Origin of the sequence: Paenibacillus sp. J31TS4 (genome assembly GCF_018403265.1) — a bacterium.
Classification (GTDB): Bacteria; Bacillota; Bacilli; order Paenibacillales; family NBRC-103111; genus J31TS4.
Genome location: NZ_BOSI01000002.1, coordinates 863906 through 921096, shown reverse-complemented (window position 1 = coordinate 921096; position 57191 = coordinate 863906). Strand labels below are relative to the sequence as shown.

Here is a 57191-nt window from a genome sequence, read left to right as displayed (position 1 = left end):
AGCCGCTTTTAAGTATAAAACATAAAAGCTCCGTTTGAAGCGGACGCCCTCGATCCGCTTGGCTGCGAGCACACCAAGCGCCAGCTCGTGCTTGACTGAGCTCTCGGAGAGCACAGTGACGCCAAGCCCCGCCTCCACCGCGGATTTGATGGCACCTGTGCTGCCGAGCTCCATATCGATCCGCAGGTCGGACGGATCCAGCCCCTGGGCGCGCAGCTGCTCCTCCATCACCTGCCGAGTGCCGGATCCCTGCTCCCTCAGTACGAAGGGGCAGCCTCTCAAATCGCTTAGCGTCACCTTCTCCTGACGGCCCAACGGGTGTCCCGCCGGGACAATGAGAAGCAGCTCGTCATCAAGCACCGGCTCGGTATGGATGTCCGGATGCTGGACCGGCGCTTCGATCAGCGCGAACGTCAGCTCCTGACGGAGGACGTGCTCCAAGAGGCGGGTCGTGTTCGTCACCTTCATGTTGACGGTCAGCTCGGGAAATTCCTTGGCGAACGGTCCCAACAGGCGGGGAAGAATATACTCCCCGATCGTCAAGCTGGCGCCCAGCTGGAGGTGACCCTGCTGCTTCTTGGCGAAACGGGACATCTCGCGGTCGGCCTCCTGCATGAGTCCTATGAACCGCGTGGCGTATGGCAGCAGTGCCTGACCCGCCTCCGTAAGCTCGATCTTCTTGGTCGTGCGGCGAAACAGCTTGGCTCCGTAGTAATCCTCCAGCCCTTGTATCTGCATCGTCACCGCTGGCTGCGTCATGTGCAGCGCCTGGGCGGCGCGGGAGAAGCTGCTCTTCTCGGCCACGGTATAAAACAGATGAAGCTGATGGAACGTCGGCGCCATGGAAGTCGCCTCCTTTTCCCCCTCATTATACCATCATTCCCTTGTTGCTAAGCAAACGAACGAATCCCGGGGAGAAAAGAAAAATAAGCAAACGGATCCGCTCCGTCTGCTTATGGAACCAATAGCGCAAGGCGCTATCTTCGCTTGCGGCTGTTCTTGATCAGCGTCATGCGGCGGGAATGCCGCAGCCAGGAGTAATAAGACTTCAAATCGCGCAGCTCGATCGTCTCCGACATGCGGCCGAGAAAGGTGACGACGATCATCTTGTGGAGGGGATTGCCGGCAATATCGGTTTCCTGCTCGATTCGGGTAAACTCGGCCACCATCACGAGATCGTCGTCAATGAGGTAGACGTCCTGCTCGTTTCGGTAGTAGGGCTTAATGTAGCCCTCCTTCAGTTTCATCCACAAGAAGTCGCTGATCTGCTCGAGCGTGGGATCCCCGCTCTCCACCCGACTGATCCATCTGGTTCTTGCATGGTGTGTAATGACGATGTCGGCAATTTTCTTGTCGGCCAGCGGGACGTAAAACGGCTCGTACGTGCTCCACCGGTCCATAACCTTATCCCTCATAAGGTGACTCCCTTCCTGAAAAAACAGGACGACCAGACTATAGCGAAACCGATTACATTCATTTTACTTCATTTTATTTCGGATTCCAATGAGGGATTCAGAAAATAATTACAAAGAATAAAAACGTGTTTTGTCCGGCGTGTTGCTGGTATACTCAGTAGGGATCTCGCTGCGAAGCGATTTTTCCACCTTGTTCACATACGGCAGCCGCTGGATCGCCCGCATCGTCTCCTCGAGACGCTCGGTATGCACATACATGGCGACGTACAGCAGCTTCTTGGACATGTAATGGACCGTGCCGTACCGCTCCAGATTGCGGGCGGGTTTCAGATCGGTAACCCATACGATCAAACCGGTTCGTTCCGTAAACATCTCTCGTTCCTCTTTTCTATCATCAAGATTAGGATGCAGGTGACAAGCTATGAAAGACTCTACAGTTCTGGTTCATCTAATCCGCGGCCCGCTTCTCGAAAGCCTGCACCGCGGTCATGCCGCCGTCGTGGATAACGAGGGACGCCTCCTCTATTCGGCCGGCAATCCCGATACGGTCACCTTCGCCCGGTCGAGCGCCAAGCCGCTCCAGGCTCTCCCCGTTCTGGAATCGGGAGCCGCCAGACGATTCGGAATCACCCCGAAGGAAATCGCCCTGCTGTGCGCTTCCCATAACGGAGAAGAAGAGCACATCGACACGGCCGCGGGACTGCTGGCCAAGCTCGGACTCGGGGAAGAGGCACTGCAGTGCGGTCCGCATGACCCGTTCCGTCCGGCGGCAGCCCGCAAGCTGGCCGAGCAAGGACGGAAGCCGAGCCGGCTGCACAACAACTGCTCAGGCAAGCACTCCGGCATGCTGGCGCTCTCGCTCCAGCTCGGTGCTCCGGTCGATACCTACATGGAGACCGATCACCCGGTTCAGCGGCTCATGCTGGAGACGGTGGCTTCCATGAGCGGCACGGCAACGGACCGGATCCCGCTCGGTACCGACGGCTGCGGTGTCCCGGTCTTCGGGCTGGCCCTAACCAGCTTGGCTCGCGCATTCGCCAGACTGGGCAAGCCCGACGGTCTTGCCGATGCCCGCCGAGACGCTTGCCTGCAGGTACTTGATGCCCTGCGGAGCCACCCGTTCCAGCTGGCGGGAACCGACCGTTACGATACCCGACTCATTGAGGTAACCGGGGGCCGCATCATCGGCAAGATGGGTGCCGAAGGCGTCTTCGCGCTCACTGTACCCGAGCATGGCATCGGGCTGGCCCTCAAAGTCGAGGACGGAGCCGCCCGCGCGCTCTACCCAGCGGTGACGGAGGCGCTCAAGCAGGCGGACCTGCTGCGGCCGGCAGAGCTCGAAGCGCTTGCTTCGTTCCACAAGCCGGACGTCACGAACTGGGCAGGCCGCGTCGTCGGCCGGATCGAGCCTGTCTTGCAGCTGCAGAAGGCGTAGGCGCTAACGGTGCAGCGGTGTAAAAAAAGCGGGCAGCCGGACGGCTACCCGCAACCTCCGCTGCAGCTTCCTCCGGAAGAGCAGCCGCCGGAGCAGCCTCCATCCGTCAGCGCTTCATCGGCACCAGGAGTCTTGATCGTCTCCGAAATGGAACGAGCGATCATCTTCGTAACACTGTGGAGCAGATCGTCCAGCCGGGATTCGGCTTCCTTGAACCGGCGGATCGTCTCGTGCGCGTCCATCTTGGCCTGAAAGTCGCGGACCGCATCCATCGCGGCGTGATAGTCGGGATGAAAATGGCCGAAGCGCTCGCACTCCTCAAACTTGTCCTTATAGCGCTGGAACTCTCTCACCAGCCGGTGGACCTCCGCATCCTCCTTCATCCGTCGCTTCCAATATAAGTAATCCACCACTTCGGCGGAACCATTGATACGGTCGCCCAGATCATAGGCTTCTAGAAGAAGGGTGGACATGTCCAGGGCATAAGCTTCCATCGTGCTCATGGGGCATTGTCACTCCATTCTTGTCTTTGCTTCACCCCTCCATCATACCATGAAACACGTGGAAATGGAGTATTTTTTGCTTCAATGCAGGAGAGCAGCTCGCCATTGGAGATACAGCCGGCTCCCTGTTACTGGCGCGGCGGAAGCAGCAGCTGGATGCTGGACCAGGCGGAGAGCGGCTCCCGTACGGACGATTCGTCCGCCGAATACCCGATTGCGATCCACTCTCCCTCCTGCTGGACGACCCCGAGCGGGTGTAGCGTCCGCTCACGCGAGCCGTCTGCCGAGCGAAGGAGGAGAGATGCCCGCCAGCTGACCGCCTGCCGAGCGATCTCCACGCGTGTCGACAAATGACAGGGGCGGCATTCTCTGAGCCACGCGGCGGGCACTTCCCGCCAGCCGGGGAACAGCTCTTCGTACACAGGGATGGATACGGCAAGCTCTTCCTGCCCCCGGTTCGGCTGGATCAGGAGCCGGAAGGTGCCCGGGCAAGCTTCCTCTCCACTTCGCCCGGTAACCGAACTCCGAGCTTCGCCCCCCGTTCCGTCTGGAAATAGCAGGCTGTCCTCCTCCAGCCCCTTCTCTCCCACTTGCTCGCCGCCGGTCCAATGGGCGAGCATCCGCTCCACCGACTCGGGGAGGCCAGAATAGGCATGCTCCCTAAGAAAAGCAAGCAGGTCCCCGCCTTTCCATCCTGCTCTCAACGCCGACGTGCAGCTGTCACGCGAGAGGCTGTAGATGCTGACGACATCCGCCACCTTTCGCTCCGCCAGCGTCTCGAGCCTCCATCGGGTCTCAAGCGGCAGACCTGGCGGGACGATGATCTCGAAATCCGGCTGCACGTAAAAATGGGCTCTTCCACTTGCGGCGGATGGTTCACTCTCCTCCTGCGGTCCCCACATCGACAGCGGCCACCGGACAGCCGGCTCCCCGTCCCTCGTCCTCCCCGTCTCCAGCCAGCCGAGTGACGCTAAGGGACGCAGCCATCTGCGGGCCAGCTCCTCGCCCGGCAGCTCCGCGTCATTCTCCCCTTCCGCCCTCGAAGCGCAGCAGGAAATAGCCCCCGCCCGCTTAAGCACAGCCGTCAAATCGAAGACACGGACCCATTCGCCCGCCTGCTGCCGTTCCAGCAGCAGGACGGCGAGCTGCAGCCAAGCAGGGAACAGCGGGAGGCAGAGCGAACGCCAATCCTCGTACAGCCTAGCCGCGCGGAATCGTTCCGATTCGCCCAGCCAGCGGGCGACGCGCTCCTTGACCGGGCTGAGCCGGCCCGCCTCCTGCCGGACAAGCCCTTCCCGCAGCAAAATGTCCAGCACAAGCGCCACCGATTCGCTGTAGACGTCGCAGTGGACGTACGCGAACCCGACCGCCCGCAGTGCAAGCGGGTCGACGCGCAGCCGTTTCTCGAGCTTGGCCAGCGTCCGCTTGGCCAGTGTTCCTCTGGCTGTTACCGCGGCCGGCTCCTTGCTCAGGGCAAGCAGCGCGGCGAACAGGTCGGCCTGCAGCCCTCTCGCTTCCGAGGCGGGCTCCTGCAAGTCCGCTTCGGCGATCTCAGCCGTCATGCCGCCGAATCCGCTGAAGCCTTCCGCCAGCCCTTCTTCCGCGCACCCCAGCGGAATCCGGATGAGGTGCTCGCCGAAGCCTTTGCGCACCGCCTGCACCCAGCCCTTTCTCCGGAGGCCGGCTAGAGCCAGCGCTACCTCAGCCCCCGGGCGTCGTATGGCCTCAGCCAGCCGCTCGATCGTCTTGTCGTCTGCGGTACCAAGGCCATGCCGGATGAGCAGCCCGCGCCAAACCGCCGCTTCGGAGGCCGACAGCGAGGAGAAGCTCCTGCTTCCCTGACCTGCCCCTGCCCCTTCGCCTTCGCCCGATAGTGCCCGTGACGAAGCGCCGGTCGTCCCGCCAGACTTCCGGCTGCCGGCTGCCCGGTTCTCCTGCTGCTGCCAAGCCTTCAGCACATCAACGACCGTCAACGCTTTTCCTCCTCTCTAACCGGCATGCTCGGCGCCGAAGCGAACCTGCCGCCGTTCTTGTCCGGCTGCCCTGCTGCGCCCGTCATGTCCCGGGCGTCAAGCTCCTCCACTTGGTATTCATAGCCCTGCTCAACGAGGAACAGCTGCCGGTGAAAAGAGAAATCCTGTTCCCGGGTCCCCTCGCTGACGAGTGAATAGAAGTAGGCCTCTCCGCCTGCCCGTTTGGGGCGCAGGATTCGTCCCAGCCGCTGCGCCTCCTCTTGGCGCGATCCGAAGCTGCCCGACACTTGAATCGCCACGGCCGCATCGGGCAGATCGATGGCGAAGTTGGCGACCTTGGAGACGACAAGGAGCGTAATCGTTCCCTCTCGAAACTTCTGGTACCATTCCTCCCGCTGTTCATGAGGCGTTGCGCCGGTAATGAGAGGTGCCCCTGTCCGCCGGGCCAGCTCCTCGAGCTGCTTCAGATACTGCCCAATAATCAGCGTGGGCTGTCCGGCATGCCGCTCGAGCAGTAGGAGCACCGCATCCGCCTTCCCCGGATTCTCGGCCGCGATCCTCAGCTGCTGCCGCGCGGCGGCCTCCCGGTACTGCCTTCCGTCCTTGTCGTTCAGGCGTACGAGCAGCTCGCGGCACCGGACGGTGGCGATCCATCCCTGCCTCTCCAGCTGCTTCCAGGGCACCTCGTAGCGTTTGGGGCCAATGAGCGAAAAGACTTCCTTCTCGCAGCCGTCCTCCCGGATAAGAGTAGCCGTCAGCCCGAGCCGCCGGGTCGCTTGAATATCGGCTGTTACGCGAAAGATCGGAGCGGGGAGCAGATGAACCTCATCGTAGACAATCAATCCCCAATCTCGTTCGTTGAACAGCTGCATATGGCCGAAGGGGTCGTCCTTGCTCTTGCGGTGGGTCAGAATCTGGTATGTCGCGATCGTGACCGGTCGAACCTCCTTCGTCGCCCCGTCGTATTCCCCGACCTGATCCTCCCCCAGATCCGTCTTGTCCAGAATTTCCCGCTTCCACTGACGGACGGACGCCACGTTCGATGTTAGGATGAGCGTAGCGCACTGCAAACGGCTCATCGCGGCGATGCCGACGACCGTCTTGCCGGCTCCGCATGGAAGGAGCAGCACGCCGCTTCCCCCCTGCCCGTCCTCAGAACGATAAAAGGCGTCTACCGCTTCGCGTTGATAGTCCCGAAGCTCGAATCTCGCCCTTCCTTCCCGATCGGGCTGCAGCCGGATCGGAAGCGATTCGCCGACATGAAAGCCGGCCTGGTCCTCCACCGGGTACCCAAGCTTGAGCAATTCTTGCTTAAGCAGTCCCCGGGCATGAGAAGGAACAAGGGCCGTTCGGGGGTCCAGACGCTCGCCGAGCCAAGCGGTAAGCGAGGAATATCCCCGCAGCTCATTCAGAAGCGCGGGGCTTTTGGACACGAGGAGCAGTCTCCCGCCCTCCTCCTCCAGGTGCAGCAGCCCGTAGCGGTCGGTCAGCTGGAGAAGCTCGGCCCGTACGGACGCCGGGACCCCGAATTTTCCATACTCGGTCAAAAAATCGATCATCTCGCCAGGCTTCATTCCACAGGACATTGCATTCCAGAGCGACAACGGCGTCATCCGATACGTATGCAGCTGCACCGGACTTTTTACCAAGTCCGCGAATCGGCTGAGCGTCAGCCGGACCGTCTCGAATTCCGGATGCTGCGTTTCCAGAAGAATCGTAAAGTCGTTAAGTACAAACAAAGGCGGCTCCTGCCTTACCGACATGCTCATCCCTCCGTTCTCTCTTCCTGCGTCTTTCTCAGTATGAAAGAAACGAGAGCAAATTAAACGTCTGCTGCGGGAGCACCCAGCCCGAACCGCCCTCCGCCTCCTTACCGGCCATGCGCAAAAAAGCCTTCCCCCGATCGGGAGGAAGGCAGGAAAACCGCGGCATTCAATACGTGATCCGAACGGTCCGGGTCGGGTCGTCGTAGTCAACCGTGCCGCCCAGCAGGTTGGCGAGCAGACGGACCGGAACGACCGTACGCGGATTGTCCGTCTCACGGAACGCGAGCTGGGCAGGCGTGTCCGTGTAGTACGCTTGGCCGTTAACCTCGTAATAAGGCCGGTCTACATAGAATAGGATCTTCTGGCCGTCCTTGAGATAAACGGCCGCCCGTTTGGCATTGTCCCAGTCGATCGACGCGCCCAGCGCTTGTCCGATGTCGCGGACGGCCAGGTACGAAATGCCGTCCCGGATGAACGGCTTCACGAGCAGAGGAGCGCGCACGCCGTCCAGCGTATAGCTGGAGGCATCCAGGCCGAAGGTGAACACATGTCTCGGCTGGGCTATCGGAGCTGCTGGTACGGAGGCTCCTCCATGCAGAGCGAGACGCCCCGCGCCAGGCTTCGCTTCCGTAGCAAACGTCCATGCCTGTTCCTTCCATTCGCTTCTTCCGTCTTCATACTGCACCTGAAAGCGTACATTTGCTTTGTAGCGTTGCCCCGCCTCAAGCGGGTGCTGGGGAATAAGCAGCATCTGGGTCGTAAGCCTGTCGTCGTTAGACGCGCTGCTTCTGAGGAGCGGAACCCGGGTGCCGTCCGGGCCGGTCAGCTCCGCATCCTGCAGCACGGCCTTGTCCACTCCGCTGCCGTATACACCCAACAGGATCGGGTACCCTACCGGATACCGGGTGCCGGGATGCACCCGCAGCGGGTCCGGCAGCTCGTTGCCGTTCCAGCTGACCGGCACTCCCCGATCCCCTTCCCCGGGCGTTATGACGACCGTACTCTGGCTCCGCTCCTCGGCGAAGCCGAACAGCAGGACGTGATACGGCCCTGCCTGGGCGTAACCAATCTCGGTTAAGGCCGGATCGAGGAACGGCATCCGGTGATAGGGAGCATCGTAGAGGTCATCTACCGCCTTGGTCGGAGTTGCATTCTCCTGCTGGCTGATGTCCTCAGCCGCCGATTCGTTCGCATAGCCGGCATACTGGAGCCTTTCTCCCAAGGAGGCTCCGGTAAACCCCGGCTTGCCCGGCGTTTCCGTATGGGTGATCTGTCCGTTCAGCCGCTGATAGTCCGCATGGTATTGGGCGGCGAGGTTCAGCTGTCCGTTCAGCTCGACCTGAGGCAGGCCCAGCTGCCGGCGGATGTCGTTGACCGCCTTAAGCGCTTCCGAATGCGCCGCTGTCACGGCAGGCAGCGTCTCTACGGCTCCGTTCTTGACCGAGAAGGCCCAAGTATAGGTTTGGGGTTCGTAACCTTTCCATTCCAGGCTCAGCTTGACATTGTAGCCGCCGGGGGCGAGAGGCGCGGTCGGCTGATAAACGAACACGCTGCGATCGGCATCGTATTTCACCGGAACGGACGCTCCGTTCAGCGTCATGAGGGCTCGCTGCAGCGGCATCCCGTCGAATTTTACCTTCATTTGAATGGACGGATAGGCATAGCCTACCGTGCCGCTCGGGGACGGCGGCCAAGTATAGTAGATCGAAGATTCGGCGGACGCTTTGCCGGGCAGCCCCAGCGCTGCGCCGGAACCGAGCAGCAGAGCGAAGACCAGGAACGTTCGGGCCAGAAAACGCTGGAGACTGTTGCACGGGGCAAGCGATCGGAAAACGGACATGTCCATCTCCTCCTCTAGGTTGTCTTGGTATAGATTAACTATAGAGGGGCGGAGTTGAATCTGTCCAGGCAAGAACATGGGAAAAAAGCCCCCGTTTCGGGGGCTTGGTCCGGGAAAAGAAGGGTCAGTGAACGGAAGTCCGGTCGTCAGCTTCGGAAATTTCGCTTAGGGCCTCACCAGCCTCGCTCTCGAACAAGTGACGGACCGCCATGTCGCCGATAGCGACTACGCCAACCAGCTCGCCGTTCTCGACGACCGGCAGCCGGCGGATTTTGTGCTTCGCCATCAAGCGGGCGGCATCGTCAACCGTGGTGTCCGGATCCACGGTTTCGGTGTCCCGGCTGATGACCTTTTCAACAGCCGTCGAACCGGAATGCTTCTCAGCATAGCCGCGGATGACGAGGTCTCGGTCGGTCACCACGCCGATCAGCTTGCGTCCTTCCACAACCGGGATGAACCCGATGTCGTGCTGCTTCATCTTCACCGCGATTTCGTACACATTGTCTTGAGGCGAAACGGTAACGATATCCGTAGACATGATATCTCTGACTTTTCTCACACGATTCCCTCCCGGGTGATAAAGATGGGGGTCAAGTCCCGTCTATAGAATCCCCCTGGGCCGGGTTTCGATGCTTGGTAAAAACATGCCCGGTGCCCACCGGACCGACGTCAACCCCGCCGATGCTGGTACTCCAGGCACAGCTCGGCGAGCAGCCGGGCCGCCGTCAGCATCGCCTCCTCGTCGATATCGAACCGGGGATGATGATGCGGCGCCGTGATGCTGCGCTCCTGATTGCCGGCACCGACAAGCAGGAAGCATCCTGGCACCTTGTTCAAGTAGTAGGCAAAATCCTCTGCCGCCATAATGAGAGGGGTGCGGTCCGCTCGTTCCTCTCCGAAAAGGCGGCCGGCCAGCCGAAGAGCGCGCTCCGTTTCGCGCTCGTCATTCACGAGGGGCGGATAGCCCTGCTTGTAATCGAGCCGGAACGACGCCCCGTGCATGGCGCATGTCTGGCTGACGATGGCCTGCAGCCGTCCTTTGATCAGCTCCCTGACTTCTTCCCGGAAGGTGCGGACCGTCCCCGTCATCACGCAGCGGTCGGCTATCACATTGAAGCTCGATCCGGCGTGAAAGGAGCCGACGGACACGACTGCCGCCTGGGTCGGGTCCACGTTCCGGCTCACGATCGTCTGCAGCGCCACCACGAGCTGCGAGCCGATCGCTATGGCGTCGACCGTCTCGTGAGGGAGCCCGCCATGCCCGCCTTTGCCAACGATCTCGATCGTGAATTCGTCCGCCGCCGCCATCATCGGTCCCGGCAGACTCCGGACCTCTCCCGTAGGAAGAGGCGACCACAAATGGACGCCGTAGATGACGTGGACACCCTCCAACGCCCCGTCCCGGATCATGGGCATCGCCCCGCCCGGCGTCGTCTCCTCCGCCGGCTGGAACAGAAAGACGACGTCCCCGATCAGCTCCTCCTTGGAGGCCGCCAGCAGCTTGGCTACGGCGAGCAGAACCGCCGTGTGCGCATCGTGCCCGCAGGCGTGCATGACGCCGGGGACGGCGGAGGCGTATTCGCATTCCTTCTCGTCCTGGATCGGAAGCGCGTCCATATCGGCCCGCAGCGCGACGACCGGTCCCGGGCGTCCGCTGCGCAGTCTCGCCACAATGCCATGGCCTCCGACGTTTCTTCTGACCTCAAGGCCGAACGCTTCCAGCCGGTCGGCCGCGAATTGCGATGTTGCCCTCTCCTGATAGGACAGCTCCGGATGCTTATGCAGATGCCTGCGCCAGGCGACCATGTCCGGGTATAATTCCATAAGACGTGCCCCGAACTCCATGCCACCATTCCTTTCTAGACCGCCGTTTTTCTTCATTGTACCAGACGCATTTCGGCTTTCCCACTCGGGACCGCTTTCGGTTCGCATTTTTCCCCTCCGATAGCTGTCTCAAGCCCCAAAAGCTTGCACAAGTTTGGGAAACATACTATCATGGAACTGATATACGCGCCTATGGCGCGTATGCTGGATTACCAACGGATACGCCAATAGAGAACGGAGGCTTTTTCAAACATGTTGATCACAAACTCTGGCCTTACCGGCATGCAGGCCGACCTGGCCACTCTCGACGAAGTTGCCGAAAAAACCGGATTCGTCCGCTGGCAGTGGGAATATTACCGCGCCACCTACGACTATAAGATTGAGGATGCCGGAAATGAGTACTACCTGCGTATCAATGCCCGCGCGGAAGTGGGCAAGCTGGAGAGTCCGCATGCGATTCTGAAGCTCGAAGATACATACATGGGGAAAGCTACGTTCCCGCATGGGCTGGACTACGAGAGCCCAATCCCTCAAAAGATTCAGCAGCAAGCTTCCCAGAAACTCCAAGAGTTCAAGAACCTGCTGAGCCAACAATAATAGGCGGATTCCATGAATCCCCCAAAACGCGGAACACCGGATTTCCTGCTGCTGATTCTGACTTTTGTCCTGGCCCTCTTCGGTTTGCTGATGGTTTACAGCGCAAGTTCCATGACATCGTCGTATTATAACGAGGGAAATTCCTTTGTTTACTTCAAGCGGCATGCCATTGCAATGGCGCTCGGGTTTTTCGCAATGTTAATCGGAATGAATCTCCGCTATCAGGCGCTGCGCAAGTGGGTGGCGCCCTTCTTCTTGGTCGTGCTCGTCCTGCTCGTGCTCGTCCCCTTCTTCGGGAACGGCAAGGTAACGACAGGGGCCAATAGCTGGTTCTCGATCGGCCCGTTCAACCTGCAGCCGACTGAGTTCGCGAAGCTTGCGATTATCCTGTATCTCGCCAACCTGATCAGCAAAAAAGGAGAGAAGTTCCGGGATTTCAAAAAGGGGCTTCTTCCCGCCCTGATTATCATCGGCACGATCGCCGGTCTGATTATGCTGCAGCCCGACTTCGGGTCTTGCGCCGTCCTGGTCGGAGGCTGCCTCTTCGTGCTCGTGGTCGGAGGAGCGAATCTGAAGCACCTCGCCATGCTGGGCGGAGCCGGCCTCGTGCTTGGAGGCCTCGTGGTCGGATTGGCGATTATGCTGAGCGGCGGGCTGGATGGATACCGGGTAGACCGGTTTCGGGTGTTTCTCGATCCATGGGTCGATCCCTTGGGCATTGGGTTTCAGATCATCCAGTCGCTGTTTGCCTTCGGGCATGGCGGATTAACCGGAGCCGGGTTCGGGCAAAGCATCCAGAAGCTGCATTACCTGCCCGAAGCGCACAACGACTTTATCTTCGCTATCGTCGGAGAAGAGCTGGGCTTCATCGGCACTTCCATCTTCTTGCTCGTCTACTTGCTGTTTCTATGGAGAGGGATCATCGTCTCGCTCCGCAGCACCGATGCCTTTGGCATGATTACCGGCATCGGCATCGTGAGCATGATCGGCATCCAGGCGTTGATCAACATCGGCGGGGTCACGAACAGCATTCCGATGACCGGCGTCACTCTCCCGTTCATCAGCTACGGCGGCTCTTCCATTCTGGCGACGCTGGCCGGCATGGGGATCCTCCTCGGCATCTCGCGCGAGCAGAACCGCCCGGTGCCGCCTCCCAAGGCGAATACCCGGTCCACTGGACGTTAGCCGGCTGCTGGACAAGCACAAGAAAGAACCAGAACTCTCCGAGTTCTGGTTCTTTTTGTATGGACTAATTATGGGAGGCAGGCTTACTTCACCCGGGCCGGGTCTTCCGTTTCATCCTCGCGCTCCCGGAAGGCCACGCCTTCGACCTTCACGTTCACTTCTACGACGCGCAGTCCCGTCATGTTCTCGACGGCTTCCCGAACGTTCAGCTGCATCTGGCGGCAGACGTCCTGAATATGGGTTCCGTATTGAACGATAACCCGCAGGTCGATAGCGGCTTCCAGCGCGCCGACCTCTACGGTTACGCCCTTTTGCGCGTTTTTGCCGCTGAGCCGCTTGGCCCAGCCTTCCGAAATGCCGCCGGACATCCCGGCGATCCCTTCGGTCTCCAGCGCAGCTAGTCCCGCGATGGTGGAGACGACATCATCGGAGATACGAATGAACCCATCCTTCTCTTCCGTCATTTCCAATCCCTCCTTTTGGCTCCATTATAATGATTTGACCATTCCCCCGTCAACGAAGTAGGTCGAGCCTGTCAAATAGGTGTTCCGGGGCGACAGCAAAAACGCTGCGAGGTCCGCCAGCTCCTCCGGACGTCCATAACGCCCGAGCGGGATCTGAGCTTCCATCGCCTTCCGAATCTCCTCCTCGCTGCGGCCCTCCCGCTCTGCACGGGCGCGGTCGAGCTCCTGAATCCGATCGGTCTCTATTCGGCCGGGGCATACCGTGTTGACAAGAATGCCGTCAGGCCCGAGCTCGACGGACAGCGTCTTCATAAGCCCGGTCACGCCTGTACGCATCGTATTGGATAGCACTAGACCCGGGATCGGTTCTTTGACGGACGTGGAGGCAATGGTGACAATTCGGCCGCCTTGCTGCTTGAGAAGCGGATAAAAGCCGCGAACCAGCCGGACGACGCTCATCACATTGGTGGCAAATGCCTTCTCCCAGGCCTCGTCGTCGAACGACAGGAACCCGCCCCCCGGAGGGCCGCCGGCGTTGCACACCAGCGCATCGATCGATTCCCGCTCGGCGGCAACCTCCTTCACGAACGCTTGAAGAGAGCCGGCGTCGGATACGTCTACTGCTCTGGCGATCACTTCGGTTCCATGCTTCTTCAAAGAGGCAGCCGCCTCGTCAATGCTCTCTCGGTGACGGCTGCACACGATGAGATTGGCACCTTCCTCCGCCAGCTTGTCCGCAATGGCGAAGCCAATCCCTCTGCTGGCCGCCGTAACGACGGCCCACTTTCCTTTCCACTGCAATTCCATAGACTAAATCTCCTTTCGTTCATGAAAATGATTCCCCCTCCCCAACCGGCGCTCTGGGGTGTAGACTAGGAAAGCGGCCCAAAATTTGATAGGTTGTCGGCGAAAACGGGTATTCTACATAAAGATGGATCAAGCCGTGCGAGTTAGACATTTCGAGTCTGAGGTGATACGAATTGAGAAAGCATCTTTTTAACATCGGCTTGATCGGCACCTTCGTGCTGAGCGGCGTCGCTCATTATGCCGGGTTCCCCAATACCCTCCAGTTCATAGTGGCCTGTCTGGCCATCGTGTTCGTAGCGGGCTTCCTCGGAAAAGCGACGGAAAGCGTCGCCCATTATGCCGGCGACCGGATGGGCGGATTCCTGAACGCCACGTTCGGCAACGCCGCGGAACTCATCATTGCCATTATTTTAATCAAAGATGCGGTAAACGGCAATGTTGCCCTGTTCGACATGGTCAAAGCCAGCATTACAGGCTCCATTATCGGCAACCTGCTGCTCGTCTTGGGACTCAGCGTGCTGGTGGGCGGCATCAAGTTCAAAACCCAGCGCTATAATATCGAGCTGGCGAATCACAATGCGTCTCTGATGATTCTCGCCGTCATCGCTCTGTTCGTGCCGGCGATGTTCGCCCATACGCTGGACGGCAGCAAGCTGAACACTCTCAGCCTGACGGTGGCCGTTATCTTGATTATCGCGTACTTCCTCTGGCTGCTGTTCTCGATGGTCACCCATAAGGACGCTATGCAGGATGAGATCGTGGAGCACGGCGACGCGGCTTGGTCCAAACCGCTGTCCATCGTCTTCCTCGTCGTTGCAACCGTCATGGTGGCGCTCGTCAGCGAATGGCTGGTCGGCACGCTGGAGGAGATTTCCCACAGCTTCGGCCTGTCGGAGGTCTTCATCGGCGCCTTCGTCATCGCCATTATCGGCAATGCCGCCGAGCACTCGGCCGCCGTCATGATGGCGCTCAAAAACAAGATTGGCACTTCCGTCGAGATCGCCGTCGGCAGCAGCCTGCAAATCGCGCTGTTCGTCGCTCCGGTGCTCGTGCTGGTCAGCGCTCTGATGGGCCAGACGATGAACATCGTCTTCACCACCTATGAGCTGGTGGCGATCGGCGTCGGCGTACTCATCACCAAATCGATTACCCGGGACGGGACGACGAATTGGTATGAGGGCGTCCTGCTGCTCCTCGTCTATCTTATTCTCGGCTTTGCCTTCTTCCTCGTGTAAGCTGGACGGCCGGCTCCACTCCGATAGGGAATAAAAAAAGAGTAACCTGATCGCTCGGGTTACTCTTTGTTCATTGCTTCATAAAGTTTGGCGAGGTTGCGTTCCAACTCGCTAAGCACTTGTTTGCCGACCATTTCATTGATTAGGCCCGCCCTCACCGCAAAATCGATTTCGCGGGACAAGCCGTACATTTGCGTATCCAATACTTCTTCGTATAAGGGACACTTGCGAGTCGTCAGATTCTCCATCTGAACCTCAATGAGGGTCTGTATTTTAGCGGCATCTTCTAGAAGAAGATTGTACGCCTTTTGATTTAGATTGAGCAGCAGCTCGGATGAAGACATCAAACTTCCCCCCCTGTATAGTCAAAACCGGTCCTATTCAATATATTAGTCTAAAACAACCTAATACACAAGATATTCCGAACAGGCTTCCCGAAGAACCTGGCCGTCCCCTTTGGGAAGACTACCCCTCGGCAAATAAAAAAAGATTCCCTGTTGCGGGAATCTTCGGGTAAAGCTGCTGCTCGCTATTCGGTCACGATGTCAATCGCCATGTTGTGCTTTGCGAACACATCCGCCATCGCCTGTTCGGCTTCCTTGGCGTCCGGTCCGTGCACATGAAGCGTATACTTGCCGGAGGCGGTCAGGGTCGTGAAGAGGCCCAGAATGCTCTTCACATCGATATACTTGTTATCATACTGGAGTACAATGGACGATTGAAATTGGTTCGCCGTTTGCGAAATGTCAACCACCGCTTGATTGCTGGAATTAGGCATAATGATCCCTCCGATAACTGTAATGGGCTTACGGTACCGCTGGTAATATGATACCGTGCCCTTACCCCCGACGCAAGAGATTTTGTGGCAAACCTGCCAGTATCCGCTAGTCCTTCAAATGCTCGGGGTTGAGCGGCTCGAGCTCCGGAATGACGAAGCGGCCGTCCTTGCGGATCAGCACATCGTCAAAGTAGATTTCTCCTCCGCCGTAATCCGGACGCTGGATGAGCACGATGTCCCAATGGATCGAGGACCGGTTGCCGTTGTCCGCCTCCTTGTACGCCTGTCCGGGCGTAAAGTGCAGGCTGCCGTCGATCTTCTCGTCGAACAGCGTGTCCTTCATCGGATGCTGAATATACGGGTTGAAGCCCAGGCTGAACTCCCCGATATAGCGTGCGCCTTCATCCGTGTCGAGGATCTCGTTGATGCGCTTCGAATTGCTGCTGGTCGCTTCGACGATTCTGCCGTTCTCGAATACGAATCGGATGTTCTCGAAGGTCGTTCCCTGATAGACGGACGGCGTATTGTAGCTCAGCACGCCATTCACCGAATCCCTAACCGGAGCGGAATAAACCTCGCCGTCCGGGATATTGCGCTGGCCGCAGCATTTGACGGAGCCGATGCCCTTGATCGAGAAGGTAAGATCGGTCCCCGGGGAAACGATCCGCACCCGGTCCGTCCGGTCCATCAAAGCCTTCAGCGGATCCATGGCCTGCGCCATCTTGGCATAGTCGAGGTTGCAGACATCAAAGTAAAAATCCTCGAATGCCTCGGTACTCTTACCCGCCAACTGCGCCATCGAGGCGTTCGGATAGCGCAGCACGACCCAACGGGTGTGCTTGACGCGCTGTTCCAAATGAACCGGCTTGCGGTAGTACAGGTCGTATAGTTTCATCTGGCTTTCCGGTACGCCGGAGAGCTCGTTTACATTCTCCCCGGACCGGATGGCCACATAGCAGTCCATCTGCTGCATCCGTTTCAGGTCAAGCTCGGCCCACGCCTCGATCTGTTCCTTCGTAGCGGAGTTTAGGACCGAAGCCAGTACCGTCTTGTCGCTCAGTTCGACAAAGGGCTGGCCACCTGCCCGGTAGACCTCCTCTACCAAACAGCGGACGATCTCCCGCTCGGACCCTTGCATATCGATGAGAACCTTGTCGCCCGGCTGCACCCTCATCGAATAACCGACTAGGTTATGGGCGAGCTTCTGTAACCTTGCATCTCTCATGGAACGCTTCCTCCTGTCAGTGAACTGCTGTATTCTTCTCTGTTGTCAGCAGTTCTTCCTTGTCATCTCGAATCTTTATTTGGCCTTGGCCATTCTCTTCTTTATCCAGTTGCCGACCAAGAGAAGACCAAGGAACACGAGCAGGAGCAGAAACAGCCTGCCCTTGTTTTCCTTGAAGTGAAGCAGATCGTGGCCGATCAGGCATTCCATCAAGACAATCGGCAGCTTACCGAGAGCTGTGGCCGCCAGGAAATGCCAAAATCGAACTTTCCCCGCTCCCGCCGCTACATTGATGGCGGAAGATGGAATGATCGGGATGAGGCGGCCCACCAAGATATAGAAAAATCCATGATTCTCCAGCTTATCGTTAAAGGATGCGATGAGGGGATAATGCTGCAGCTTCCGATTCACCCAATCCCGGCCCAAAAAGTTCGCCAGGAAAAAGGCGAGGATTGCCCCTACAATCGACATCGAATAATTGATTAGAAAGCCCCAATACAACCCGAACACCAAGACATTGGCTCCGGCAATGACGACGAATGGCAAAAACGGGACAATGGTCTGGATTACGACGGCGGCCATGCCGAGCAGCCAAGCGAACGGACCGAACGACAGAAAATAATCGGAAATGCGTTCGACGTTCACTTCACTGATCTTTCGAAAGAGACCGCCCTTGATCATCCATCCGACGAGAAGCAGCACGGCGATCACCGCCAACAATCCTTTTACGCCATCCATGACCTTCATGGATTTTTTCAAAATGTCTGGTGCCCCTCTCCCTAAGGTAATCTTGTCCATTGTACCATGTTCCGGTTCATTGGAAAACGTATCAAGAGGGAGTTTTTCCGCGAATGCCGGCGGTTTCTGGCGATAAAAGTCGACCAAACAAAAACCCCGCCCTCAAGACGGAGGGAGGGGCTTTGGTGTTCCGCCTGGCTCCAGATTGTAGGTGGCCAGCCATTTTTCTTCCGTAGGCTGGCCGTTCTTCTGGTAGCGCAGTGTGGTTTCGATCGTCAGTTGCTGAGGAAGTCCGCTTGAACGGTCCAGTTGGATCCGGTAACGGCCGTCGGCCGTTACCTGAGTTTTGAGCGCCTCTAGACGAGCTCCTGCCTCCGCCAGCTTGGCGTCCACTTCCGCCTTCAGCCGGTCGGCATCAGCGGGCCTGAGCTCGCTGCGCGCCTTCGTCAGCTTGGCCGATTGGTCATCGGCTATGCTCCGAAGCTCCTGGTTCCACTGCTCGACCACAAGCTTCGTCCACTGCTCCCGGTCGACGGAGACGGCGAGGGCTCGGCCCTGCCCGGTCGGGTCTCCCTTCTCCCATTCCGCCTTGCGGCCGATCGTCTCGAGCTGCAGCAGCTTGTCCACCGGATTCCAGTCGGGCGCGAGCGTTCCGCCTCCCGGCCCGGCAGCGGCTTCCTTGCTGCTTCCTCTGCCTTTGATAACGGAGCGTTGAGAGAACGATAAGCCAGCGGCCTGAATCTCAGAATGCCCTTCGAACACCAGATCGTTCCTCGCCTTGACCTTGGCGAGCATGGACTGTAGTGCTTCCTCCGGGTCCCCGCCTCCCGCCAGGCTGCAGGCTCCCGTCAGCGAGAGAGCTGCCAGCGGGAGAAGCAGCTTCTTCAAATGGCGCACGCGATCCCTCCGTTTTCGCAAGATGTCCTCCTTAGGATGGACCGCGGAACGGACGGTTATCCAGCAACAATCTGATTCTTGCCGCTGCGCTTCGCTTCGTACAACGCCATATCGCATTTATAGAATAGCGATTCCACGCTGATCTTGCTATCTTCCCAATGCCATTCGGCAATGCCGCACGATACGGTTACCTGGGGGTCGGTCTCGGCCACCACCCTCTGCAGGATGCGCTCGGCTATTTTGTGCATCTGGTCCTTGCCGATATGAGGAAAATAAACGGCAAGCTCCTCCCCTCCCCAGCGGGCTGCAATATCGCACAGCCGGATAGAGGAGCGGACGATATCGCTGACCTGAATAAGCACCCGGTCTCCGATCTGATGGCCGAACGTATCGTTGATGGCTTTGAAATTATCGATATCGAGAACCATGAGCGAGCCGCACAAATCCATCTTTTGCCGCAGGGTGATCTGCTCGTCGAGGTAGTGGCGAACCGATAGTCCGGTCAGGTTGTCCGTAATGACCATTCTCCGCACCTCGGCGTGGAGCAGCGCATTCGACAGCGCCAAGGAGATATGGCCGGCAAGCGCGTTCAGCAAGCGCACGTTCTCGAAGGAAAAATAGCTCGGCTGGCTGTGCGCAAGCAGAATGATTCCCTTGGTCTCGCCCTGGATTACGATGGGTGTGCCGAGCAGTGCGGCGGAGCCCGTCATGTCCATGAATTCAGAGGCAATCCGATCCTCGCCCTGTTCCCGATAATTCTCGAGAAGGATCGGCTCGCCGGAAGCCAGAATGACACCAGCAAATCCCTGTCCGCTGGTGAACCGGGCAAACCGCAGACGAGGCTCGGTGCACGCCTGCACCGTCAGCGTCTCCCCCTGCTTCTCGAGGATGCAGCAGCCTTCCGCCGCGAACAGGGCAGAGAGCTCCGTGCAGGCCAGCTTGTAAATGTCCTCGGCCTTCAGGCTTTTGTTCAACCGCGCGGTTACTTCATTAATAATGCGAAGCTCATCGATCAGCCGGTTCGACTGCTCGAACAGCTGCGCATTCTCGTACGCCGTCCCTGCCAGAGCGGCGAGCATCGAGAGAAACGACAAGTCGATGGCTTGGTCGAACGGTTCCTTCTTATTTATATGAAGAACACCGAACTTGGCCTGCTTGCCGCTGATCGGCAGAGCAATCTCCGTTGCCCCGTTCCCTCTGATGCCTTCTTCCCGAAGGATCGGCCTCTCCTCCCGGTATGCCCGCATCCCGATGTCTCCGGCGTCCATCAGCGCCAGCCTGCCCACATCCAGAACCCCGTCCAGTGGAGGCTGGCGCAGGGAGAGACGGACGTCCGTGTCTGGGTAAAGCTGCTTAATGGTGCCTACCATCTCGGTCAGCACCATTCTGGCCTCTCTCGATTCGTGCAGCCGTTGGGCAGCCGAGAACAGCCTGTCCTTCGTCTTCATCTCCTGCAGCAGTCTCTCCTGATCCTTCAACGTCAAACAGCTATCCGCCCCCCCTGCTGTTGGCGGAACAGCCACTAGCGAATAAAGCGCCCCCATCCAGAAGGCGAACAGGTCTTCCCGATCGGCGGGTAAGCCTAGCGAGACCGTCCCCACCCATTCTCCGGCGTCTGTATGCACCGGGTAATAGCGAAACGCTAGAGTTACGCCATCCCAAACAAGAGGCTTCGCGTCCCTGTTGTCTAGCGTCCCGCTCATTCGGGCGGCCAGCATGGCGTCTTCCGCAACGTGGCGTACTGGAACAAGTACCCCCTTCTCTCGTTCATGCTTATAGCAAGCTAGCAGGCTTCCCTGTGTGCTCGTTAGCCCAAGCCAGACATCCGGCTGGGTCTCCGGAACGCGAAACCGCCCCGCCCATTCGGCCACCAGGCGGGTGAGCTCCCGAAGCGTCGCATCGGGAGCGGCTGCTGCCGCCGTCTCTTGCAGCGCGCTCCGCATGCGAAGCGCGTACTCGGTCCATCCTGTTTTCTTATCCATATGTAAGCCCCTCTCCAGGGATCTTTTCTAGTTCCTATTTCCTATATTATATAGGAAAATACTCCCTGTTCACAAATCTTTTCTAGTTTCTTCTGCTCCCAACCATGCGGCGCTTGACAGGGGGTTCCCCGATCCTTTAAAATTATATGTTGAGTGGAAGCATTCTTTGCTTCCCGGATGGTCGTTAGAGTTGTGTCCACCCTCTATGGAATTGTTCCCGTACGGCCAGCGGCTGAACTAGTCGGACGGAGCTAGGGCGATCAAGTCCCGGCATGAATGAGACCAGCGCAATTCTGCGGCATCGATGGACTTTCAATCAAGTATACACCCAATTCGATCATCAAAGGAGAAGTTAATACAATGGCACGTTACACAGGCCCTAAATTCAAACTCAGCCGCCGCCTCGGTATTTCCCTGAGCGGTACCGGCAAAGAACTCAGCAAGCGTCCGTTCCCTCCGGGTCAGCACGGCCCGAACCAACGCAGAAAGCTTAGCGGCTATGCAATTCAGCTGCAAGAGAAGCAAAAGCTCCGCCACATGTACGGTCTGGGCGAGAAGCAATTCCGCAACCTGTTCGACAGAGCGACCAAGATGAAGGGCATCGCGGGCGAGAACTTCATGATCATGCTCGAAAGCCGCCTGGACAACCTCGTCTACCGCCTGGGCCTGTCCAACTCCCGTGCAGGCGCTCGTCAGCTCGTTTCCCACGGCCACGTAACCGTAAACGGCAAGAAGGTTAACATTCCTTCTTACATGGTGAGCACTGGCGACGTAATCGGCCTTCGCGAGAGAAGCCGCAGCCTGTCCGCTATCAAGGACGCTGTTGCTAACCGCACGCACGTCCCGGCTTACCTCGAGTTCAACGAAGCTGAGCTGGAAGGCAAGTTCGTTCGTATGCCTGAGCGCGCTGAGCTGTCCCAGGACATCGACGAGAAGCAAATCGTCGAGTTCTACAGCCGTTAATCGAATCTACCGAGACTCCGGAGCTTCTCCGGGGTCTTTTTTTGTTTGTCTCCCCCTTACAAAGCGAAAGCCCGAAAAAGCCGTTCCGCCAATACCCCGACGGGATTTGGCGGAACGGCTTTGTTTCGGGATGGCGGCGAATGGTCGATGATACGAGACGGATGAGATTACGACCCGTCCCAGTTGCCCCTCCCGGGCGGCTGGGAAAGAAGCGGCTAGTCTCGCTCCGCCAACTGGGGACACGGGCCGCTCATTGGTCCATCGCACAGACGCGTTGCACCCCCTCGATCCCCCTTCTTCTTAGGACAACCGGATCTTGGCGAATTTGCGCTTGCCTACTTGGACGATATCTCCGTCCTGCACCGCCACGTCTCCATTCGGGTCCTCCAGCTTGCGCTCGTTCAGCTTGACCGCTCCCTGCTGGACACTTCTTCTGGCTTCCCCGTTGGACGCCTGAAGCCCCAGCTGAACGAGCAGCTTGATAATCCGAATCGAGCCGTTGTCCAGCTCGGACGCGGGCAGCACAACTTCCTCAATGTCCTGCGGCAGCGCACGCTGCTGGAACACGGTGACGAAGTGCTGCTCCGCCTCCTCTGCCGCCTGCTCGCCGTGGTACATGCGGACGAACGTACGGGCGAGACGCATCTTGGCGTCCCTCGGGTGTGCGGCACCGGCATCGAGACCCGCCCGCAGCGCCTCCAGCTCTGCGCCTGGCAGATCGGTCGCCAGCTCGTAGTATTTGAGCATCAGCTCGTCCGGCACGGACATCGCTTTGCCGTAGATCTCGCTGGCCGGCTCGTCGATGCCGATGTAGTTGCCCAGGCTCTTGCTCATCTTGTTCACGCCGTCGAGCCCTTCGATCAGCGGCATCGTCATGGCGATCTGAGCCGGCACTCCGTATTCCTTCTGCAGCGTCCGGCCCATCAGCAGATTGAACTTCTGGTCCGTCCCTCCGAGCTCGATGTCTGTCTTGAGTGCGACGGAATCGTATCCCTGCATGAGCGGGTAGAAGAATTCATGAATGTGAATCGGCAGCCCGCCGCTGTATCGCTTGCTGAAATCGTCCCGCTCCAGCATTCGGGCCACGGTCAGCTTAGCCGCCAGCTGCACGACGTCGACGAACGTAAGCGGCGCCAGCCACTCCGAGTTGTAGTAGACCTTGGTCTTCTCAGGATGCAGAATCTTGAAGATTTGCTGCTTGTAAGTCTCGGCGTTGCGCTGGACGTCCTCCTCGGACAGCTGCTTACGTGTTTCGGATTTGCCTGTCGGGTCCCCAATCCGGCCCGTGAAATCCCCGATAATCAACTGGACCTGGTGGCCCAGCTCCTGGAATTGGCGCAGCTTGTGCAGCACGACCGTGTGACCCACATGGATATCCGGCGCCGACGGATCCAGCCCCAGCTTGACGTTAAGAGGCCGTCCGGTAACGACCGATTCCGCTAGCTTCGCCTTGAACTCCTCCTCCGGCACGATCTCGACCGCTCCGCGCTTCAGGAGCTCCAACTGCCGTTCTACTTCCGCCGCCTGCTCGGCGGCCAATGTCCATTCCTTCACGCCTACTCATCTCCTAGAAAAAAATAAAAAAGCCTCCTCGTCCACAAAGGGACGAGAAGGCTTTGTTCTCGCGGTACCACCCTAATTAATCCCCTCAACGGTTCCATAAGACCGCTGCCGAGGATTCACTCAAGCAAGAAATAACGGGATTGCCCCGGAAGAAGCTACTGGTCCTGTCCGATCTGCTAACGGCGGATAGGCTCGGTTCCCTTCTTCGGCTCCGGACAGTACTTCGGCTGCAGGCCCGTTCCGGTTCGCACCGACCACCGGCTCTCTTGACCGGGTCCCCTGCTCCTACTGCGGCAGTCATGCTGCCAGTCCATCATCGCGATTGCTATGGGATTGCTATTCAGTATACACATGCCGCCGCGTTTGTCAAATCGACTGCTTCTGACACCATTTTTTCATTTGTGCTATAATAGCGATGAATTCCTAACAAGATCGGGGTTGTTGCACACTTTATGTTCAAACGGTTCTTATCCATGTTCCGCCATCCCGCTGTGCGAAACACCGGGAGATACATGTGGTTGACATTCAAATGGCTGCTGTTCCTCGTTCTCATCGGAGGGTTTTTGGCGGGAGGTGCCGCAATCGGGTACGTATCCGCGCTCGTCAAAGACGATCCCATCCGTTCGAAGGAGGAAATCCTTTCCAAAATTGAAGAAAATGCCGTAACCGGTTTCGCTTATTTCAACGACGACACGGAGATCGGACAGCTGCGCACCGAAGAAGACCGGCGTCTCGTGACGCTGGACGAAATTCCGCAGACGATCGTCGACGCCGTTCTCGCGACGGAGGACGAAGACTTTTACGATCATATCGGCGTCGACGTCAAGAGCGTCTTCCGCGCGGCCAAGGAGAAGATTCTGAACGAAGACGTCCAGACCGGCGCCAGCACGATTACGCAGCAGCTGGCCCGCCGCGTGTTTCTCAATCTCGACCGCGAGATGAGCCGCAAGGTGAAGGAGATGCTGCTCGCTCTCCGCATCGAACGGACACTGTCCAAGGACCAGATCTTGACCGCCTATCTGAACAAGATCCCTTACGGTTCCGGCTCGAGCGGCTACAACGTCTACGGAATCAAGGCGGCCGCCATGGGCATCTTCGGCAAGGAGGATCTGAGCCAGCTCAATCTAGCCCAGAGCGCCTATCTCGCCGGACTGCCGCAGCTGCCCTCTCTCTATTCCGCCTTCAACAGCAAGGGAGAACGGGACGAGGAAGGACTCGAGCGCGCCATCAAGCGGCAGCAGCTCGTCCTCTCCCGCATGCTGACGGTAGGCAAAATCACCGAGCAGCAGTACCAGGAAGCGCTTAGCTTCGACATCAAGGGCTCCCTCGCCGAGCCGCAGCAAAAAGCCTACAATACTTATCCTTACCTCATGATCGAGGTGGAGAAACAGGCTACCGACGTTTTGCTGTCCGTCAAGCAGCCTGACGTCTACAAAAACAAGGATACCGATCCGAAAGCCTATAAAAACGGAGTCAAGGATATGCAGAGCGAGCTGCTGCGCGGCGGCTACAAAATCTACACGACGATCGACCAGCCGCTCTATGACGCCATGCAGGAAATCGCAAAGAACGACAAAAACTTCTTCGCCTCCAAAGATCCGGAGAAGCTGGAGCAAGTCGGCGCGGTTATGATGGACAACAAAACCGGCGCCATCCTCGGCATGATCGAGGGACGCAAAACCGAATACAATCACGCCATGCAGGCAACCCGCCAGCCGGGCTCCACGATGAAGCCGATCGCCGCCTATCTGCCCGCACTGGAGAAGGGGCTGATCCAGCCGGCCGGCATCCTTGACGATTCTCCGATCATTCTGAAGGACGGCAGCAAAGGGTTCCACATTCCGGAAAACTGGAATACCCGCTTCCAAGGTCTCGTTACGGCGAGGGAGGCGCTGAACCAGTCGCTCAATATTCCAGCCATCAAGCTGTTCGTCAATTCGGTCGGTACGAAGGACGCCTGGAACTTCGCCCGCCAGCTCGGCATCTCCACCATCACCAAGGAGGACGAGGGGGCGCTGACGGGGGTTATCGGCGGAATGTCCAAGGGCGTCTCGGTCATGGAAATGACGAACGCCTACACGTCAATCCCTAGCGGCGGCGTCTTCAATAAAGGCTATATGATCCGCAAAATCGAGGATCCGCAGGGCAAGGTCATCTATGAGCATAAATTGGATCCGAAGCAGGTCTATTCCGAGCAGACCGCTTATCTGATGACCGACATGCTCCGTACCGTCATCACCTCGGGGACGGGTGCCGACATCAAGTCGTTCTTCAAAAATTACGGCAAGATTCCGGTCGTCGGCAAGACAGGTTCCACGCAGGATGATATGGACGCTTGGTTCATGGGCTACTCGCCGGATATTACGGTGGGCGTGTGGATCGGGTACGACAATCCGAAGTACCTGCTCAGCAAGGACAATGGAACGACGCGGCATGCCATGAAGATATGGTCGCTCGTCATGGACGACGCGCTCAAGCTCCGGCCGGAGCTGTTCCCGACCAAGCAGTTCACGAAGCCGAACGACATCGTCGAGATGACCGTTTCGAACGTCTCCGGAAAGCTACCGAGCGAGCTAACGACAAGCGCTGGCCGTACCGTCACGGACTTGTTCAACCGCAAATACGTCCCGACCGAGGTCGACGACGCCATGGTCCGGATGAAGTATGTCGCCTATAATGGGGTCAATTATATCGCGCAATCCGACACGCCGGGCGATATGGTTCGGGAGAAGGTTGTGATCAAGCGGCCGGAACCGATCTCGGACGTCATAGAGAAGATCAAGGAACTGATGGCAAAGCTGCCGGACAAACAGCAGAAGCCGATCAGCCGCTTCATACCGAAAGATGCGGACATGGAGGCACCGACCCAGGTGGATCCGCGCAAAGACGACGGACAGTCGCCGCAGCCGCCCGGAAACCTCGTGCTGACGCGAAGCGGCGAGACCAACGGTCTCTCCTTCTCTCCTAGTGCAAGCTCCGATGTCGTCGGGTACCGGCTCTATCGAACCGACGGATTGACTTCCTTCCAGCGCGTGAACGGCAAGGTCATCCTGGCCGGTGAGGACAACGTCTTCCCCAGCCTGCCGTATTCCTACGGTAGCGGCTACTACGTCACCGCGGTAGACGTCGCCGGACATGAATCGTCGCCGAGCCGGATCGTCTTCAACGACAGCGTCAATCCGGGGCTTATTCTCAATCCTGGCCAGACAGGAGCCGGCAACGGCCTGAACGGCTCGGGTGGAGACGGGGCCGCAGACCGGGCGCCGGCCGCGCCCAAAGGGCTGACCGGCAAGCTGAAGAACAATTCCCTTCGTCTCGACTGGTCGCCGGGGGATGACAAGGAAAAGCCGAAGCAGTACATCATTTCGTACAGCGAGAAGGAAGCCGGGCCGTTCAAAAAAATCGGCAGCACGAACGGCGATACCAACTTCACCGTCTACAGCGCTCAGCTGGAAGGCTACTATCATGTAACGGCCGTCAGCGGCGGCAAGGAGTCAGCTCCCTCTTCGGCTTACCGGGTCAGAGCCCAGTAACCCTCCCTCCCCTCCCTTCGGTTCCTCGCCGGTTCCGGCGAGGCCACAGGAGAAGGGAACAACAAGAAGCGGTAACGAGACAAAGAAGAAGCCCTTCCCCTCCATACGGAGGGGAAGGGCTTCTGTCATGGATGGCCGTCTCGGCCAGGCGGCGGTAGCTGCCCGGTCCGCAGACGGTTCGATTAATCTTCGATGGTGGACAGGTCGCCGGTCGGCAGGTTCAGCTCCCATGCCTTCAAGACACGGCGCATGATCTTGCCGGAGCGGGTCTTCGGCAATTTGTCCTTGAACTCGATCTCCCGCGGAGATGCGTGAGCCGCGAGACCTTCCTTGACGAACTTGGCGATATCGGCCTTCAGCTCCTCCGAAGGCTCATAGCCGTCGCGCAGGGAGATGAACGCCTTGATGATCTCGCCGCGCACCGGATCCGGCTTGCCGATGACGCCCGCTTCGGCGACGGCCGGGTGCTCGACGAGCTTGCTCTCGACCTCAAACGGACCGACGCGCTCGCCGGACGTGTTGATGACGTCGTCAATCCGGCCCTGGAACCAGAAGTAGCCGTCCTCGTCCATATAAGCCGAGTCGCCCGAGATGTACCAGCCCGGAATCCGGAAGTATTCTTCGTACTTGCCCGGGTTGTTCCAGATCTTGCGCATCATCGACGGCCAAGGCGTCTTGACGGCAAGGTTGCCCATCCGCAGCGGCGGCAGCTCGTTGCCGTTGTCGTCGAGGATAGCCGCCTCGAGACCCGGAATCGGCTTGCCCATGGAGCCCGGCTTGATGTCCATCGCCGGATAGTTGCAGATAATGTGGCCGCCGGTCTCGGTCATCCACCAGGTATCGTGGATGCGCTTGTTGTAAACCTTGTAGCCCCAGCGAACGACCTCGGGGTTCAGCGGCTCGCCAACGCTCAGGACGTGGCGCAGCGAGGAGAGATCGAACTGCGTGACAATCTCGTCGCCGGCTCCCATGAACATCCGGAAGACCGTCGGCGCACTGTACCAGACCGAGATTTTGTAGCGCTCAATCGTCTTGTACCAGTCCTGCGGGCTGAAGCGGCCGCCGCGGATGACGTTGGTGGCGCCGTTGAGCCACGGAGCGAAAATGCCGTAGGATGTACCTGTAACCCAGCCCGGGTCGGCCGTACACCAGTACACGTCGTCTTCCTTCAGATCGAGAACGATCTTGCCGGTGTAGTAATGCTGAATCATGGCGTTGTGAACATGGAAGACGCCCTTCGGCTTGCCAGTCGATCCGGACGTGTAGTGAATGAGCATGCCGTCCTCACGGTCGACCCACTCGATATCGAGCTGGTCCGATGCCTTCGCCATTTCCTTATGGTAATCGACCTGTCCCTCGGCCAGCTCGATGTCCTCGCCTACGAGAATAACGTGCTTGAGATCGGGCAGATCCTTCACCGGTACACGCGGAAGCTGCGAAGGCGTCGTTACGATCGCTACGGCGCCGCTGTCATCCAGACGATCCCGGACGGCGGATTCCATGAAGGCTTCGAACAGCGGGCCGACGATGGCGCCCACCTTGAGGGAGCCGAGCAGAGCAGCGTACAGCTCGGGCGTTCTCGGCATGAAGATAAAGACGCGGTCGCCCTTGCCGATCCCCAGACTGCGGAGCACGTTGCCGAACTTGTCCGACAGCGTCTTCATCTCCCCGAACGTATATTGTTCATCCCGCGTATTGTCGCTGTAATACAGGGCAACCTTGTCCTTGCGGGACGATTCGGCGTGGCGGTCGATCGCCTCGTAAGCGGCGTTCACCTTGCCTGTCGTATGCCAGGTAAATTCCTTCTCTACGTCTTTCCAGTTGAATGATTCACGTGTTTTCTCGTAGTTTTCCATGTTCGGTTGTGGATCTACAGCTGCTAAGATTTGATCTTGTTGATTTTCCATAACGTGTTCCCTTACCTCCTTCAACAGATAGAACGCTTACAAATATGAAGAATTTTGAAACAATGGCTGAAATCATTATACCATATGGTGTTAGCGTTCGACCATTGCTTTAATTGGACCCTTAAATTTGTTATAAGTAAGGTATGCAAAGCAAAGAAGGAGCTGGACTCCATGGACCATATCAAGATCTATCAATGCGTCGACTTCGAGAAAAACGGCAAACGGATCCGGATTGAAGGCCCTGTCTCTCCCTCCGATATTGAACAGCTGACGATGCACAAGGACCTCGACGCCTTCCGCAGGCCGAAGGACCAGCAGGAAGCGCTCGCCGAGATCGCCGGTCTTCCCGAGGGCCGGATCATTCTGGCCCGCGACGAAGACGTCATCGTCGGCTATGTGACATTTCATTATCCCGACGAGATGGAAAACTGGTCGCAGGCGAACATGGAAGATCTGATCGAGCTCGGCGCCATCGAGGTCGCCGACGATTATCGCCAGTACGGCATCGGCAAGCGGCTCATCAAGCTGGCGTTCGACAAAGGCCAGCTGGAGAACGTCATTGTCTTCACGACCGAATATTATTGGCATTGGGACCTGCAGGGAAGCGGGCTCAGCGTATGGGATTACCGGAAGATGATGGAAAAGTTAATGCAGTCGGTTGACATGGTATGGTATGCTACTGACGATCCCGAAATTTCGTCTCATCCGGCAAACTGCCTGATGGTACGGATCGGGAAGGACGTACCGCTGCCATCGATCGAGCAGTTCGATCGGCTCCGGTTTCGACAACGCTTTATGTATTAGTGCTGGGGGGAACCTAAGTTGAGCAGTAACGCTGTGTTTATTTTCGACCCGAGCGAGCTGGGCTACGCTTTCAACGACGAGCATCCCTTTGATCAGAAGCGCCTGGAGCTGACGGTCGATTTATTGACCAGAGCGGGAGCGTTACCCTCATCCGCCATCATCCCTCCTCGCATTGCCACGGAGGAAGAGATACAACTGGTCCATTTGGAAACATACATCGATGCGGTGAAGGGATTAAGCGACCCGGAGCCCGGCGAATTTTGGCTTGCCCAGGCGGACAAGTGGGGCCTGCAGACCGAGGACACCCCTTTCTTCGAAGGCATGCACGATGTCACCGCCAAGATCGTGGGAGGCTCCTTGGAGGCGGCCGAATTCATCATGAGCGGGAAGGCCGAACACGCTGTCCATTTGGGCGGGGGGCTGCATCATGCCATGCGGCACAAGGGAGCGGGCTTCTGCGTCTATAACGACGCTTCCGTGACGATCTCGTATCTGCGCGAGAAATTCCATGCCCGCGTTCTCTATGTCGATACGGACGTCCATCACGGGGACGGCGTCCAGTGGGCCTTTTATGACGATCCCGATGTCATGACCGTCTCTATCCACGAGACCGGCAAATACCTGTTCCCCGGAACGGGTGCTGTCGAGGAGCGGGGAGTCGGCCAAGGCTTCGGCACTAACATTAACATTCCGGTGGAACCGTTTACCGAGGACGACTCGTGGTTGGACAGCTTTCACGACGTTCTTGTAAGGGCGGTCGCCTCCTTCAAACCCGATATCATCGTCTCCCAGCATGGCTGCGACGCGCATGCATACGATCCGCAGGCGCATGTTCACTGCAGCATGCGGATTTACCGCGAAATGCCCAAACTCATCCATGAGCTTGCCCATCAGCATTGCGGAGGCAAATGGCTCGCGCTGGGGGGCGGCGGCTACGACATCTGGCGGGTCGTCCCCCGGGCTTGGAGCCTGCTGTGGATGACGATGATCGACCATCCCCTGCTTGAACGCCTCGATCAGGATCCGCTTGCTCCGCTGCCGGCCGACTGGCTCGCCGCGTGGCAGCCGATCAGTCCCGTCCTCATTCCCGGCACCTGGATGGATCCGGTCGGCGAATGGGAACCCATCCCTCGGCGGCGGGAGATTAACGAGAAGAACAAGCGGACCAAGGAAATCGCGCTCCTCTATCTCCCCGAGACCGACAGCGCTTCCTGATGGGACTAGGGTTCTCTGCTCCATGGGGGAGCCTTCGGCATCCCTAAACCATCAAACGCAAACAAGCCGTCAGGCGACCACCTGACGGCTCTTTTTGTTGTCATTGTCTCCAGCTACTGCGGTGGTTGGACTTGGCCGCGTTAGCCCAGTCGTGCCAAGAGCCCTTCCACGATCCGGTAGGAATTTTCCGAGGCCTGCTTCGTGAACTCAGGAAAGTTGACCGAAGCGGACCCGTCCGCCTTGTCCGACATGGCCCGGATAACGACGAACGGCACTTCGTTCATGTGGCACACCTGCGCCACGGCCGCGCCTTCCATCTCGGTGCAGGCGCCGCCCATAACCTTGTGCAGCTCGGCGACCTTTGCCCGGTCAGCGATAAACTGGTCGCCGGACAGAATGCGCCCCCACTTGGTCTTGCCCGGGAACAGCTCCCGGCTCGTCTCGTACGCCTGCTCGCTCAGCTCCTTGTCGGCCGTGAAGACCGACACCTCCTGATACGGGATGATCCCCCTCTCATAGCCGAGCGCCGTCACGTCAATGTCATGCTGCAGACATTCGGTCGAGACGACGATATCCCCGATCTCCAGGGCAGGGTCGACCGCCCCCGCCACTCCCGTGAACACGACCGCATCTACGCCGAAGGCGTCAATCAGCACTTGGGTACAGACCGCCGCATTGACCTTGCCTACGCCGGATTTGCAGACAACCACCGGCCGGTCCTGAAACCGTCCTTGTGTGTAGGAAATACCCGCCTTACGGACCGTCTCCGTCTGCTCCATCGCCTGATGCAGCAGCTCAACCTCCTCGGCCATCGCGCCGATAATCCCGATCGATTCTTTGCTCATGCCCTTCTCCCCTTTGTTCCAAATCGTCCCGGAGCAAAACTCCGGCCATGACGCATCCGCTGCGCGCTGCGAGGCAGGCACGCTCCCTGCTTGGCGGCGGCAAGAAAAGCCCCGCTTGCCGTTGAAGCGGGGCTTCGTTCCCTATCCTTGCATTCTCCGGCCAAGCCGGAGCTATCGACCCGCCCGCTTATTTCGCAGGCGCTACCGATTGGCGCATGATGACCTCGTGAGGGAGAATGAACTTGGACTGTTCCACGTTCTCCTTATTCATCAGTTTGGTCAGCAGGCGCATCGAGACCGCACCGATGTCGTACATCGGCTGAGCCACAGCGGTCAGCTGCGGACGGACCATCTCCGCCATACGGCTGTTGTCCACGCTGATGACCGACAGGTCGTCCGGCACCTTGAGGCCTGCGTCCTGAATCGCATGAATCGCACCCAGCGCCATCTCGTCTGTCGCGGCAAAGATTGCGGTCGGACGTTCGGACAGGCCGAGGAAGTGCTTCATTGCTTCGACGCCGGATTCGTACTTGTAGTTGCCGATCCGCACGTAATCCTCGTGGAAGCCGAGCCCCGCCTCCTCTACCGCCCGCTTGTAGCCCTGGTAGCGTGCGAAGCCGACAGCCGGATCCTGAAGCGTGCCGCTGATCATGGCGATACGGCGGTGTCCGCTCTTGATCAGTACCTGCGTCGCGTCGTAGGCTGCCCCTTCATGGTCGATGTCGACCGAAGGGATCGTCTCGCTACCGTCCGTTGTGGCACAGAGCACAATCGGGATCGAGGAAGTCCGGAAAGCCTGTACGTGCTCGTCCGTCACATGGCCACCCATGAACAACAGGCCGTCCACCTGCTTCTCCAGCAGCGTATTGATAACCCGGATCTCCTTCTCCTTCTTCTTGTCCGCGTTACTCAGGATGATATTATAGTGGTACATCGTGGCAATGTCCTCGATTCCGCGGGCCACCTCGGCAAAGTTCATGTTCGAGATGTCGGGAATGACGACGCCGACGGTCGTAGTTTTTTTGCTGGCAAGCCCGCGGGCAACGGCGTTCGGGCGATAGCCGAGACGCTCGATCGCTTCGAAAACTTTCTTCCGGGTTTGCGGCTTCACGTTAGGGTTGTTGTTGACCACACGGGAAACCGTTGCCATGGAAACGCCGGCTTCACGGGCCACATCATAAATGGTTACGGTCACTATTCTTCGCTCCATCAGATTCAATTTTATACGGGGAAAAGCCTCTATCCTTTTTATGATACGACAAAACGGAAAACTTTACAAACATCCGGCCGGATGGTCGCTTGTCACTTCACGTTTTCTTTGAGACTTTCCTTCGTAATCCGCCAATGCGACGTATGCCAGACCGCTTCGCCGTTCTTGATCAGAATCGCCTGCGGCGACTCGTGTTTCACCGAAAGCGTCTCGGCAATCGCATTGGAGACAGGACGGGACTCCACAACTAGGACGAGGCAATACTCCACACCCGCGTTCGGTTCTTTGTTCAGGTAGGACATGTATTGGTCGTATGCGTCCGCACTGACCGGGCAGCGCGTGCTGTGTTTAAAAACGAAGACAGGCTTTTGCTCGGAAAGCTTGTGCACCGCGTTCCATTCCTCGACCGTGCTCAATTGGTTAACGGCTTCCATGGAATCCTCTCCTTCTTATTAGTCTAACCGTGAATCTTCCCCTGCTTACGTACTTATTGGACTAATACTAACAAAATTTAACGAGAAAAGCCAACTTGCGTTGGCTTTTTTCCCCGCGTGGAGGCCATTATGAGACCAAAGATGACAAATTGCCGTACTGGGAAATCTGGCGGAGACGGCGCTCGAGATCCTTCCGCCACTCGGCGTCGTTAAGCGACCGGGCGAGGAGCATCATGTCGAGCAGCTCGTTGACGCGCTCCCGGACAATGTCTTGAACCGGGCGGCCCTGCTGCTGCTTGTCGCAGGCCAGAATAAGCAGATGCGCCAGCTCGCTAGTCTGGTCAAAATAGATCGTTCTTCTCTCCGGCTCACTGCCGAACGACCGGATCAGGTCGGTGACCTCCGCCTTGATCGCGGGCAGCACTTCCTGAATATCGCACGTCTCGCAGCTGCATACCGGGACATTCTCAATGACGACAACCTTCTGAAAGATTACCGTTCGCAGCGCGATGTGCATGGAAGTGCCGCACAGACACAATTTCATCAAGAGACTCAACTCCTAAACCTCACACTCAAGTTACCAAACTGACGTTGCCTCTTATCTTCGTTAAGAACGCCCCGGATTCCTTCTGGTAAAGCAAGGGCACTCTACCTTTTCTTCGCATGCGGAAGCTTGGCGTACAGCCTCGCGATTCCCGGAATCGAAACGAACAGCATGGCAAGAGCGGCCCCGATCCCGTCGTTGCGCAGATCCGCGAGATCGGACATGCGGCCCGGCACGAACAACTGGTGGTACTCGTCGGTGGCGCCGTACAGCAGCGCCGGCACGATCACGCCGAGCTTGGCTTTCCACGTGGGCTTCTCGTCGGCCAGTGCCCAGAGGAAGGCGAGGCCGAGCACGAAGTATTCGAGGAAGTGGCCCCAATCGAAGCTCTGCATGGCCGGCAGCAGCTTTTGGAAGAAGGGCAGCAGTGTATTGATCTCCGAGCCTGTCTGTGCGGAGAAGGTGAAGATGACCGCCATCCAGACGACCGCCGGCAGCCAGCGATAGACCAGCCTCACGCGCCCGTCTTCCTGTCCGCTGACTCCGCGTACTTCTCGAGGACGCGGACATATTCCTTGACGAATGCCGGCAGATCCGGTGGCCGGCGACCCGATACGAGATTGCGGTCGACTACTACTTCCTCGTCAACCCAGACGGCTCCGGCGTTCTCCAGGTCGTCTTTGATGCCAGGCGTGGATGTCATCGTATACCCGCTCACGATCTTGGCCGAGATAAGCACCCAGCCGGCATGGCAGATCTGGGCGATCGGCTTGCCCGCCTCGTGGAAGGCACGCGTCAGCTGCAAGACAGACTCATAGCGCCGCAGCTTGTCGGGAGCCCAGCCGCCGGGCACATACAAACCGATGTAATCGGCTGCCGACGCTTCGTCAAACGATATCGCTGTTGTGAGCGGAACACCGTATTTCCCCTTATACGTCTTGCCGGCCTCTGGTCCCGCCAAATCGACCTGAAGGCCCTCTTCCTGCAGGCGCAGGACTGGGTACCACATCTCCAGGTCTTCGAATTCATCCTCCACCAGCGCCAAAATGCGCCGTTCTTGCAAGTTCATCTGCTCCTCCTCCTTATCGTTCCTTATTCTTGAATCTGTCCGGTTCCTCCAAGCAGGCCACCGGCGGCCTGCTCGAGCAGTGAACGGATCTCCTGGCTGTCCGAGCAGGCTAGCAGCCGGTTCATAAGCTCTGCGCTATCCTTGCTGCTGCTCGCGAGCAGTCTCGCCTTGAGCGGAAGCAGCAATTTGACCGACATGCTTAGCTCCGTGACGCCGAGTGCCAGCCAAATCGGCAGCGCCAATGGATCGCCCGCCATCTCTCCGCAGACGCTAACAGGGATGCCCGCCCGCTGAGCAGCCTCGGCGGTATGCTTAACCATCCGCAGCACGGCCGGATGATAGGGTTCGTACAAATGTGCCACCTGCTCGTTCATCCGGTCGACGGCCAGCAGATATTGGACGAGATCGTTCGTCCCGATGCTGAAGAAGTCGGTCTCGCGCGCGAGCAGATCGGCGATTGCCGCAGCGGCCGGCACTTCCACCATAATGCCGACCGGAAGCTTCCGGTCGAACGGGTGCCCCTCCTCCTCAAGCTCTTTCTTCGCTTCCTCCAATAGAGCGTTCGCCTGGCGAAGCTCCTGAAGGGAGGAGATCATCGGATACATAAGCTTGACGTTGCCGTAATGGCTCGCTCTCAATATCGCCCGCAGCTGGGCCTTGAACAGCTCGGTGCGGTCGAGCGAGATACGGATCGCCCGGTAACCGAGGAAGGGATTGTCTTCCTCGGGAAACGGTATGTAGTCGATATTCTTGTCTCCGCCGACATCCAGCGTCCGGATGACGATCGAGCGGCCAGGCCCGAGCCGCTGCGCCGCCTCGCGGTAAACCTCCAGCTGCTCCTCCTCGGACGGGAAGGTGCTGCGGTCCATATAGAGGAACTCCGTGCGGAACAGGCCGACGCCGTCGGCGCCGCATTGAAAGGCGGGATCCAGGTCCTTGATCGCGCTGATGTTCGCCTTGAGGCGCACTTTCTTCCCATCGGTGGTTAGCGGCTCGACGTGGGCAAGCCCCTGAAGAAGCTCCAAATGCGCGAGCCATTCCTTCTTTCGGCGGCCGTATCGTTCGATCGTCTCCTCGTCCGGATTGACATAGACCGAGCCGTCCGAGCCGTCCATGATGATCGTGTCGCCGGTGGCGATCGGCTCGTCCTGCTTGCCTTCGAGGCCGATGACAAGCGGCATGCCCATAGCGCGCGCCATGATGGCCGAATGGGAGTTCGTTCCTCCCATCAGCGTGACGACGCCGAGCACCTTGGCCGGATCGATATGCGCCCACTGCGACGGAGACAATTCGCGGGCGACGAGAATGTAAGGCTCCTCCTGGACCGGGATCTCATCGTCCCAATACCCGAGCAGGTGCTTGAGCAGCCGGTTGCCCACATCCCGGATGTCGGCTGCCCTCTCCTTCATGTAATCGTCGTCGAGCAGATCGAACATGCCGACGAACTTGTCGATCGTCTCCTTGACGGCCACTTCGGCCGCCTTGAACTGCCTCTGCATGATGTCGCGCACTTCGTTGATAAAGATCGGATCTTCGAGTATGGCGAGATGCGCATTAAAAATATGGGACTCCTCTTCCCCTATGAGCTGGGAAATGTCCTGCTTGATCGTTTCGAGTTCAGACTTAGACGTTTCGACCCCTTCGTACAGCTTTTCGAATTCGTAAGCCAAATCTGATACATCTACAAATTTGTCAGGCAGGTTCCATTCCCAACTGGGCAGAACGATTGCTTTGCCGATAGCAATCCCGTTCGATGCGCCGATTCCCTTTATCATTGGTCATGACCTCCACCTGAAGCATTCTCTTCTTTAAGAACGACCGACATGACGGCGCCCTGGCCTTTCTTGACCGCCTTGAACGGGGCGAAGCTCCAGGACTTGATCCGATCGGTGTTCGTTATGAGCATAGGCGTCGCCAGCGACTTGGCATGCTGCTTGACTTTGGGCAGATTGAAGCGCACCAGAAGCTGCCCCGCCTCGACGACGTCGCCTTCCTTGACGAAGGCAGTAAACAAGCCGTCCTCCAGCTGAACGGTATCGATGCCGATATGTAGCAGCACCTCCAGACCGTCCTCCGTCCGGATGCCGAGCGCATGATGCGTCGGATAGAGATGGACGATTGTACCGGCAACCGGAGCGACCAGCTCGCCGCGATCCGGGATGAAGGCGACGCCGTCCCCTACGATCTTCCTGGCGAAAACCGCATCGGGCACGTCCTCGAGCGGGATCATCCTGCCTTGCATAGGCGAGTGGAACAGCACCTGCTTGAAGTCCTGCCGGGTGACCTTGACGATCTCCTCGCGAATCAGCTCCGAGAACGTTCCGAAGACGACCTGCACGTTGCCTCCGCCCAGCCGGATGACGCCAGCCGCCCCCAGATGCTTGAGTGCGGCGGTATCAATGAGCTTGTCGTTCTCCAGCGTGAGGCGCAGCCTCGTAATGCACGCTTCCATCGTGCGGATATTCCCTTTGCCGCCCAGCGCCTGCAGAATAAGCGGGGATCGGTAAGGGATGTCACCCGCCCATTCCTCCAGTGACGAGCCTTCCTCCCGCCCCGGTGTCGGCAGCTGAAAGCGGCGAATCGCCCACCGGAACAGAAGGAAATAGACGTAGGCATATACGATGCCGATCGGGATCAGCCAGAGTCCACGCGTAGCCAAATGCTCATTGAGAAAAAAGTCAATGGCTCCCGCGGAGAAGGAGAAGCCGTGGCGGATGCCCAGCTCATAGGCGATCCACATCGAAACGCCGGACAGCAGCGCGTGTGCGAAGAACAGCATCGGCGCCACGAACAGAAACGCGAACTCAATCGGCTCCGTTACCCCGGTGAGGAACGAAGCGAGAGCCGCCGTCAGGAACGTCCGCTTGACCTTCGGCTTGAGATCCTCCCTTGCCTCCTGGATGATCGCCAAGGCGACGGCCGGCAGCGCAAACATCATGATCGGATACAAGCCCGCCATATAGACGCCGGCCGTCGGATCGCCGGCGAAGTAACGGGGGAGATCCCCGATTACGACCGTCCCGTCAGCCCGCGTGAAGGAGCCGAGCTGAAACCAATAGACGTTGTTCAGAATATGGTGCAGCCCGGACGGCACGAGCAGCCGGTAAGCGACTCCGTACAGGAACGCGCCGAAGCCGCCGAGCCCGATCAGCGTCTCGCCGAGCAGCGTAAAGATCCTGAGGACGGTAGGTCCGACCTCGATCAGCGTGAAGGACAGCAGCAGCGTCAGCAGTCCCATCACAAGCGGCACGAAGCGGGGGCCGCCGAAGTATTGAATCGATTCCGGAAGCTGGATATTCTTAAACCGGTGGAAACACAAGGCGCTGAGGATGCCGATCAGGATACCGCCTGTGACACCCATATGAAAATGGGGCATAAATTTATCGGTCATCTGCGAAAGCAACGCGTAGCTGAGCAGCGCTGACAACCCGGCTATGCTGGCGTTTTCCGTCAGGCCGAGGGCGACCCCGACAGCGAACAGAAACGGCATATACGTGAAGATGAAATCCCCGGACTCATGAAGGAGTATACCCACATGCTCCATGCCGACGGAGCCCCACGGCATGGCACCGAGCCAGAGCAGCACGGAGGCTACCGGCAGGATGATCGTTGGCAGCATAAGCGAGCGGCCGAATTGCTGCAGGTTTCCCATCCAGTTCATCGGTGTGGTCAGGCCTCCTTTCCTAACTGAATGGTAAAGCCTCTGGCCCGTTTTGTAAAGAAAAGCGTCAAGCCGTCCCGACAGGTTGTCGGGACGGCTTGCGTGCCGGTCTTTTATAGGATCCAAGGAGAAGGAAGTTAGGCGGCTCCAGCACGTTCTCCGCTACTCCGTTCCTCCTCGATCGTAATGCCGCGGAATTTACCCGCGGAATCCGCTTTGGGACGGATTTTGCGAGTCGGAGCGCAGGTAGCTGTCATGCCCCTGCTGGTTTCCGCGGTAGTTCGCCGTGTGGAACGATTGCGAAGATTGGGCGTTGCCGAATTGGCTGCCGCTCTGCGCGCTCATGCCGAACGATTGGCTCATGCCGGACGCAGCATAGCCGCTCTGGGACGGCGACTGGGAGTCCGAGCGCAGGTAGTTGTCGTGGCCCTGCTGGTTCCCGCGATAGTTCGCCGTATGGAACGATTGCGGGGATTGGAAATTGCCGTACTGGCTGCCACTCTGCGCGCTCATCCCGAACGATTGTCCCATGCCGGACGAAGCATAGCCGCTTTGGGACGGCGATTGGGAATCCGAACGCAGGTAGTTGTCGTGGCCCTGCTGGTTCCCGCGATAGTTCGCCGTATGGAACGATTGCTGGGATTGGGACGAAGAATTCATGAACGATTGCTGATTGCTGCGGCCGTACTGCGACTGCACGAAACCGGTCGGCTCGAATTTGCGGGTTTGGCCGGCGTTCATCATGCCGTAGCCGCTTTGGGACGGGCTTTGGGAATCCGAGCGCAGGTAGCTGTCATGCCCTTGCTGGTTACCGCGGTAGCTGGCGGTGTGGAACTGGTTTTGGTTGTTCACGCGTGTTACCTCCCAGGCCTTGAGCGTGTAGTCTTCCGGTTAATCCGGAAGCCTCTCTTAGTGTCGCTCCACGGGCGGCTTTTATAGCTGTTGCTTTTTTCCTAGGCTCCGTTCCGCAGCCTATAGAACCGGCACCCGTCCGGCAAGCAAAAAAGCCGCCCCGTAAGGGAGCGGCTTCCACTGGATGTTACGAAGAACGGTTCGGCCGCAGTACGGCATCCTCAACCTTGATACAGCGATCCATAATAACCGTCAATCCGCCCTCCTGCGCAATGCGTGCCGCTTCGTCGCTTGCGATTCCGAGCTGCAGCCACAGCACCTTGGCGCCGATCTTAACCGCCTCTTCCGCCACCGGCGGGGTATGCTCGCTGCGCCGGAATACGTTGACGATATCGACGGGCTCTGGAATCGCGGACAGCGACGGATAGCAGCGTTCGCCGAGGATTTCCTCCGCATTGGGATTGACCGGGATGATGCGGTAGCCTCTGGCCTGCATCGCCTGCGCGACCATATGCGAGGTCCGCTCCGGATTGTCGGACAAGCCGACGACTGCGATGTTCCCGGCCCCCTCTAGCAGCTTCTTGATCTCTTCCCTGGTCGGATTCTCGAATGACATTGCGCTTCCTCCTCCTTGCCGTACTTCGTCCCTTCAGGACTCTGCCGGCTTATACGTAATGGCCTGCTTGCCCATCATCTCCCACGTCGTCAGGAACCGGTCTTTCTCAACCCGCACGTCCGCTTGACCCGTCAGCGGGTCGTTCACATAGACATACTGATCATCGAACCCCACCAGGAGCACGGCATGCTCCGAAAAGGTGGTGGTCACCGGTCCGGACGGCGTCTCCCACGTCATCCATTGGACCGACGTCTTGAAGTTGATCGTCGTCCAGGCGACGACCGGGATGCCCGACGCGACATGGTCCTCCAGCACCTCGAACGGCTGTCCGGTTAGGTCCAGACCGTTCGGCAGATACGTCTCCAGCATCGCCAGGAGCGGCTTGTGGTAGACGCCGAAGCCTTTGTTCCGGCCGGTGATGTCCCCGACGTAGCCTACGTTAGGATGCCCCCAATACGCAACCGTCCCGTCGGCTTTCCAGCGAATCGGCGTCGTATCCCGCGTAAGCTCCGGGACGAGCTCCATCTTGCCCTTCTGGATGCCGGCGAACTGGAGCAGCATCGTTAAGCTGGTGAGCTCGCACCCGGACCGCAGCTCGGGCATCTGACTGATGGCCGGCGCTGATAGGCGCGCCTCTGTCTTCCGGGGCTCTGGCGTTGGAGCCGGCGTCGGCGCGGGAGCGGCCGGAGCCGGAAGCACCAGCGACGAATCCAGCTGGTGGCGGCTGCCCCCGACGACGGCGAAGGCAGGCACCCAGTCCTGCCCGCTTATGCGCCCGTACAGCAGGACGCCCAGGAAACTGCTGGAGAGCACCAGCACAGCGAGGACGACCAGTCCTATTGTATATTTAAACAGATTGTAGAAGGATGCCATCGGTGTATCACATCATTTCGGTTATGCTAGTCTATCCGCTCGATTCTCGCGCCGAGCGACAGCAGATGGTCAAAATAAGTCGGGTACGACTTGGCGACATGATGGGCGTCGCGAATGACGAGGCCCTGCTCCGACCGGAGGCCGACGACCGTCAGCGCCATAATGACCCGATGGTCGAAATGGGCGTCGATCTCGACGCCGCCGCGCACTCCCTCGGGTTTGCCATGGACGATGATCTCGCTCTGGCGTTCCTCGACATGGGCGCCGGCTTTGTTTAGCTCTCGGACAAAATCGGTAATCCGGTCGCATTCCTTGTACCGCAAATTCTCCACGTTATAGAAGCGGGATGTCCCTTCGGCGAACACGGCGGCCGCCACCATCGCAAGCACCGCGTCGGTGAAGACGTCCCCGTCGAACTCTCCGGCTTTCAGCCTCCCGTTTCCCTGCACGTGAACGGTTCCGTTCTGATGAGTCAGCGGAACCTGCATGGCCCGCAGCACATCGACGACGGCGCGTTCCCCCTGCTTGCTCGTCTCCTCGAGCCGGTGAATCCGGATATCGGAATCCGTTACCGCCGCGGCCGCCAGAAGTGCGGCCGATCCCGGATAATCGCCCTGCACGACGTATTCCTTCGGCTGGTAGGCTTGTCCTCCCGGTACTCGATAGTGCATCAGATCGGAGCTCGCCTCTACCTGGATGCCCGCTTTCTCCAGCACTTCCAGCGTCTGGCGGACGATGATCTTGGACTTCAGGTCGTGCAGCACCTCGATCTCCGAATCTTCATTCAAGAGAGGCGTCATGAACAGCAGCGAGCTCAAAAACTGCGAGCTCACGCTGCCGGATACCGACAGCTTGCCTCCCCTTGGGCTGCCTCCATGGATGGTAATCGGCAGCTTCCCGTCCCGGTGCTCGACCCGGACGCCCATCTGGCCCAGCGTCTCGATCAGATCGTTGTGCGGCCGCTTGCCGAGCGATTCCGGATAAGCGTTGATGAACGTAACCTCGGGGCAGAAGGAGGCGATCGACATCAGAAACCGGAGCACCGCCCCAGCATTGCCGACGTTCAGCTCCTTCACCGGCAGCGGATGGCGGCCGAACCCCTTAATAACCATGCGGACATCGTCTTCCTGAAGCTCCGCACCCAGGTCCCGGATGCAGCGCCGCATGGCGTCGCTGTCCTCGCTGCGGGCGGGATACTGGATCGTACTCGTCCCATCCGCAAGCGCGCCGACCAGCATATAGCGGGTCGTATAATTTTTGGAGGATAATGCGTTGATCTCCCCTTCGAGACGGGAGGTGGGCTTCACAATAGCCTTCATCGGGTCGGACTCTCTCCTTCGTAACCAGCCGTTCGTCAGCAAGCGCCCCATTGGCACGGGACGAAACGGCTTCTCATTGGTATATATCGGTTTGAAGCAAGTGTACCATAAGCCCTGCGTGCTGGAAATGACCGGTAACCGCTTTGACTTGGGCTTCCCTCTTCCGATAAGATGACCTTATAGCGCCCTGCCCTCCGAAGGCGGGGCAATCCGACAGTCAGGAAGGAGAACGATCCTCATGCAAACCATTACCCCGCAAGAGGTCAAGGAGCGGCTCGCCCGCGGCGAAGCGCTTACCATCATCGACGTACGGGAGGACGAGGAAGTGGCGCAGGGTATGATCCCGGGCGCCCGCCATATCGCCCTCGGCCAGCTCCCGGACCGGCACGGCGAGATCAACGACGAGGACGAGGTCATTCTCGTCTGCCGCAGCGGCAACCGAAGCAGTAAGGCTTACGACTATCTAGCCGCCCTCGGCAAAAAGGGAATCATAAACATGACCGGCGGCATGCTCGCCTGGGACCGGCTCTAATCGGCCAACCGCCCGGCTTACGATCGTCTAACTCCGTATTTCCCTACCAACTACTCCGCTTTTCCGTACGTGTCTTTCTCCGGAAACGGAGCGGCCAGACCGGCCCCGCGGCCGAGAATGGCGGTCAGCTCGTCCACGATGTCCGGGACGGGCTTGCCGTCCGTCGCAACGGTCACGTCGGCGAACAGGTAAGCCTCTTTCCGCTCCTCCAGCAGCGCACGAACCCGTTCCTCCGCATTCCCCTGCAGCAGCGGCCGGTTCCCGTCCGCCCCCACTCGGCCTATAATCGTCTCGGGCAGCGCGGTCAGCGCCGCCACCAAGCCCTTTTCCTTCATTAGCGTACGGTTGGCCTCCGCCAGCACGGCTCCTCCCCCCGTCGCGATCACGACTCCGCTCCGCTCCAGCAGCGCGGCCAGCGTCTCATGCTCCTGCCGGCGGAAGTATGCCTCTCCGTCCTGCTCGAACATATCCCGAATCGAACGCCCCTCCCGCTTTTCCGCTTCCTCGTCGCTGTCGACGAACGTCCACCCGAGCCGCTCGGCCAAGGCGCGGCCCACGGTGCTTTTGCCGGTCCCCATGAAGCCGATCAGCACGATTTTGTCTTCTCTTATTCCCGCCATACCCGCACCCCTTCTCTATGAAATATTTCTCTTACCATAGCATGGACCGAGCCTATCCGGGAATAGACTGATAGAAACTCGGCCAAGGCCGCCAAAAAGGAGGGAGTTCCTTGCCCCAGCCCGTCAACCATCCCGACCCGGTCAGCCTGCGGCTCGACCGCATCCTCGCGCCGCTCCACCCTCTCACCCGAGAGGACGTGATTTGGGCGCTCGACCTGATCAAAAAGAAAACGGCCGAAGCCGACCCCCGCTTGCGGGATCTGCCTCAGCCGCTCTTGCTCAAGCATTTTCAATCGTTCGCCGAAACGGCCATGCAGCTCATTCACCGTCGCCCTGGCAGCGAGCACGAAGCGGAGCGCTTCAAGCGCTGGCTGCGTGAAGCGCAGAACGTGCTGCTCTAGCTCGCTAGTGGTTTAGTCGTTCAGCCACTCGAAGTGGAACGAGCCTTCCTTGTCCACCCGCTGGAACGTATGCGCGCCAAAGTAATCGCGCTGCGCCTGCAGCAGGTTGGCCGGAAGACGCTCGGTCCGGTAGCTGTCGTAGTACGACAGCGCCGAAGCGAACGAAGGTACCGGCACTCCGTACCGAACTGCTGTCGCAACGACGTTCCGCCAAGCGTCCTGGTAGCTCTCCACCACGTTCTTGAAGTAGTCGTCCAACAGCAGGTTGCGAAGCGCCGGATCGCGGTCGTACGCATCCTTGATGTTCTGCAGGAACGCCGCGCGGATGATGCAGCCGCCGCGGAAGATCATCGCGATGTTGCCGTATTTGAGATCCCAGCCGTATTCGTCCGAGGCGGCACGCATCTGGGCGAAGCCTTGGGCGTAGGAGCAAATTTTGCTTGCGTACAGCGCTTTGCGCACGTCCTCGATGAATGCGGCGCGGTCGCCCTCGAACGGCTTCGTAGACGGCCCGTTCAGCACCTTGCTCGCCGCTACCCGCTCTTCCTTCATCGCGGAGATGAACCGCGCGAAGACGGACTCGGTAATGATCGACAGCGGCACGCCGAGGTCGAGCGCGCTTTGGCTCGTCCACTTGCCGGTGCCCTTCTGGCCGGCGGAGTCGAGGATGACATCGACCATCGGCTTGCCGGTTTCGGGATCCTTCTTCGTAAAGATATCCGTCGTGATCTCGATCAGGTAGCTGTCGAGCTCGCCTTTGTTCCACTCGGCGAAGATGTCGTGCAGTTCTTCCATCCCGACGTTCAGCACGTCCTTCAGCAGCTGGTACGCTTCGCAGATCAGCTGCATGTCACCGTACTCGATGCCGTTATGGACCATCTTCACGTAGTGGCCGGCCCCGTCCGGTCCGATGTAAGTGCAGCAGGGATCTCCATTCACCTTCGCGGAGATGGCTGTCAGAATCGGCTCGACGAGCTGGTAGGCGCTCTCCTGGCCGCCAGGCATGATGGCCGGTCCTTTGAGCGCGCCTTCTTCGCCGCCCGAGACGCCGGTGCCGATGAAACGGATGCCCTTGGCCTCAAGCTCCTTGCTGCGGCGCTGCGTATCCGGGAAGAAGGCGTTGCCGCCGTCAATCAGGATATCGCCTTCATCGAGGAGCGGCACGAGCTGCTCGATGGTCGCGTCCGTCGCCTGGCCTGCTTTGACCATGATCAGGATTTTGCGCGGGACTTCAAGGGACTGGACGAATTCTTCCATGCTGTAGGTGCCGACCAGGTTTTTGCCTTCGGCTTCCGCTACCAGCTCCTTCGTTTTCTCCGGACTGCGGTTGAACACCGAGACGGAGAACCCTTTGCTTTCGATGTTGAGCGCCAGGTTTTTGCCCATGACGGCAAGTCCGACAACCCCGATTTGCTGTTTGCTCATATGTACCTCCACCCTTCCTGTTGCTTCTTTCTCTTAGATCGTAACGGAACCGAAGCCGCCGTCGACGCGGAGCAGCGCACCGGTAACGAAGCTCGACGCCTGCTCGGACGCGAGGAAGACCGCCGCTCCCTGAAGCTCCTCCGCATTCCCGAACCGGTTCATCGGAGTATGGCGCATAATCGATTCGACCCGATCTTCGGACAGAATCTTGCGGTTCTGCTCCGCCGGGAAAAAGCCCGGGATGATCGCGTTCACCCGGACCTTCGCCGGAGCAAACTCGCGGGCCAGGTACTTGGTTACGCTGTTCACACCCGCCTTGGAGGCGGAATAAGTGAAGACGCGTGACAGAGGCGGGTCCGAGGAAACCGAGGAAATGTTGATGATGCTGCCGCCTTGCCCCGCCTCGACCATATGGCGGCCGAACACCTGGCAGGCCAGCACTACGCTTTTCAGGTTAACCTCCATGATGGAATCCCATTCCTCCATTGTCAGCTCGAAGAACGGCGTCGATGCATTCTTGCCCGGACAGTTCATAAGAATATCGACCCGGCCCGTCCACGCCTTGATCTCCTCGAGCACCCGCTTCAGATCCGCTTCGCTCGTGGCATCCGCCTGGAACGCCTTCGCCCGGCCGCCCGCCTCCTTGATCCTCTCGCAGACCGCCTCCGTCTTCTCCTGGTTGCGGCCTACGACCGCCACATCCGCGCCGTGACCGCCCAGGCCGACGCACATCGCGCCCCCAAGCGTACTGTTTCCTCCAATGACAACTGCCGTTTTCCCGGTAAGATCGAATAAGTTCATGGCCGTGACGCCTCCATTCATTATATATCATTCGAACTGCCTGGCAATATCTTGGTTCTTGCGAAAGACCGGCGGCCGCGAGTCTGGGACATGCGCCCCGCCCGGTACATCCGTGCCTCCCGCGGTCTCACGCGTCTGGCCCCGGGCGAAGCCGGAAGCCTGGTGCCTCCGGCGTGCCGACGGGTATCCGAAGCCCGGCTCGCTGCGGCTTAACGCGCGGAGGCGTGCTTGTGCTGAAACGCCGAAATGGCGTCGAAATTCCCCACCAGCTGCTCGTAGACGCTCATGTAAATCTGGGCCAGCTCCTTGTAGACGAGATGGTTCGCCGGGTCGACCGCGTGGCGGCTGCCCGTCTGCACCCATTCGTGCACGCGGGAAAAGTCCTTGATCTCTCCCATTGCATACAAGCCGAGCTGGGCCGCTCCGAGCCCGGAGCTCTCATAAGATTCCGGAACCGTAACCGGTGTCCCGAGCACGTCCGCCATCATCTGGCGCCAGAACGCAGAGCGCGCGAAGCCTCCGGACGCACGAACCTCCGCCGTAGGGCCTCCGACCTCCTCAAGCGCCTGCACGACCGAATGAATGCGGAAGATGACGCCCTCAAGTACCGACCGGATCATATGCTTCTTCTCATGGGACATCGACAGGCCGAAGAAAACGCCCCTCGCATTCGCATTCCAGTAGGGAGCCCGTTCGCCCAGCAGAAACGGCAGGAAGAGCAGGCCCTCCGATCCGGCGGGCACCTTCTCCGCAAGCTCGGTCAAATAATCGTAAGGATCCATGCCCCGGCTGCGCGCCTCCTGCGCCTCGAGCGTCGCCAGCTGGTCCCGCACCCAGCGGAACATGATGCCGCCGTTGTTGATCGCGCCGCCGATGACCCAGAAGCCTTCGACGAGGGCGTAGCAGAACAAGCGCCCTTTGGGATCGGTAATCGGCCGGTCGACCACGCCTCTAACCGCGCCGCTCGTGCCGATCGTCACCGAGTAGATACCCGGCTCGTAAGCGCCGGCACCGAGATTCGCCAGCACGCCGTCCGAAGCGCCGACCACGAACGGCGTATCCGTCTCGAGGCCCATCTCGGCCGCGTCGGCCGCCCGGAGGCCCTGCAGCTTGTAGGTGGTGGGAACCGGCTCCGGCAGCTTGTCCGCCGGCAGGCCGAGCAGAGCCAGCGCACCCTCGTCCCAGGTGAGATGGCGGAGATTGAACATGCCCGTGGCGCTCGCGATCGAATGGTCGATCACGTAGCGGCCGAACAGCCGGGCGAAGACGAATTCCTTGATGCCGAGAAACTTGTAGGCGCCCTCGAACGTCGCCGGGTCATTCTCTTTCATCCAGAGCAGCTTGGTGAGCGGCGACATAGGATGAATCGGCGTTCCCGTTCTGAGGTAAATCTCGTGCCCCCCGAGCTCGCGCTTGATGCGGGCCGACTGTTCGCTGCTGCGGTTATCCGCCCACGTGATGCAGGCAGTGAGCGGATGGCCTTCCTTATCGACGGCGATCAGGCTGTGCATCGCGGAGCTGAAGGAGACGCACAGCACCTCGCTCGCGGAGATTCCCGCTTTGCGAACGGCCGTCTGGATGCCAAGCACGACCGCCTGGTAAATCTCGAGCGGGTCCTGCTCCGCGATCTCCGGACGCGGGGTGTGGAGCGGATATTCGATCGCGTGGGAGGCAACCACCCGCCCGGCCCGGTCGATGACGAGCGTTTTGGTACTGGTGGTGCCGATATCCGCCGCCAGAATGTATGGTTTTGTCGTAGTCTCGTTGGTCATGCGAACAGATTCCCTTCCTCATCGAACTGCAGGGCATACGGCATCTCGGACAGAATCTCGATGTCGGGATGCCGCCGCGCCTCCTCCAGCAGATTGACCGATATCTCGATTTCGCCCAAATGAAGCGTATCCTTGATGCGGACCAGCCGGCACTTGGTATAGTCCAGAATGTTGCACGTCTTCACAGCGGCCTTGATGGCGTCCTCCTGGTTCGCAAGTGTAGTCGCGATCTTGGTCGGCGCGCAGACGGTGGATGTCAGGCCGTTGGCATACGTGGCTGTCCGGTCCATTTGGTCGACGAGCCGCTGCGTGGTGAAGTCCGCCGTGCCGACGCCGTTGGCGTTGCCCTTCGTCTCTTTCGTCAGGTCGAGCACGACCATCTTGGACACGTCGGGGCCTCCTGTCGCATAGGGAGTCGGATAGCGGCCCGTGACGTTCGGGTCCATGCCGTCCCCGCTTATGTTCTTGCCGATGTAATCGATGACCAGCACGTCGATCTGGTCGAACAATATTTGGGGCAGCCGGGCTTTGGCCTCCTCGAGCAGCTCCATCTCGCGCTCCTCGATCTGTTCCGCCGGCAGCACCTCGATGCGGCACGTCTGGTCGTAGGCGTTCTCGACCAGGGCAACGCCGAAGAGGATCGGCAGCTTGTCGAGCATGACCCGGGCCATCGCCGGCACGTTCTCCGCCATATATTTGAATCCGAGCTGGTGGCACGCCTCGGCGCCCTTTTGCTTGCCGAGTCCGATCGAGATCATTTTCATGATGCCGCTCTCGATCCGGCCGCGGAAGGCCGTATGCGGTTTCACCCGATTGATTACGACGATGGCGTCCGCCTCGTAAGCGTACTTATCGATATAGACGGGCAGCCCGTTCGGCAGCTCGTCGAGCTTGACGACCTCCATCGTCGAGCGAATCGGCGCGCCCATTGCTTCTTCCGTCACGCCGAGATGCGCCAGCACCTCGGTCTGTCCCTCAGCCGTCGCTCCTCCGTGGCTGCCCATGCAGGGAACGATGAACGGGTGCGCTCCGGCTTCCCGGATTGCTTCGATCGTCAGCTTGGTGAACAAATCAATATTGGCGATGCCTCTGCTACCAACAGCGACCGCAACCTGCTGGCCGGGGCGGATCCGGTCGACGGCGCCGGGACGCTTGAGCTCCTTCCGGAGCGTACCCTCCGGATCCTCGACGACGGAAGCGTCGAAGTTTTGCCGAATCCGGACCATTTCAGGGATCGGAATGTCTTTAAGCAAGCTTTTCAAAATATCCAAATCGTACAATCTCCTTTCTATCTAGCCAGCCGTCTGTCCAATCAGCCGGCCGAGCTCCGGCAGCCGCACGGCCCCGTCGACCCGCGAACCACCAGCTCGGCGGGCAGGCAGGTCGTACCAGCGGGAGCCGGCCGCCCCTCCAGCATGGCCAGCAGGACGCGGGCACCCTCCCGGCTCATCTCCTCGATCGGCCGCCGGACGGTCGTGAGCGGCGGGGTGACGTACGCGGAAAACCCGTTGTCGTCGAATCCCGCCAGCGACAGGTCGTCCGGCACCGAAATGCCCGCCTCGCGAGCTGCCTTGAGCGCGCCGACGGCCATCTCGTCGTTCATGCAGAAGACTGCGGTTGGCCGCTCCGGCAGTGCCAGCAGCCGCAGCATCCCTTCGTAGCCGCTCGCCAGATCGTAGCGGCCCGCCGCGGTATAGTCCCTGCGCCTTCCGAGGCCAGCGGCCCGAAGGGCGTCCTCGTAGCCGCTCATACGCTCGCGGGTCGCCCGAAAGCCGGACACTCCCTCCAGCACGGCGATGCGCCTGTGGCCGAGTCCGATAAGATGCTTCGTCAACGCAAACGCACCCTCCCGGTCGCCGGCCACAATGCTCGCCATTTCTTCGCCGCCCGCCCGGCGATTCAGCACGACATGCGGGATTTGCTGCTCCTGCAGATGGCGCAGGAAAGCGTCGTCCCGGTCCTGCTGGCTCATCACGAGCGCCCCCTCGAACCGCTTGGGCCCGACCTCCCGGTAATCGGCATAGTCGTCGATCCCGCGGACGACGAGGTTGTAGCGGTCCTGCAGCACTCGGCTGACCCCGCGCACTGACGCATGAAAGAAGCTGGAGGAGGTGCCTTCCCCGAGCGTCGAGAAGAAGATGCCGATGCTGTTCGACCTGCCGTGCACGAGGCTTCGGGCACTCCGGTTAGGCGTGTAGTGCAGCTGCTCGGCGATCTGGACGATCCGCTCCCGCGTGGCGGGATGGATCAGAGGGCTGCCGTTCAACGCGCGGGAGACCGTCGTATGCGACACGCCCGCCAGCTGGGCGATGTCCTTGATCGTCGCGCTCATGACGCTTCTCCCCTTTCCTCCTTAACAGTAGCATAGGCATGCACACGTGAACAATGACCGAAATTTAATCTGCATGACGAAAAATGAACCGATATTGCGGACAAACGCCAAAACCCCCGGTTGCCGCTCGCAATGGGGGTTTGGTTCATGCCATGAGGTTGTCGGCGGGGACGGCGCCGCGCCGGATGCGGCGGGGGCGGCTACAGCTCAAGGGTTATCATTTCCCGCCGGAGAATCTCCAGCTTCGCCTTGATCGTCTCCGCTTCCTCCCGGTCTCCCTTAAGCAGAGCATCCTGCAGCGACGCGAGCTCGTAGTCGAGCTCCAGCCGGAGCACCGGTATCCGTTCTTCAATCCGCTTCGATTTTAGCGCTTCCGTCATTTCTTCTACTGTAACCATAGGATCCCTCTGAAAGATTATTTTATGGTCCACTCCGGAAATCTCCACCAACCGAATGATCTCGCCGAACATGATGCTTTCGATCAGAATCTGTCGCTCTTTGAACCGCTTCACCACTGCATGGCCTCTCGTATCGCCTATCATCTTTTCCATCAAATCTGCCAGCTTCCCGTCCCGGAACGAGTAGTTCCCGACCATCTTGAACCGGTCCCCGATCCGCTGAAACTTCAGCTTCACCAGCTTGCGTCCGCTTCGCACCGAGATGATGAATTCCTCGCCGCTTTCGTTCCAGTAGAGGGAATAGCCTTCCTGGATCAATACTTTGATTAAATTGCGGATCTGCTTCCGGTCAAAGCGCAGTTCCAGGTTGCAATATTCCACCTCATGACTATGGCTCACCGCAATCCCCTCCTCGATCCGTTTTTTTGACAGAATGTTCAGACAACTTGAGGTTTACCATATCTTATTATGCAGTGTATGTTTTAGCAACTTGGATTCATGATCATTTCCCGGTTTCCACGCAAAATTGGTTGATTGCCGGAGGGCCTCTTGCCTATAGCTTAGCCAGAAATTGGGAAGCGGAAACCCGGTTGCCAAAAAAACGGTGGAAGGCTGGAACGCCTGCCGGGAAAAGGTTATGCTATATGGTAACCGTTCTGTCAGCATGATGAACCACAGGAGGAAAAAATGTCCAAGCCTATCATTACAGAAGCAGATTTCGACGTCTTTCAGATCCCCGGACTGGAGGCCCGGATGCAAGCGCTGATCGGACAGGTCCGTCCGAAGCTCGAGGAGCTCGGCGGACTTCTCGCCCCAACCCTCACCGGCCTGTGCGGCCATGAGATGATCCCGCACGTGGCCAGGCATGCGCGTCGCACCGTCAACCCGCCCGCCGACACCTGGGTCGCCTGGGCGAACAGCAAACGCGGCTACAAGGCGCTGCCTCACTTTCAGCTCGGCCTCTGGTCGACTCATCTCTTCATCCAATTCGCCGTTATCTATGAATCTCCGAACAAAGAAGTCTTCGCGGACCATCTGCTGCGTCAGCTGGACGACGTCAAGACAAGCATTCCTTCCGGCTTCTTCTGGTCCGTCGATCATACCCAGCCGGAAGTCACGCCTCACGCCGAACTGGACGAGCAGGGCCTGAGCCGGATCGCCGAGCGGCTCAAGCAGGTCAAGAAGGCCGAAGCGCTGTGCGGCCTGAGGCTCGACCGCCAGGATCCGCTGCTGCGGGACGGCGACGCGCTTCTGCGTACCGCGGAGGAGACGTTCACCCGGCTGCTTTCGTTGTATCGGATGGCCTTTTAGTTAAGGCACATGGACGGCATCGCGAAAAAAGTTGAGACGGCTCCCGTTTTTTTAATCTCAGTTTAAGGAACGGTGGATACGCTAAGTTCGGAGGGAGCCATCCATGACTCCTTCCCATCCACTATTAGAAAGGAGGACTATGCTATGAACCGTCCCAAGACAGCCATCGCCACCGCCCTTGCGCTGACGCTCTTGTTCGGCGGCGCCGCCGCTTACGCCTCTGGGCAGGACAGCAAGACGACCCAGGCCGCTTCTTCGGCCCGCCAGGCCGTAGCCAAGCAGCGGACCGGACAGGACGATAAGAAGGAAAAACACGACGGCAAGCTGCCGATCGTCCGCGAAGCGGCCAAGCTGCTCTCGCTGAACGAGGACGCTCTCTTGAAGGAGCTGAAGGCGGGCAAGAGTCTCGCCGAACTCGCGCAGGCCAAGGGGATCTCCCGAAACGACCTCGTCGCCAAGCTGCTGGAGGTCCGGTCGAAGAAAATCGACGAAGGCGTCCAGGCAGGCAAATTGACGGCTGAGCAAGCCGCTTCCTTCAAGGCCAAGATGAAGGAGCATGTCTCCGCTCTGGTCGACCAAAAGGGGCTTCAGGAAATGCTGAAGAAGGACGCCCGCCATCACGGCAAAAAGCACGCGCCTATGTTCCGGCCCGAAAAGGTTGCGGAGCTGCTCGGCATGACGAAGGAAGAGCTGACCGCCCAGCTGAAGCAGGGCAAGTCGCTCACTGAAATCGCGGCCACCAAGGGCATCAGCCGCGATCAATTGGTCGCGAAGCTGAAGGAGCAAAGCGACCAGTGGATCAACCAGATGGTGGACCGCAAACGGCCCGCTCCCTCGCCCGCACCTGCCGGGTAAACGTAAGAAAATCCATACGGGCTATCCGTCTCGGAGCTCGAGCATGACAAAGACCGCCCTTCCGGGCGGTCTTCTTTTTCCTTTGCAAGTTCCTCTGGTTAACTGCAGTGCACCCGGCTTCCGTACCTGCTGTTGTCGATAGGCCTCCTGCTGGGAGACTTGTCCGTCAGCAGAAAGCCAAGCAGCCGAAAGCGGGCGGCCATCCTCGCCTCAGCCCGTCTGCTCCTGCCGCCGGGCTCCTCTGGCGTCGAGCCGGATGAACCCCTGCAGGACAAGCAGCAGCGCAAAGGCCGCGGCGCTGGCCGTGAACGGGGCGTGTAGCCCCAGGTCGTCGGAAATCTTGCCCGACAGAATCGGACCGAGAGTCGTCCCCGTTCCCTCAATGGTGAGGAAGAAGCCCCAGATGGCCCCCCGCTTCTCGGGCGGCACCGCCTTGGCGATCAGCGTGTTCCACGACGGAATCAGGAAGGCGAAGCCGAGCCCAAGCAGGCCGACGAGGACGTAGAGCAGACCTAGCGATTCCACGCGCGTGAACAGGAACAAAACGGCGGAGGTCAGCATAAGACCGGCGATCAAGAACCGGCGAAAGCCCCAGCGGTCCACCATACGTCCGACGGGGACCATGAGGAGAACGGCTACGCCGCCTCCCACGAGCAGGAACGCCCGGAATTGGCTGTTCGACAGCATCAGCTCGTTCTTGGCGTACAGAGTCAGCACCGGCGTCAGCAGCCCGACCGCGAACGTCTGGATGAACATGGCCGGATAGAGCAGGCGGCTGACGGTGACCGCTCTCTTCACTTCCTGGAAGTAGCGCCGGATCCGCTCCCCCATTGGCAGATGCTGCCGGTCCGGCTCGCCCGGCGCCTTCGCCTCCCCTTTCTTCAGCTTGCCGGGCAGGAAGAGAGCGACCAGCACGACGAGAAAGATCAGTCCGATCATTAGCCGGAAGGCGAGGGCCGTATCGTGCAGGAAGAACGTGATGGCGAATGGTCCGAGCCCAACGCCGCTCAGCCAGGCGATGTACACGACGCTCATCACCGTACCGCTGTCCTTGTCGCCGGCAATTTCCGTCGCTCCCGTGATGACGCACGGCCACAGCGGTGCCGTACCGATGCCAAGGAGCGCGCACGCCGCGACGATCCACAGAAAGCTGGAGCTCGCCGCTATGATGATAACGGCGACGAGAGTCGAGCAGACGCCGATCAGCATGCTGTAGCGGTAGCCGACCCGGTCGATGAACCATCCGATGGGCGTGCGCAGCAGATTGTCTCCGATGTACTGCACGGCTAGCGTCCAGCCGACGACGAGCGTGCTCGCATGCAGCGTGTTCGTCAGATACAAAGGCAGAAATGTCACGATCAGCGCGCCCTTGACGAACTGGACCGAGAACATGATGACCAGCAGCTGGATGACGAATTTGGAGGCGAAGACGCCCCGGTTGATCTTCTTTCTTTCTTTGGAACCCATCCAGCACCGCCTGTCCACAACCCGGATGCAAAATAAACTTGCATCCGCGTTTCATTTTGTTATACTCAGTTTGTTTGTTATCTGTTCCTTAAACAAATCCTTAAAAAAACTCACAGATCTAAACAGAAGGGAAGAGATGAGGCTATGGATCACCATCGCACCCCGCTGTTCTCCGCCCTTGTCAGGCATGCAGAACGCAATCCCGTTCAATTTCATATTCCCGGCCACAAAAAAGGCGCCGGCATGGACCCGGAATTCCGGGACTTCATGGGCGAGAACGTCCTTTCGATCGATCTGATCAATATTGCGCCGCTTGACGATCTGCACCAGCCGACCGGCGTCATCGAAGAGGCTCAGCAGCTTGCTGCCGACGCATTCCATGCCGATTATACCTTTTTTTCCATCCAGGGAACAAGCGGCGCCATCATGACGATGATCCTGTCCGTCTGCGCCGCAGGGGACAAAATCATCGTCCCTCGCAACGTGCATAAATCCGTCATGTCCGCCATCATCTTCGCAGGAGCGAAGCCGGTCTTCCTCTCGCCGTCCCGGGACGCCAATCTCGGCATCGACCACGGCGTGACGACCCGGTCCGTGCGCCGCGCGCTCGAGAAGCATCCCGACGCTAAGGCCGTGCTTGTCATCAATCCGACCTACTTCGGCGTCTGCGCCGACCTGAAGGAGATCGTCGAGCTCGTCCACAGCTACCGGATTCCCGTTCTTGTCGACGAGGCGCACGGCGCCCTGCTCCCCTTCCATGACGAGCTGCCCATCTCCGCCATGGAAGCCGGAGCCGACATGGCCGCCACCAGCATCCACAAGCTGGGCGGCTCGATGACCCAGAGCTCGGTCCTCAACGTCAGTATGAAAGAGAACCTCGTCAATCCGCGCCGGATTCAGACGATCATCAGCATGCTGACGACGACGTCGACCTCGTATCCGCTGCTCGCGTCGCTCGATTGCGCCCGCCGCAATCTGGCCCTGAACGGACGCGACATCGCGGAGCGGACGATCCGGCTCGCTACCGAGGCACGCAAACGGATCAACGCCATTCCCGGCCTGTACTCGTTCGGCGAGGACATTCTCGGGACGGAAGCGACGTTCGACTACGACCCGACCAAGCTGACGATTCACGTCCGCAAGCTCGGCATCACCGGATACGTCGCCGAGAATTGGCTGCGTGACAACTGCAACCTCGAGGTCGAGCTGAGTGACCTGTATAACATCCTCTGCCTCGTGACGCCGGGTGACGACCAGGAGACGCTCGATATTCTGGTGGCTTCCCTCGAACGGATGGCCCGCGAGCTCGACAACCAGACGGCCGTGCAGGAGATCGTCGTCGACATCCCCGAGATTCCGCAGCTGTCGCTTCCTCCGCGGGACGCCTTCTACGGAGATACGGAGACAATCGCGTTCGAGGAGTCGGCCGGTCGGATCATTGCCGAGTTCATCTACGTTTACCCACCGGGCATCCCGATCTTGCTGCCGGGAGAGGTCATCTCCCAGGAGAACATCGACTATATTATGAAGCACGTGCAGGAAGGCCTCCCGGTCAAAGGGCCGGAAGACCGCAGCGTGAAAAACGTCAAGGTCATTGTGGAGACGGAAGCGATCTTCTGACCCGCTCTCCCTCTTCTCTCACCCTACTGCTTATCAAACACAGCAAGGCACCCGGCCGCTCGCGCCGGGTGCCTTTTGGTTTTGAGACGGATACGTTGCCCTGTGCGCAAGACTCTTCCTCACCCCTAGGCTACCCTGCCTCTCCTCCGGCGGTGCGGCTATTCGGCCATGGAGAAAGAACCTGAGCGGTCTTGCTTTCGTGCAAAAAACACCGCGTTCTATTCCTGCTGGCACAAGCCCTCGAGATCGCCGGCTTGCATGCAGGCGGAATCGCTCCGGTCAAAACTCGTCCTTAATCGCGATCGACGGGATGTGTTGTCTCAGAAATTCGGACAGCTCCTCCGCTTCCTTGGGGCCGAGCGAGAAGATGGCCTGCAGATGCTCCAGGTGATGAAGATCGTCGAGACAGAGCAAGGTCGATTTGCCCGTCTGCATGCAGATGACGATCGGCTTGCCAAAAAACTGCTCGGTGAACACGATACACAAGTCAAAGCGGGTCCGATCCGAAGCGTACCCGACAAACTGAATCGTTGCGCGCTCCATTTCCTCATACAGTCGTTCGTACACGGGCCGTGCACCTCCTCGTCTCCTTCTTGTTGCCGGAACTTTCTAACAACTCGGCACAGCAGCGTCCCTCTACTCCCGCTGCGGTATTTTTCATTGTATGAAAGGGGCTGGTTGTAAATGTGTGCTCCGGATGCTATCATTAGCATAATCTTTCCAATCTTTTCCGACTGGCGGGTGTTGGTTGTGGCTCAAAGCGCTTACATCAAATTGGTGGACGGTTCCGCCGTCTCCTCGCTGACTCTGGACGAGGTCAAAGAGCATCTGCTTCACTACAAGGACCAGCTGGCGTTAACCGGCAAGCAGCTCGGCTGGGGCTACGAGGAAGCCGGCTTCCCCTATTCGATCGAAACGAAGCCCGATGCGGAAGGCCGCTGGTTTTATCTGAAGGGCAAGGAAAACCGCTACCGCTACATCGTCGTGGGGGTCGGACAAGAAACGAGCGGCGAGACGGAGCAAGGCTATATTCAGCTCGTGCTGCCCGACGACGCTACCTATGGCGACAAATCCAAAGCCAACGAGATCGGCAAGCATCTCGGCCGCCGGTTGAAGGCGGAGCTTCATCTTTTCAACGGACGAGTCATGTACTTCAATCCGCGCAAATAGCGGCCGGTCGTCCAATACGGGCGATCTCGCCGCCGCGATTAGAAAAAACCCCCGGCTCCGCAGGCTATGCACTACCGCACAGCCTGCCGCGATCCGGGGGTTTCTTGGATAAACCGCCTCTCTAAATGCGGTCGTCCATCTCTTCCTTCGTCAATTCGTTGTACACGGCGACAATCCGCTCCCACTCTTCATCGTCCTCGATGCTGACGAGAAAGGCGTCGTCTCCGTCCTCTTCAATCCGGAAAATGACGCCGTCGCTGTCCGGGTCGTTCCGGTCCAGCAGCACGGCATATGCCTGATCTTCCGATTCAAACGTATACACCATCACCATCTCATGTTCGTTGCCCTCGGCATCGGTCACGACGAAGATCTCTTCGTCTTGTTCATGGCAGTGGTCCTCATTCGGGTTGCTCAT

55 protein-coding genes (1 of these 55 cut by a window edge) are annotated in these 57191 nt (G+C 59.1%); 14 read left to right on the top strand and 41 right to left on the bottom strand.

Translation table 11 applies throughout. The features are described 5' to 3' along the window. The 3 genes from KJS47_RS14935 to KJS47_RS14925 form a co-directional block, all read right to left on the bottom strand. A protein-coding gene (locus KJS47_RS14935; protein WP_213525815.1) for a selenium metabolism-associated LysR family transcriptional regulator crosses the window boundary here: on the bottom strand, positions 1 to 843 show its 5' portion. It extends 69 nt beyond the left edge of the window; only the first 843 of its 912 coding nucleotides appear in the window; it begins with the start codon at positions 841 to 843; its stop codon lies beyond the left edge, outside the window. A gap of 134 nt (positions 844 to 977) precedes the next feature. Further along, positions 978 to 1415 carry a hypothetical protein gene (locus KJS47_RS14930; protein ID WP_213525814.1) on the bottom strand — a complete coding sequence of 146 codons (438 nt, stop codon included), beginning with the start codon at positions 1413 to 1415 and terminating at the stop codon, positions 978 to 980. Positions 1416 to 1523: 108 nt separating this feature from the next. Beyond that, positions 1524 to 1787, bottom strand: coding sequence for a YlbG family protein (locus KJS47_RS14925; RefSeq protein ID WP_213525813.1), 264 nt, complete (start codon positions 1785 to 1787; stop codon positions 1524 to 1526). Between the two features lie 49 nt (positions 1788 to 1836). On the opposite strand from KJS47_RS14925, the gene KJS47_RS14920 reads away from it, so the two are divergent. Then, complete coding sequence (locus KJS47_RS14920; RefSeq protein ID WP_213525812.1) at positions 1837 to 2850, top strand: asparaginase; 1014 nt, start codon at positions 1837 to 1839, stop codon at positions 2848 to 2850. A 44-nt stretch (positions 2851 to 2894) separates the two neighbouring features. Here the strand turns inward: KJS47_RS14920 and KJS47_RS14915 are convergent, their stop codons facing one another. From KJS47_RS14915 to KJS47_RS14890, 6 genes are all read right to left on the bottom strand, one after another. Further along, positions 2895 to 3353 (bottom strand): YlbF/YmcA family competence regulator, encoded by a 459-nt coding sequence (locus KJS47_RS14915; protein ID WP_213525811.1) that lies wholly within the window; start codon positions 3351 to 3353, stop codon positions 2895 to 2897. Between the two features lie 128 nt (positions 3354 to 3481). Beyond that, positions 3482 to 5326 (bottom strand): helicase-associated domain-containing protein, encoded by a 1845-nt coding sequence (locus KJS47_RS14910; protein ID WP_213525810.1) that lies wholly within the window; start codon positions 5324 to 5326, stop codon positions 3482 to 3484. After that, the gene (locus tag KJS47_RS14905; protein WP_213525809.1) at positions 5323 to 7089 is read right to left on the bottom strand and encodes a DNA repair helicase XPB; all 1767 of its coding nucleotides are present in this window, start codon (positions 7087 to 7089) and stop codon (positions 5323 to 5325) included. Before KJS47_RS14905 ends, KJS47_RS14910 begins: the two co-directional genes overlap by 4 nt. A 169-nt stretch (positions 7090 to 7258) precedes the next feature. Beyond that, a complete protein-coding gene (locus tag KJS47_RS14900) occupies positions 7259 to 8932 on the bottom strand; it encodes a stalk domain-containing protein (RefSeq protein WP_213525808.1) in 1674 nt (557 codons plus the stop codon). A gap of 124 nt (positions 8933 to 9056) precedes the next feature. After that, on the bottom strand, positions 9057 to 9470 hold the full coding sequence (locus KJS47_RS14895; protein WP_213525891.1) for a CBS domain-containing protein: 414 nt from the start codon (positions 9468 to 9470) through the stop codon (positions 9057 to 9059). Positions 9471 to 9601: 131 nt separating this feature from the next. After that, positions 9602 to 10756, bottom strand: a complete 1155-nt coding sequence (locus KJS47_RS14890) for an amidohydrolase (protein ID WP_249716386.1) — start codon at positions 10754 to 10756, stop codon at positions 9602 to 9604. A gap of 252 nt (positions 10757 to 11008) precedes the next feature. Here KJS47_RS14890 and KJS47_RS14885 point away from each other — a divergent pair, with 252 nt between their 5' ends. Next, positions 11009 to 11353, top strand: a complete 345-nt coding sequence (locus KJS47_RS14885) for a YugN family protein (RefSeq protein WP_213525806.1) — start codon at positions 11009 to 11011, stop codon at positions 11351 to 11353. A gap of 12 nt (positions 11354 to 11365) precedes the next feature. Continuing rightward, positions 11366 to 12538, top strand: a complete 1173-nt coding sequence (gene ftsW, locus KJS47_RS14880; protein WP_213525805.1) for a putative lipid II flippase FtsW — start codon at positions 11366 to 11368, stop codon at positions 12536 to 12538. Positions 12539 to 12621: 83 nt separating this feature from the next. On the opposite strand, the gene KJS47_RS14875 is transcribed toward ftsW, so the two are convergent. Both KJS47_RS14875 and KJS47_RS14870 read right to left on the bottom strand, forming a co-directional pair. Next, on the bottom strand, positions 12622 to 13002 hold the full coding sequence (locus tag KJS47_RS14875) for an Asp23/Gls24 family envelope stress response protein (protein WP_213525804.1): 381 nt from the start codon (positions 13000 to 13002) through the stop codon (positions 12622 to 12624). Positions 13003 to 13026: 24 nt separating this feature from the next. Beyond that, positions 13027 to 13809 (bottom strand): SDR family oxidoreductase, encoded by a 783-nt coding sequence (locus KJS47_RS14870; RefSeq protein WP_213525803.1) that lies wholly within the window; start codon positions 13807 to 13809, stop codon positions 13027 to 13029. Positions 13810 to 13982: 173 nt separating this feature from the next. Between KJS47_RS14870 and cax the strand changes: the two genes are divergently transcribed. Beyond that, positions 13983 to 15044 (top strand): calcium/proton exchanger, encoded by a 1062-nt coding sequence (gene cax, locus KJS47_RS14865; protein ID WP_213525802.1) that lies wholly within the window; start codon positions 13983 to 13985, stop codon positions 15042 to 15044. Positions 15045 to 15103: 59 nt separating this feature from the next. Here cax and KJS47_RS14860 read toward each other — a convergent pair whose 3' ends face one another. The 6 genes from KJS47_RS14860 to KJS47_RS14835 all read right to left on the bottom strand — a co-directional run bounded on the left by KJS47_RS14860 (position 15104) and on the right by KJS47_RS14835 (position 20664). After that, positions 15104 to 15388 (bottom strand): Fpa/YlaN family protein, encoded by a 285-nt coding sequence (locus tag KJS47_RS14860; RefSeq protein ID WP_213525801.1) that lies wholly within the window; start codon positions 15386 to 15388, stop codon positions 15104 to 15106. Positions 15389 to 15573: 185 nt separating this feature from the next. Continuing rightward, entirely contained in the window at positions 15574 to 15822 is a 249-nt protein-coding gene (locus KJS47_RS14855) for an HPr family phosphocarrier protein (RefSeq protein WP_213525800.1), read from the bottom strand. A gap of 106 nt (positions 15823 to 15928) precedes the next feature. Next, positions 15929 to 17047: an aminopeptidase gene (locus tag KJS47_RS14850; protein WP_213525799.1), complete on the bottom strand. Its 1119-nt coding sequence runs from the start codon at positions 17045 to 17047 to the stop codon at positions 15929 to 15931. 75 nt (positions 17048 to 17122) lie between these two features. Further along, positions 17123 to 17806 (bottom strand): TVP38/TMEM64 family protein, encoded by a 684-nt coding sequence (locus KJS47_RS14845; RefSeq protein WP_213525798.1) that lies wholly within the window; start codon positions 17804 to 17806, stop codon positions 17123 to 17125. Positions 17807 to 17947: 141 nt separating this feature from the next. Further along, entirely contained in the window at positions 17948 to 18703 is a 756-nt protein-coding gene (locus tag KJS47_RS14840) for a hypothetical protein (protein WP_213525797.1), read from the bottom strand. 35 nt (positions 18704 to 18738) lie between these two features. Beyond that, positions 18739 to 20664 carry a sensor domain-containing diguanylate cyclase gene (locus tag KJS47_RS14835; protein ID WP_213525796.1) on the bottom strand — a complete coding sequence of 642 codons (1926 nt, stop codon included), beginning with the start codon at positions 20662 to 20664 and terminating at the stop codon, positions 18739 to 18741. Positions 20665 to 21024: 360 nt separating this feature from the next. Here KJS47_RS14835 and rpsD point away from each other — a divergent pair, with 360 nt between their 5' ends. Continuing rightward, positions 21025 to 21627: a 30S ribosomal protein S4 gene (rpsD, locus tag KJS47_RS14830; protein ID WP_213525795.1), complete on the top strand. Its 603-nt coding sequence runs from the start codon at positions 21025 to 21027 to the stop codon at positions 21625 to 21627. Positions 21628 to 21927: 300 nt separating this feature from the next. Here rpsD and tyrS read toward each other — a convergent pair whose 3' ends face one another. After that, positions 21928 to 23181 carry a tyrosine--tRNA ligase gene (tyrS, locus tag KJS47_RS14825; RefSeq protein ID WP_213525794.1) on the bottom strand — a complete coding sequence of 418 codons (1254 nt, stop codon included), beginning with the start codon at positions 23179 to 23181 and terminating at the stop codon, positions 21928 to 21930. A gap of 521 nt (positions 23182 to 23702) precedes the next feature. On the opposite strand from tyrS, the gene KJS47_RS14820 reads away from it, so the two are divergent. Next, positions 23703 to 26723, top strand: a complete 3021-nt coding sequence (locus tag KJS47_RS14820; RefSeq protein WP_249716384.1) for a penicillin-binding protein 1A — start codon at positions 23703 to 23705, stop codon at positions 26721 to 26723. 182 nt (positions 26724 to 26905) lie between these two features. Here the strand turns inward: KJS47_RS14820 and acsA are convergent, their stop codons facing one another. Further along, positions 26906 to 28630 (bottom strand): acetate--CoA ligase, encoded by a 1725-nt coding sequence (acsA, locus tag KJS47_RS14815; RefSeq protein WP_213525792.1) that lies wholly within the window; start codon positions 28628 to 28630, stop codon positions 26906 to 26908. A 171-nt stretch (positions 28631 to 28801) separates the two neighbouring features. Between acsA and KJS47_RS14810 the strand changes: the two genes are divergently transcribed. Next, positions 28802 to 29434 (top strand): GNAT family N-acetyltransferase, encoded by a 633-nt coding sequence (locus tag KJS47_RS14810; protein WP_213525791.1) that lies wholly within the window; start codon positions 28802 to 28804, stop codon positions 29432 to 29434. An 18-nt stretch (positions 29435 to 29452) separates the two neighbouring features. Further along, positions 29453 to 30649, top strand: coding sequence for an acetoin utilization protein AcuC (locus KJS47_RS14805; RefSeq protein WP_213525790.1), 1197 nt, complete (start codon positions 29453 to 29455; stop codon positions 30647 to 30649). Between the two features lie 140 nt (positions 30650 to 30789). On the opposite strand, the gene KJS47_RS14800 is transcribed toward KJS47_RS14805, so the two are convergent. The 12 genes from KJS47_RS14800 to aroA all read right to left on the bottom strand — a co-directional run bounded on the left by KJS47_RS14800 (position 30790) and on the right by aroA (position 42072). Then, entirely contained in the window at positions 30790 to 31494 is a 705-nt protein-coding gene (locus tag KJS47_RS14800; protein ID WP_213525789.1) for a 5'-methylthioadenosine/adenosylhomocysteine nucleosidase, read from the bottom strand. A gap of 187 nt (positions 31495 to 31681) precedes the next feature. After that, positions 31682 to 32689 (bottom strand): catabolite control protein A, encoded by a 1008-nt coding sequence (gene ccpA, locus KJS47_RS14795; RefSeq protein WP_213525788.1) that lies wholly within the window; start codon positions 32687 to 32689, stop codon positions 31682 to 31684. A gap of 107 nt (positions 32690 to 32796) precedes the next feature. After that, entirely contained in the window at positions 32797 to 33138 is a 342-nt protein-coding gene (ytxJ, locus tag KJS47_RS14790; RefSeq protein ID WP_213525787.1) for a bacillithiol system redox-active protein YtxJ, read from the bottom strand. Positions 33139 to 33265: 127 nt separating this feature from the next. Continuing rightward, a complete protein-coding gene (locus KJS47_RS14785; protein WP_249716407.1) occupies positions 33266 to 33682 on the bottom strand; it encodes a hypothetical protein in 417 nt (138 codons plus the stop codon). Positions 33683 to 33786: 104 nt separating this feature from the next. Beyond that, positions 33787 to 34200 carry a VanZ family protein gene (locus KJS47_RS14780; protein ID WP_213525785.1) on the bottom strand — a complete coding sequence of 138 codons (414 nt, stop codon included), beginning with the start codon at positions 34198 to 34200 and terminating at the stop codon, positions 33787 to 33789. Further along, positions 34197 to 34751, bottom strand: a complete 555-nt coding sequence (locus KJS47_RS14775; protein WP_213525784.1) for a type 1 glutamine amidotransferase domain-containing protein — start codon at positions 34749 to 34751, stop codon at positions 34197 to 34199. The genes KJS47_RS14780 and KJS47_RS14775 overlap by 4 nt, the downstream gene beginning before the upstream one ends. Positions 34752 to 34774: 23 nt before the next feature. Next, positions 34775 to 36526 carry a phosphoenolpyruvate--protein phosphotransferase gene (gene ptsP / locus KJS47_RS14770; RefSeq protein WP_213525783.1) on the bottom strand — a complete coding sequence of 584 codons (1752 nt, stop codon included), beginning with the start codon at positions 36524 to 36526 and terminating at the stop codon, positions 34775 to 34777. Next, a complete protein-coding gene (locus KJS47_RS14765) occupies positions 36523 to 38412 on the bottom strand; it encodes a glucose PTS transporter subunit IIA (RefSeq protein WP_213525782.1) in 1890 nt (629 codons plus the stop codon). Before KJS47_RS14765 ends, ptsP begins: the two co-directional genes overlap by 4 nt. Before the next feature lie 198 nt (positions 38413 to 38610). Continuing rightward, the gene (locus KJS47_RS14760) at positions 38611 to 39264 is read right to left on the bottom strand and encodes a hypothetical protein (protein WP_213525781.1); all 654 of its coding nucleotides are present in this window, start codon (positions 39262 to 39264) and stop codon (positions 38611 to 38613) included. Positions 39265 to 39451: 187 nt separating this feature from the next. Next, positions 39452 to 39880, bottom strand: coding sequence for a CoA-binding protein (locus KJS47_RS14755; protein WP_213525780.1), 429 nt, complete (start codon positions 39878 to 39880; stop codon positions 39452 to 39454). A 33-nt stretch (positions 39881 to 39913) separates the two neighbouring features. Beyond that, positions 39914 to 40753, bottom strand: coding sequence for a C39 family peptidase (locus KJS47_RS14750; protein ID WP_213525779.1), 840 nt, complete (start codon positions 40751 to 40753; stop codon positions 39914 to 39916). 26 nt (positions 40754 to 40779) lie between these two features. Further along, entirely contained in the window at positions 40780 to 42072 is a 1293-nt protein-coding gene (gene aroA / locus KJS47_RS14745; protein ID WP_213525778.1) for a 3-phosphoshikimate 1-carboxyvinyltransferase, read from the bottom strand. Between the two features lie 238 nt (positions 42073 to 42310). Between aroA and KJS47_RS14740 the strand changes: the two genes are divergently transcribed. Beyond that, positions 42311 to 42604: a rhodanese-like domain-containing protein gene (locus KJS47_RS14740; protein WP_213525777.1), complete on the top strand. Its 294-nt coding sequence runs from the start codon at positions 42311 to 42313 to the stop codon at positions 42602 to 42604. 50 nt (positions 42605 to 42654) lie between these two features. Here KJS47_RS14740 and KJS47_RS14735 read toward each other — a convergent pair whose 3' ends face one another. Continuing rightward, entirely contained in the window at positions 42655 to 43224 is a 570-nt protein-coding gene (locus KJS47_RS14735) for a shikimate kinase (RefSeq protein ID WP_213525776.1), read from the bottom strand. A 110-nt stretch (positions 43225 to 43334) separates the two neighbouring features. On the opposite strand from KJS47_RS14735, the gene KJS47_RS14730 reads away from it, so the two are divergent. After that, on the top strand, positions 43335 to 43625 hold the full coding sequence (locus KJS47_RS14730) for a hypothetical protein (RefSeq protein WP_213525775.1): 291 nt from the start codon (positions 43335 to 43337) through the stop codon (positions 43623 to 43625). Between the two features lie 12 nt (positions 43626 to 43637). On the opposite strand, the gene gndA is transcribed toward KJS47_RS14730, so the two are convergent. From gndA to KJS47_RS14700, 6 genes are all read right to left on the bottom strand, one after another. Further along, positions 43638 to 45050 (bottom strand): NADP-dependent phosphogluconate dehydrogenase, encoded by a 1413-nt coding sequence (gene gndA / locus KJS47_RS14725; protein WP_213525774.1) that lies wholly within the window; start codon positions 45048 to 45050, stop codon positions 43638 to 43640. A 33-nt stretch (positions 45051 to 45083) separates the two neighbouring features. After that, the gene (locus KJS47_RS14720) at positions 45084 to 45851 is read right to left on the bottom strand and encodes an SDR family oxidoreductase (protein WP_213525773.1); all 768 of its coding nucleotides are present in this window, start codon (positions 45849 to 45851) and stop codon (positions 45084 to 45086) included. A gap of 209 nt (positions 45852 to 46060) precedes the next feature. Continuing rightward, a complete protein-coding gene (locus tag KJS47_RS14715; protein ID WP_213525772.1) occupies positions 46061 to 47623 on the bottom strand; it encodes a gluconokinase in 1563 nt (520 codons plus the stop codon). Further along, the gene (locus KJS47_RS14710; protein ID WP_213525771.1) at positions 47620 to 48894 is read right to left on the bottom strand and encodes a nickel pincer cofactor-dependent isomerase, group 22; all 1275 of its coding nucleotides are present in this window, start codon (positions 48892 to 48894) and stop codon (positions 47620 to 47622) included. The genes KJS47_RS14715 and KJS47_RS14710 overlap by 4 nt, the downstream gene beginning before the upstream one ends. A gap of 41 nt (positions 48895 to 48935) precedes the next feature. Then, on the bottom strand, positions 48936 to 49955 hold the full coding sequence (locus KJS47_RS14705) for a LacI family DNA-binding transcriptional regulator (protein ID WP_213525770.1): 1020 nt from the start codon (positions 49953 to 49955) through the stop codon (positions 48936 to 48938). 200 nt (positions 49956 to 50155) lie between these two features. Further along, complete coding sequence (locus KJS47_RS14700) at positions 50156 to 50752, bottom strand: hypothetical protein (RefSeq protein WP_213525769.1); 597 nt, start codon at positions 50750 to 50752, stop codon at positions 50156 to 50158. 288 nt (positions 50753 to 51040) lie between these two features. Here KJS47_RS14700 and KJS47_RS14695 point away from each other — a divergent pair, with 288 nt between their 5' ends. Together KJS47_RS14695 and KJS47_RS14690 are read left to right on the top strand one after the other, a co-directional pair. Next, on the top strand, positions 51041 to 51664 hold the full coding sequence (locus KJS47_RS14695) for a YktB family protein (protein ID WP_213525768.1): 624 nt from the start codon (positions 51041 to 51043) through the stop codon (positions 51662 to 51664). 144 nt (positions 51665 to 51808) lie between these two features. Next, a complete protein-coding gene (locus KJS47_RS14690) occupies positions 51809 to 52519 on the top strand; it encodes a hypothetical protein (RefSeq protein WP_213525767.1) in 711 nt (236 codons plus the stop codon). Between the two features lie 210 nt (positions 52520 to 52729). Here the strand turns inward: KJS47_RS14690 and KJS47_RS14685 are convergent, their stop codons facing one another. Then, positions 52730 to 53986, bottom strand: a complete 1257-nt coding sequence (locus tag KJS47_RS14685) for an MFS transporter (protein ID WP_213525766.1) — start codon at positions 53984 to 53986, stop codon at positions 52730 to 52732. Positions 53987 to 54130: 144 nt separating this feature from the next. On the opposite strand from KJS47_RS14685, the gene KJS47_RS14680 reads away from it, so the two are divergent. Further along, complete coding sequence (locus KJS47_RS14680; RefSeq protein ID WP_213525765.1) at positions 54131 to 55606, top strand: aminotransferase class I/II-fold pyridoxal phosphate-dependent enzyme; 1476 nt, start codon at positions 54131 to 54133, stop codon at positions 55604 to 55606. A gap of 279 nt (positions 55607 to 55885) precedes the next feature. Here KJS47_RS14680 and KJS47_RS14675 read toward each other — a convergent pair whose 3' ends face one another. Then, a complete protein-coding gene (locus tag KJS47_RS14675; RefSeq protein WP_213525764.1) occupies positions 55886 to 56173 on the bottom strand; it encodes an SAV0927 family protein in 288 nt (95 codons plus the stop codon). A gap of 183 nt (positions 56174 to 56356) precedes the next feature. Between KJS47_RS14675 and KJS47_RS14670 the strand changes: the two genes are divergently transcribed. Next, on the top strand, positions 56357 to 56776 hold the full coding sequence (locus KJS47_RS14670; protein WP_213525763.1) for a DUF1885 family protein: 420 nt from the start codon (positions 56357 to 56359) through the stop codon (positions 56774 to 56776). A 121-nt stretch (positions 56777 to 56897) separates the two neighbouring features. Here KJS47_RS14670 and KJS47_RS14665 read toward each other — a convergent pair whose 3' ends face one another. Then, entirely contained in the window at positions 56898 to 57191 is a 294-nt protein-coding gene (locus KJS47_RS14665) for a DUF1292 domain-containing protein (protein ID WP_213525762.1), read from the bottom strand.

Excerpts from the sequence above, each read along its gene's own strand:
- KJS47_RS14930 (WP_213525814.1), bottom strand. The coding sequence starts at position 1,415 with ATGAGGGATAAGGTTATGGACCGGTGGAGCACGTACGAGCCGTTTTAC.
- KJS47_RS14925 (WP_213525813.1), bottom strand. The coding sequence starts at position 1,787 with ATGTTTACGGAACGAACCGGTTTGATCGTATGGGTTACCGATCTGAAA.
- KJS47_RS14920 (WP_213525812.1), top strand. The coding sequence starts at position 1,837 with ATGAAAGACTCTACAGTTCTGGTTCATCTAATCCGCGGCCCGCTTCTC.
- KJS47_RS14915 (WP_213525811.1), bottom strand. The coding sequence starts at position 3,353 with ATGAGCACGATGGAAGCTTATGCCCTGGACATGTCCACCCTTCTTCTA.
- KJS47_RS14905 (WP_213525809.1), bottom strand. The coding sequence starts at position 7,089 with ATGTCGGTAAGGCAGGAGCCGCCTTTGTTTGTACTTAACGACTTTACG.
- KJS47_RS14900 (WP_213525808.1), bottom strand. The coding sequence starts at position 8,932 with ATGTCCGTTTTCCGATCGCTTGCCCCGTGCAACAGTCTCCAGCGTTTT.
- KJS47_RS14895 (WP_213525891.1), bottom strand. The coding sequence starts at position 9,470 with ATGTCTACGGATATCGTTACCGTTTCGCCTCAAGACAATGTGTACGAA.
- KJS47_RS14890 (WP_249716386.1), bottom strand. The coding sequence starts at position 10,756 with ATGGAATTATACCCGGACATGGTCGCCTGGCGCAGGCATCTGCATAAG.
- KJS47_RS14885 (WP_213525806.1), top strand. The coding sequence starts at position 11,009 with ATGTTGATCACAAACTCTGGCCTTACCGGCATGCAGGCCGACCTGGCC.
- ftsW (WP_213525805.1), top strand. The coding sequence starts at position 11,366 with ATGAATCCCCCAAAACGCGGAACACCGGATTTCCTGCTGCTGATTCTG.
- KJS47_RS14875 (WP_213525804.1), bottom strand. The coding sequence starts at position 13,002 with ATGACGGAAGAGAAGGATGGGTTCATTCGTATCTCCGATGATGTCGTC.
- KJS47_RS14870 (WP_213525803.1), bottom strand. The coding sequence starts at position 13,809 with ATGGAATTGCAGTGGAAAGGAAAGTGGGCCGTCGTTACGGCGGCCAGC.
- KJS47_RS14860 (WP_213525801.1), bottom strand. The coding sequence starts at position 15,388 with ATGTCTTCATCCGAGCTGCTGCTCAATCTAAATCAAAAGGCGTACAAT.
- KJS47_RS14855 (WP_213525800.1), bottom strand. The coding sequence starts at position 15,822 with ATGCCTAATTCCAGCAATCAAGCGGTGGTTGACATTTCGCAAACGGCG.
- KJS47_RS14850 (WP_213525799.1), bottom strand. The coding sequence starts at position 17,047 with ATGAGAGATGCAAGGTTACAGAAGCTCGCCCATAACCTAGTCGGTTAT.
- KJS47_RS14835 (WP_213525796.1), bottom strand. The coding sequence starts at position 20,664 with ATGGATAAGAAAACAGGATGGACCGAGTACGCGCTTCGCATGCGGAGC.
- rpsD (WP_213525795.1), top strand. The coding sequence starts at position 21,025 with ATGGCACGTTACACAGGCCCTAAATTCAAACTCAGCCGCCGCCTCGGT.
- KJS47_RS14820 (WP_249716384.1), top strand. The coding sequence starts at position 23,703 with ATGTGGTTGACATTCAAATGGCTGCTGTTCCTCGTTCTCATCGGAGGG.
- acsA (WP_213525792.1), bottom strand. The coding sequence starts at position 28,630 with ATGGAAAATCAACAAGATCAAATCTTAGCAGCTGTAGATCCACAACCG.
- KJS47_RS14810 (WP_213525791.1), top strand. The coding sequence starts at position 28,802 with ATGGACCATATCAAGATCTATCAATGCGTCGACTTCGAGAAAAACGGC.
- KJS47_RS14800 (WP_213525789.1), bottom strand. The coding sequence starts at position 31,494 with ATGAGCAAAGAATCGATCGGGATTATCGGCGCGATGGCCGAGGAGGTT.
- ytxJ (WP_213525787.1), bottom strand. The coding sequence starts at position 33,138 with ATGGAAGCCGTTAACCAATTGAGCACGGTCGAGGAATGGAACGCGGTG.
- KJS47_RS14785 (WP_249716407.1), bottom strand. The coding sequence starts at position 33,682 with ATGAAATTGTGTCTGTGCGGCACTTCCATGCACATCGCGCTGCGAACG.
- KJS47_RS14775 (WP_213525784.1), bottom strand. The coding sequence starts at position 34,751 with ATGAACTTGCAAGAACGGCGCATTTTGGCGCTGGTGGAGGATGAATTC.
- ptsP (WP_213525783.1), bottom strand. The coding sequence starts at position 36,526 with ATGATAAAGGGAATCGGCGCATCGAACGGGATTGCTATCGGCAAAGCA.
- KJS47_RS14765 (WP_213525782.1), bottom strand. The coding sequence starts at position 38,412 with ATGAACTGGATGGGAAACCTGCAGCAATTCGGCCGCTCGCTTATGCTG.
- KJS47_RS14755 (WP_213525780.1), bottom strand. The coding sequence starts at position 39,880 with ATGTCATTCGAGAATCCGACCAGGGAAGAGATCAAGAAGCTGCTAGAG.
- KJS47_RS14750 (WP_213525779.1), bottom strand. The coding sequence starts at position 40,753 with ATGGCATCCTTCTACAATCTGTTTAAATATACAATAGGACTGGTCGTC.
- aroA (WP_213525778.1), bottom strand. The coding sequence starts at position 42,072 with ATGAAGGCTATTGTGAAGCCCACCTCCCGTCTCGAAGGGGAGATCAAC.
- KJS47_RS14740 (WP_213525777.1), top strand. The coding sequence starts at position 42,311 with ATGCAAACCATTACCCCGCAAGAGGTCAAGGAGCGGCTCGCCCGCGGC.
- KJS47_RS14735 (WP_213525776.1), bottom strand. The coding sequence starts at position 43,224 with ATGGCGGGAATAAGAGAAGACAAAATCGTGCTGATCGGCTTCATGGGG.
- gndA (WP_213525774.1), bottom strand. The coding sequence starts at position 45,050 with ATGAGCAAACAGCAAATCGGGGTTGTCGGACTTGCCGTCATGGGCAAA.
- KJS47_RS14720 (WP_213525773.1), bottom strand. The coding sequence starts at position 45,851 with ATGAACTTATTCGATCTTACCGGGAAAACGGCAGTTGTCATTGGAGGA.
- KJS47_RS14715 (WP_213525772.1), bottom strand. The coding sequence starts at position 47,623 with ATGACCAACGAGACTACGACAAAACCATACATTCTGGCGGCGGATATC.
- KJS47_RS14705 (WP_213525770.1), bottom strand. The coding sequence starts at position 49,955 with ATGAGCGCGACGATCAAGGACATCGCCCAGCTGGCGGGCGTGTCGCAT.
- KJS47_RS14695 (WP_213525768.1), top strand. The coding sequence starts at position 51,041 with ATGTCCAAGCCTATCATTACAGAAGCAGATTTCGACGTCTTTCAGATC.
- KJS47_RS14690 (WP_213525767.1), top strand. The coding sequence starts at position 51,809 with ATGAACCGTCCCAAGACAGCCATCGCCACCGCCCTTGCGCTGACGCTC.
- KJS47_RS14685 (WP_213525766.1), bottom strand. The coding sequence starts at position 53,986 with ATGGGTTCCAAAGAAAGAAAGAAGATCAACCGGGGCGTCTTCGCCTCC.
- KJS47_RS14680 (WP_213525765.1), top strand. The coding sequence starts at position 54,131 with ATGGATCACCATCGCACCCCGCTGTTCTCCGCCCTTGTCAGGCATGCA.
- KJS47_RS14665 (WP_213525762.1), bottom strand. The coding sequence starts at position 57,191 with ATGAGCAACCCGAATGAGGACCACTGCCATGAACAAGACGAAGAGATC.